56 protein-coding genes and 7 pseudogenes (1 of these 63 only partly in view) are annotated in these 54,798 nt (G+C 67.9%); 43 read left to right on the forward strand and 20 right to left on the reverse strand.

What is annotated here, in order from left to right; translation table 11 throughout:
• Positions 1–219 precede the first annotated feature (219 nt).
• From AC0B9F_RS32210 to AC0B9F_RS32220, 3 genes are all read left to right on the forward strand, one after another.
• Positions 220–414, forward strand: coding sequence for a hypothetical protein (locus AC0B9F_RS32210; RefSeq protein WP_472008512.1), 195 nt, complete (start codon positions 220–222; stop codon positions 412–414).
• A 2-nt stretch (positions 415–416) separates the two neighbouring features.
• Positions 417–857 carry an ATP-binding protein gene (locus AC0B9F_RS32215; protein WP_472008514.1) on the forward strand — a complete coding sequence of 147 codons (441 nt, stop codon included), beginning with the start codon at positions 417–419 and terminating at the stop codon, positions 855–857.
• A gap of 447 nt (positions 858–1,304) precedes the next feature.
• Positions 1,305–1,661, forward strand: a complete 357-nt coding sequence (locus AC0B9F_RS32220) for a hypothetical protein (protein WP_472008516.1) — start codon at positions 1,305–1,307, stop codon at positions 1,659–1,661.
• On the opposite strand, the pseudogene AC0B9F_RS32225 reads toward AC0B9F_RS32220, so the two are convergent.
• Positions 1,651–2,470, reverse strand: a pseudogene (locus tag AC0B9F_RS32225) (IS5 family transposase). The gene AC0B9F_RS32220 and the pseudogene AC0B9F_RS32225 sit on opposite strands and share 11 nt — an antisense overlap.
• 1,129 nt (positions 2,471–3,599) lie before the next feature.
• Here AC0B9F_RS32225 and AC0B9F_RS32230 point away from each other — a divergent pair.
• From AC0B9F_RS32230 to AC0B9F_RS32245, 4 genes are all read left to right on the forward strand, one after another.
• Positions 3,600–4,148 (forward strand): TetR/AcrR family transcriptional regulator, encoded by a 549-nt coding sequence (locus AC0B9F_RS32230; protein WP_472008518.1) that lies wholly within the window; start codon positions 3,600–3,602, stop codon positions 4,146–4,148.
• A gap of 234 nt (positions 4,149–4,382) precedes the next feature.
• Positions 4,383–5,306 carry a prolipoprotein diacylglyceryl transferase gene (gene lgt / locus AC0B9F_RS32235; RefSeq protein WP_472008520.1) on the forward strand — a complete coding sequence of 308 codons (924 nt, stop codon included), beginning with the start codon at positions 4,383–4,385 and terminating at the stop codon, positions 5,304–5,306.
• Between the two features lie 99 nt (positions 5,307–5,405).
• Positions 5,406–5,825 (forward strand): DUF4260 family protein, encoded by a 420-nt coding sequence (locus AC0B9F_RS32240; RefSeq protein ID WP_472008522.1) that lies wholly within the window; start codon positions 5,406–5,408, stop codon positions 5,823–5,825.
• Positions 5,826–6,309: 484 nt separating this feature from the next.
• Entirely contained in the window at positions 6,310–6,909 is a 600-nt protein-coding gene (locus AC0B9F_RS32245; RefSeq protein WP_472008524.1) for a competence protein CoiA family protein, read from the forward strand.
• 2,322 nt (positions 6,910–9,231) lie between these two features.
• On the opposite strand, the gene AC0B9F_RS32250 is transcribed toward AC0B9F_RS32245, so the two are convergent.
• Both AC0B9F_RS32250 and AC0B9F_RS32255 read right to left on the reverse strand, forming a co-directional pair.
• Complete coding sequence (locus tag AC0B9F_RS32250) at positions 9,232–9,888, reverse strand: hypothetical protein (RefSeq protein WP_472008526.1); 657 nt, start codon at positions 9,886–9,888, stop codon at positions 9,232–9,234.
• Positions 9,885–10,706, reverse strand: a complete 822-nt coding sequence (locus tag AC0B9F_RS32255) for an ATP-binding cassette domain-containing protein (RefSeq protein ID WP_472008528.1) — start codon at positions 10,704–10,706, stop codon at positions 9,885–9,887. Before AC0B9F_RS32255 ends, AC0B9F_RS32250 begins: the two co-directional genes overlap by 4 nt.
• Before the next feature lie 273 nt (positions 10,707–10,979).
• On the opposite strand from AC0B9F_RS32255, the gene AC0B9F_RS32260 reads away from it, so the two are divergent.
• The 3 genes from AC0B9F_RS32260 to AC0B9F_RS32270 all read left to right on the forward strand — a co-directional run bounded on the left by AC0B9F_RS32260 (position 10,980) and on the right by AC0B9F_RS32270 (position 13,773).
• Positions 10,980–11,879, forward strand: a complete 900-nt coding sequence (locus AC0B9F_RS32260; RefSeq protein WP_472008530.1) for a PQQ-binding-like beta-propeller repeat protein — start codon at positions 10,980–10,982, stop codon at positions 11,877–11,879.
• A 624-nt stretch (positions 11,880–12,503) separates the two neighbouring features.
• Positions 12,504–12,656, forward strand: a complete 153-nt coding sequence (locus tag AC0B9F_RS32265; RefSeq protein ID WP_472008532.1) for a hypothetical protein — start codon at positions 12,504–12,506, stop codon at positions 12,654–12,656.
• A gap of 7 nt (positions 12,657–12,663) precedes the next feature.
• Positions 12,664–13,773, forward strand: coding sequence for a helix-turn-helix domain-containing protein (locus AC0B9F_RS32270; protein WP_472008534.1), 1,110 nt, complete (start codon positions 12,664–12,666; stop codon positions 13,771–13,773).
• A gap of 330 nt (positions 13,774–14,103) precedes the next feature.
• Here the strand turns inward: AC0B9F_RS32270 and AC0B9F_RS32275 are convergent, their stop codons facing one another.
• Positions 14,104–14,739 carry a hypothetical protein gene (locus AC0B9F_RS32275; RefSeq protein WP_472008536.1) on the reverse strand — a complete coding sequence of 212 codons (636 nt, stop codon included), beginning with the start codon at positions 14,737–14,739 and terminating at the stop codon, positions 14,104–14,106.
• A gap of 795 nt (positions 14,740–15,534) precedes the next feature.
• Complete coding sequence (locus AC0B9F_RS32280; RefSeq protein ID WP_472008538.1) at positions 15,535–16,011, reverse strand: hypothetical protein; 477 nt, start codon at positions 16,009–16,011, stop codon at positions 15,535–15,537.
• A gap of 339 nt (positions 16,012–16,350) precedes the next feature.
• Between AC0B9F_RS32280 and AC0B9F_RS32285 the strand changes: the two genes are divergently transcribed.
• Together AC0B9F_RS32285 and AC0B9F_RS32290 are read left to right on the forward strand one after the other, a co-directional pair.
• Positions 16,351–16,560 (forward strand): hypothetical protein, encoded by a 210-nt coding sequence (locus AC0B9F_RS32285; RefSeq protein WP_472008540.1) that lies wholly within the window; start codon positions 16,351–16,353, stop codon positions 16,558–16,560.
• 76 nt (positions 16,561–16,636) lie between these two features.
• On the forward strand, positions 16,637–17,347 hold the full coding sequence (locus AC0B9F_RS32290) for a restriction endonuclease (protein ID WP_472008542.1): 711 nt from the start codon (positions 16,637–16,639) through the stop codon (positions 17,345–17,347).
• Between the two features lie 377 nt (positions 17,348–17,724).
• Here the strand turns inward: AC0B9F_RS32290 and AC0B9F_RS32295 are convergent, their stop codons facing one another.
• Positions 17,725–19,131 carry a VanZ family protein gene (locus AC0B9F_RS32295; protein WP_472008544.1) on the reverse strand — a complete coding sequence of 469 codons (1,407 nt, stop codon included), beginning with the start codon at positions 19,129–19,131 and terminating at the stop codon, positions 17,725–17,727.
• An 87-nt stretch (positions 19,132–19,218) separates the two neighbouring features.
• Positions 19,219–19,644, reverse strand: a complete 426-nt coding sequence (locus tag AC0B9F_RS32300; RefSeq protein WP_472008546.1) for a hypothetical protein — start codon at positions 19,642–19,644, stop codon at positions 19,219–19,221.
• Positions 19,645–20,040: 396 nt separating this feature from the next.
• Between AC0B9F_RS32300 and AC0B9F_RS32305 the strand changes: the two genes are divergently transcribed.
• The 5 genes from AC0B9F_RS32305 (at position 20,041) to AC0B9F_RS32325 (ending at position 24,261) form a co-directional block, all read left to right on the forward strand.
• Entirely contained in the window at positions 20,041–20,574 is a 534-nt protein-coding gene (locus AC0B9F_RS32305) for a PadR family transcriptional regulator (protein WP_472008547.1), read from the forward strand.
• A 615-nt stretch (positions 20,575–21,189) separates the two neighbouring features.
• Positions 21,190–21,576, forward strand: a complete 387-nt coding sequence (locus tag AC0B9F_RS32310) for a hypothetical protein (protein ID WP_472008549.1) — start codon at positions 21,190–21,192, stop codon at positions 21,574–21,576.
• Between the two features lie 76 nt (positions 21,577–21,652).
• Positions 21,653–22,396 (forward strand): ATP-binding cassette domain-containing protein, encoded by a 744-nt coding sequence (locus AC0B9F_RS32315; protein WP_472008551.1) that lies wholly within the window; start codon positions 21,653–21,655, stop codon positions 22,394–22,396.
• A 2-nt stretch (positions 22,397–22,398) separates the two neighbouring features.
• Positions 22,399–23,616, forward strand: a complete 1,218-nt coding sequence (locus AC0B9F_RS32320; protein ID WP_472008553.1) for a DUF7224 domain-containing protein — start codon at positions 22,399–22,401, stop codon at positions 23,614–23,616.
• Between the two features lie 36 nt (positions 23,617–23,652).
• Entirely contained in the window at positions 23,653–24,261 is a 609-nt protein-coding gene (locus AC0B9F_RS32325) for a hypothetical protein (RefSeq protein WP_472008555.1), read from the forward strand.
• 261 nt (positions 24,262–24,522) lie between these two features.
• On the opposite strand, the pseudogene AC0B9F_RS32330 reads toward AC0B9F_RS32325, so the two are convergent.
• Both AC0B9F_RS32330 and AC0B9F_RS32335 read right to left on the reverse strand, forming a co-directional pair.
• Positions 24,523–24,754, reverse strand: a pseudogene (locus AC0B9F_RS32330) (hypothetical protein); the annotation flags it as partial.
• A 127-nt stretch (positions 24,755–24,881) separates the two neighbouring features.
• A pseudogene (locus AC0B9F_RS32335) lies at positions 24,882–25,052 on the reverse strand (IS5/IS1182 family transposase); the annotation flags it as partial.
• Positions 25,053–25,093: 41 nt separating this feature from the next.
• On the opposite strand from AC0B9F_RS32335, the pseudogene AC0B9F_RS32340 reads away from it, so the two are divergent.
• Positions 25,094–25,328: pseudogene (locus AC0B9F_RS32340) on the forward strand (IS5/IS1182 family transposase); the annotation flags it as partial.
• A 12-nt stretch (positions 25,329–25,340) separates the two neighbouring features.
• On the opposite strand, the gene AC0B9F_RS32345 reads toward AC0B9F_RS32340, so the two are convergent.
• A complete protein-coding gene (locus tag AC0B9F_RS32345; RefSeq protein WP_472008557.1) occupies positions 25,341–25,577 on the reverse strand; it encodes a hypothetical protein in 237 nt (78 codons plus the stop codon).
• A 226-nt stretch (positions 25,578–25,803) separates the two neighbouring features.
• Complete coding sequence (locus AC0B9F_RS32350) at positions 25,804–27,033, reverse strand: IS701 family transposase (protein ID WP_472008559.1); 1,230 nt, start codon at positions 27,031–27,033, stop codon at positions 25,804–25,806.
• Positions 27,034–27,707: 674 nt separating this feature from the next.
• On the opposite strand from AC0B9F_RS32350, the gene AC0B9F_RS32355 reads away from it, so the two are divergent.
• The 4 genes from AC0B9F_RS32355 (at position 27,708) to AC0B9F_RS32370 (ending at position 31,277) form a co-directional block, all read left to right on the forward strand.
• On the forward strand, positions 27,708–29,534 hold the full coding sequence (locus tag AC0B9F_RS32355) for a hypothetical protein (RefSeq protein WP_472008561.1): 1,827 nt from the start codon (positions 27,708–27,710) through the stop codon (positions 29,532–29,534).
• Between the two features lie 97 nt (positions 29,535–29,631).
• Positions 29,632–30,264, forward strand: a complete 633-nt coding sequence (locus AC0B9F_RS32360; protein WP_472008563.1) for a DUF6461 domain-containing protein — start codon at positions 29,632–29,634, stop codon at positions 30,262–30,264.
• A gap of 378 nt (positions 30,265–30,642) precedes the next feature.
• On the forward strand, positions 30,643–30,900 hold the full coding sequence (locus AC0B9F_RS32365) for a hypothetical protein (protein ID WP_472008565.1): 258 nt from the start codon (positions 30,643–30,645) through the stop codon (positions 30,898–30,900).
• An 8-nt stretch (positions 30,901–30,908) separates the two neighbouring features.
• Positions 30,909–31,277 (forward strand): PIN domain-containing protein, encoded by a 369-nt coding sequence (locus AC0B9F_RS32370; RefSeq protein WP_472008740.1) that lies wholly within the window; start codon positions 30,909–30,911, stop codon positions 31,275–31,277.
• Between the two features lie 66 nt (positions 31,278–31,343).
• On the opposite strand, the gene AC0B9F_RS32375 is transcribed toward AC0B9F_RS32370, so the two are convergent.
• Both AC0B9F_RS32375 and AC0B9F_RS32380 read right to left on the reverse strand, forming a co-directional pair.
• Entirely contained in the window at positions 31,344–31,865 is a 522-nt protein-coding gene (locus AC0B9F_RS32375) for a hypothetical protein (RefSeq protein WP_472008566.1), read from the reverse strand.
• Positions 31,866–32,153: 288 nt separating this feature from the next.
• Positions 32,154–33,161 (reverse strand): hypothetical protein, encoded by a 1,008-nt coding sequence (locus tag AC0B9F_RS32380; RefSeq protein WP_472008568.1) that lies wholly within the window; start codon positions 33,159–33,161, stop codon positions 32,154–32,156.
• Positions 33,162–33,319: 158 nt separating this feature from the next.
• Between AC0B9F_RS32380 and tap the strand changes: the two genes are divergently transcribed.
• Together tap and tpg are read left to right on the forward strand one after the other, a co-directional pair.
• On the forward strand, positions 33,320–35,470 hold the full coding sequence (tap, locus tag AC0B9F_RS32385; RefSeq protein ID WP_472008569.1) for a telomere-associated protein Tap: 2,151 nt from the start codon (positions 33,320–33,322) through the stop codon (positions 35,468–35,470).
• A 230-nt stretch (positions 35,471–35,700) separates the two neighbouring features.
• On the forward strand, positions 35,701–36,261 hold the full coding sequence (gene tpg / locus AC0B9F_RS32390; RefSeq protein ID WP_472008571.1) for a telomere-protecting terminal protein Tpg: 561 nt from the start codon (positions 35,701–35,703) through the stop codon (positions 36,259–36,261).
• 307 nt (positions 36,262–36,568) lie between these two features.
• Here the strand turns inward: tpg and AC0B9F_RS32395 are convergent, their stop codons facing one another.
• Positions 36,569–36,766, reverse strand: coding sequence for a hypothetical protein (locus AC0B9F_RS32395; protein ID WP_472008573.1), 198 nt, complete (start codon positions 36,764–36,766; stop codon positions 36,569–36,571).
• 477 nt (positions 36,767–37,243) lie between these two features.
• On the opposite strand from AC0B9F_RS32395, the gene AC0B9F_RS32400 reads away from it, so the two are divergent.
• The 9 genes and pseudogenes from AC0B9F_RS32400 (at position 37,244) to AC0B9F_RS32440 (ending at position 44,137) form a co-directional block, all read left to right on the forward strand.
• On the forward strand, positions 37,244–37,672 hold the full coding sequence (locus AC0B9F_RS32400; RefSeq protein WP_472008575.1) for a hypothetical protein: 429 nt from the start codon (positions 37,244–37,246) through the stop codon (positions 37,670–37,672).
• A 17-nt stretch (positions 37,673–37,689) separates the two neighbouring features.
• A complete protein-coding gene (gene casA, locus AC0B9F_RS32405; protein WP_472008577.1) occupies positions 37,690–39,384 on the forward strand; it encodes a type I-E CRISPR-associated protein Cse1/CasA in 1,695 nt (564 codons plus the stop codon).
• Positions 39,381–40,067 (forward strand): type I-E CRISPR-associated protein Cse2/CasB, encoded by a 687-nt coding sequence (gene casB / locus AC0B9F_RS32410; protein ID WP_472008579.1) that lies wholly within the window; start codon positions 39,381–39,383, stop codon positions 40,065–40,067. The genes casA and casB overlap by 4 nt, the downstream gene beginning before the upstream one ends.
• Positions 40,064–41,257 carry a type I-E CRISPR-associated protein Cas7/Cse4/CasC gene (gene cas7e / locus AC0B9F_RS32415; RefSeq protein ID WP_472008581.1) on the forward strand — a complete coding sequence of 398 codons (1,194 nt, stop codon included), beginning with the start codon at positions 40,064–40,066 and terminating at the stop codon, positions 41,255–41,257. Before casB ends, cas7e begins: the two co-directional genes overlap by 4 nt.
• Entirely contained in the window at positions 41,254–41,976 is a 723-nt protein-coding gene (gene cas5e, locus AC0B9F_RS32420; RefSeq protein ID WP_472008583.1) for a type I-E CRISPR-associated protein Cas5/CasD, read from the forward strand. The genes cas7e and cas5e overlap by 4 nt, the downstream gene beginning before the upstream one ends.
• Complete coding sequence (gene cas6e, locus AC0B9F_RS32425; protein WP_472008585.1) at positions 41,976–42,758, forward strand: type I-E CRISPR-associated protein Cas6/Cse3/CasE; 783 nt, start codon at positions 41,976–41,978, stop codon at positions 42,756–42,758. The genes cas5e and cas6e overlap by 1 nt, the downstream gene beginning before the upstream one ends.
• A 4-nt stretch (positions 42,759–42,762) precedes the next feature.
• Positions 42,763–42,903 (forward strand): annotated as a pseudogene (locus AC0B9F_RS32430) (type I-E CRISPR-associated endonuclease Cas1e); the annotation flags it as partial.
• A gap of 599 nt (positions 42,904–43,502) precedes the next feature.
• Complete coding sequence (locus AC0B9F_RS32435) at positions 43,503–43,760, forward strand: hypothetical protein (RefSeq protein ID WP_472008587.1); 258 nt, start codon at positions 43,503–43,505, stop codon at positions 43,758–43,760.
• 8 nt (positions 43,761–43,768) lie between these two features.
• The gene (locus tag AC0B9F_RS32440; RefSeq protein ID WP_472008741.1) at positions 43,769–44,137 is read left to right on the forward strand and encodes a PIN domain-containing protein; all 369 of its coding nucleotides are present in this window, start codon (positions 43,769–43,771) and stop codon (positions 44,135–44,137) included.
• Between the two features lie 60 nt (positions 44,138–44,197).
• Here the strand turns inward: AC0B9F_RS32440 and AC0B9F_RS32445 are convergent, their stop codons facing one another.
• The gene (locus tag AC0B9F_RS32445) at positions 44,198–44,401 is read right to left on the reverse strand and encodes a hypothetical protein (protein ID WP_472008589.1); all 204 of its coding nucleotides are present in this window, start codon (positions 44,399–44,401) and stop codon (positions 44,198–44,200) included.
• A gap of 163 nt (positions 44,402–44,564) precedes the next feature.
• Between AC0B9F_RS32445 and AC0B9F_RS32450 the strand changes: the two genes are divergently transcribed.
• Together AC0B9F_RS32450 and AC0B9F_RS32455 are read left to right on the forward strand one after the other, a co-directional pair.
• Positions 44,565–44,771 (forward strand): hypothetical protein, encoded by a 207-nt coding sequence (locus AC0B9F_RS32450; RefSeq protein ID WP_472008591.1) that lies wholly within the window; start codon positions 44,565–44,567, stop codon positions 44,769–44,771.
• Between the two features lie 38 nt (positions 44,772–44,809).
• Complete coding sequence (locus AC0B9F_RS32455; protein WP_472008746.1) at positions 44,810–45,115, forward strand: hypothetical protein; 306 nt, start codon at positions 44,810–44,812, stop codon at positions 45,113–45,115.
• A 6-nt stretch (positions 45,116–45,121) separates the two neighbouring features.
• Here the strand turns inward: AC0B9F_RS32455 and AC0B9F_RS32460 are convergent.
• Both AC0B9F_RS32460 and AC0B9F_RS32465 read right to left on the reverse strand, forming a co-directional pair.
• Positions 45,122–45,723, reverse strand: a pseudogene (locus tag AC0B9F_RS32460) (IS5 family transposase); the annotation flags it as partial.
• A gap of 104 nt (positions 45,724–45,827) precedes the next feature.
• On the reverse strand, positions 45,828–46,358 hold the full coding sequence (locus AC0B9F_RS32465) for a hypothetical protein (RefSeq protein WP_472008593.1): 531 nt from the start codon (positions 46,356–46,358) through the stop codon (positions 45,828–45,830).
• 111 nt (positions 46,359–46,469) lie between these two features.
• Between AC0B9F_RS32465 and AC0B9F_RS32470 the strand changes: the two genes are divergently transcribed.
• The 5 genes and pseudogenes from AC0B9F_RS32470 to AC0B9F_RS32490 form a co-directional block, all read left to right on the forward strand.
• Positions 46,470–47,141, forward strand: coding sequence for a hypothetical protein (locus AC0B9F_RS32470; RefSeq protein ID WP_472008594.1), 672 nt, complete (start codon positions 46,470–46,472; stop codon positions 47,139–47,141).
• A gap of 17 nt (positions 47,142–47,158) precedes the next feature.
• Positions 47,159–48,301, forward strand: coding sequence for a hypothetical protein (locus tag AC0B9F_RS32475; protein WP_472008596.1), 1,143 nt, complete (start codon positions 47,159–47,161; stop codon positions 48,299–48,301).
• Between the two features lie 119 nt (positions 48,302–48,420).
• Entirely contained in the window at positions 48,421–48,696 is a 276-nt protein-coding gene (locus AC0B9F_RS32480) for a hypothetical protein (RefSeq protein WP_472008597.1), read from the forward strand.
• A gap of 311 nt (positions 48,697–49,007) precedes the next feature.
• Positions 49,008–49,436, forward strand: a complete 429-nt coding sequence (locus tag AC0B9F_RS32485; RefSeq protein ID WP_472008599.1) for a DUF7878 domain-containing protein — start codon at positions 49,008–49,010, stop codon at positions 49,434–49,436.
• 37 nt (positions 49,437–49,473) lie between these two features.
• Positions 49,474–49,944, forward strand: a pseudogene (locus AC0B9F_RS32490) (hypothetical protein); the annotation flags it as partial.
• A gap of 429 nt (positions 49,945–50,373) precedes the next feature.
• Here the strand turns inward: AC0B9F_RS32490 and AC0B9F_RS32495 are convergent.
• Complete coding sequence (locus tag AC0B9F_RS32495; protein ID WP_472008601.1) at positions 50,374–50,577, reverse strand: hypothetical protein; 204 nt, start codon at positions 50,575–50,577, stop codon at positions 50,374–50,376.
• 672 nt (positions 50,578–51,249) lie between these two features.
• Here AC0B9F_RS32495 and AC0B9F_RS32500 point away from each other — a divergent pair.
• Genes AC0B9F_RS32500 through AC0B9F_RS32510 form a run of 3 tightly spaced genes read left to right on the forward strand, consistent with a single transcriptional unit; the run spans position 51,250 to position 54,292 of the window.
• A complete protein-coding gene (locus AC0B9F_RS32500; RefSeq protein WP_472008603.1) occupies positions 51,250–52,365 on the forward strand; it encodes a bifunctional DNA primase/polymerase in 1,116 nt (371 codons plus the stop codon).
• A gap of 29 nt (positions 52,366–52,394) precedes the next feature.
• On the forward strand, positions 52,395–53,897 hold the full coding sequence (locus tag AC0B9F_RS32505; protein ID WP_472008742.1) for a DNA primase family protein: 1,503 nt from the start codon (positions 52,395–52,397) through the stop codon (positions 53,895–53,897).
• Positions 53,897–54,292: a DUF6009 family protein gene (locus AC0B9F_RS32510; protein WP_472008604.1), complete on the forward strand. Its 396-nt coding sequence runs from the start codon at positions 53,897–53,899 to the stop codon at positions 54,290–54,292. Before AC0B9F_RS32505 ends, AC0B9F_RS32510 begins: the two co-directional genes overlap by 1 nt.
• 121 nt (positions 54,293–54,413) lie before the next feature.
• On the opposite strand, the gene AC0B9F_RS32515 is transcribed toward AC0B9F_RS32510, so the two are convergent.
• Together AC0B9F_RS32515 and AC0B9F_RS32520 are read right to left on the reverse strand one after the other, a co-directional pair.
• Complete coding sequence (locus AC0B9F_RS32515; RefSeq protein WP_472008605.1) at positions 54,414–54,572, reverse strand: hypothetical protein; 159 nt, start codon at positions 54,570–54,572, stop codon at positions 54,414–54,416.
• A 12-nt stretch (positions 54,573–54,584) separates the two neighbouring features.
• On the reverse strand, positions 54,585–54,798 hold the 3' portion of the coding sequence (locus AC0B9F_RS32520) for an OrsD domain-containing protein (protein ID WP_472008607.1). The gene runs 209 nt beyond the window's last position; 214 of the gene's 423 nt are visible here — the last part of the coding sequence; its start codon lies beyond the right edge, outside the window; it ends in the stop codon at positions 54,585–54,587.

Below are 54,798 nucleotides of genomic sequence, written 5' to 3' on the forward strand. Positions count from 1 at the left end.
GCAGAGGGGTCTTGGCTGGGAACAGCCGTTCTCGTCCCTGCGGTTTCTTCTCACAATGTTGCGGAATGGGCGCAGATTGGAGCATGGTAGGAGCAAGGCCGCTGAGTGTTCATCAGGTGACGGTCTGTTGATCACGCACGGTCGCGTGCGGGCGGCGTCCCCTCCCCCGTGGGGGACCCGCCCGCCTCCAAATCACTGTCCGCGAGCAGAGGCGCCGCGATGACCACATATGCCTTCCGCCAGGAACACCACAGCACAACGAGCACCACCACGAGGAAGCACACCCTCCCGGCCGTCGTCCGCGCGAGGCCGATAAGCCCGCAGGCCCGTGCCTTCGCCGCGCCGAACGGCGACTCGGCCGACTGGGACTCCGAGAAGCTGCGGATCTACATCGAGCTCGGGGGTGCGGCGTGATGATGACCGCTGTCCGACCGGCCGCGATCGGCCATCCCGGCTACAACGTCACCAAGGACGCCACTCCGGAAGTCGTGGAAGAGGTGCGGCGGCTCGCGCGGCAGGCGATGTGCGCATGGGGTCTGGGCGAGCAGGCGGAGACGGCTGCGTTGCTGATCTCCGAGTTCTTCACGAACGCCATCACCCACACCGGTAGTCGCAGGGTCCGGGTCATCGTCGCTCGGCCCGCGCCCAACTGGGTGCGGCTGGCGGTCGTCGACAAGGCACCTGGCCGTCTGCCCGAGTTGCGCCCCGTGGATGCTGAGACCGAGGCCGGCCGAGGCCTGCTCCTGGTGGACGCCCTCGCTGACCGCTGGGGTTGCGACCTGCTGGGCTCCCATCCGACGCGGGGTCCGTGGGGCAAGAGCTGCTGGGCTGAGGTGCACGTGGGCGGCGACCGATGAGCAACGGCCGGGCAAGTGGCGGGCAGCCGCGCTTAGCCGGCGCCCCGTCGCAGCCCCCGACTATCAGCGAACTCGCGACCAATGCTCTGCGGTACGGCTCCAGGCCGGACATCGCCCTCCGGTTTATCCTCCCGTCCGGCGTGCTCCTGATCCTGGTCAACGACGGCTATCCCCATGCTGCGCAAGTACGTCAACCGGAGCGGGACGAGGAAGGCGGCCGCGGCCTGCTGCTCGTCCCCGCCCTCGCCACCGACTGGGGCGATGGAGTGCCTGCAACGACCTGCTGGAGACAGCGGACGTCCTGCACGTGCTCGCCTGGTCCGGCCCGCCAGGCTGCCCTACCAGGAGAAGCCCGAAGGGTGAGGTCGTCCGGACCGTCGGCGTGCGTTATCTCGGGCTTAGACGTCGTTTCTTATGGCTGTCAGAGCGGCATGAGAGCCTCCGGTCATGAGCTACGACCTTGCTGTCTGGGAAGGCGAGAGGCCGGCAGATGACAAGACCGCCAGCCAGGTCTTCAGCGACCTGTACGACCGCTACATCGACGGCGGGGTGGAAGAGCCTCCGTCGCAATGCATAGCGGCCTACGTGGCCGTGCTACTTGAGCGGTGGTGTGACCTCACCCAGGACGAGGAGGACACTTCGCCCTGGTCGACCGGGCCGTTGATCGGCGAAGCCAGGGGTCCGCTGATCTACTTCCCCATGCGGTGGAGCATGGCCGAGGAGGCGTCGGCCTATGCGGCGGCCGTCGCGGAGTCCATGGGGCTGGTCTGCTTCGACGTGCAACAGAACCGGCTCAGGCCATGAGCGGGGTGGCCAAGCGGCGGTAGCCGATCAGGGTCGCTGCTATGCCGACGAAGGCAAGGAAGTGTTCGGCTTTGCGCTCGTAGCGGCGGTGGAGCCGGCGGCATCCGGCCAGCCAGGACACGGTTCTCTCCACGACCCAGCGGTGTCGGCCCAGCCGGTGTGAGGACTCGATGCCCTTACGTGCGATGCGATGGCGGATGCCGCGCTTGCGGAGCCATCGGCGCAGGTGGTCGTAGTCGTAGCCCTTGTCCGCGTGCAGTTTCGCCGGCCTCCGGCGCCGGGGCCCGCGACGGGACCGGATGGGCGGGATGCCCCGGACGAGCGGTTCCAGGCCCTGGCTGTCGTGCATGTTCGCGCCGGAGATGCCTAGGGACAGCGGCAGTCCGTTCCGGTCACAGATCAGGTGGATCTTCGATCCCGGCTTGCCGCGGTCAGTCGGATTCGGTCCCGTCAGTGGCCCCCTTTTGCCGCCCTCACGCTGACGGAGTCGATTGCGCACCTCGACCAGTCCAGCTCGCCACGGGCCCCGAGTTCGTCGAGGACGACACGGTGGATCTTCGCCCACACCCGGGCCGGCTCCACTGCGCGAAGCGCCGGTAGACCGTGGGCCAGGCGGGGCCGAACACCGGCGGCAACTGCCGCCACGTGCACCCCGACGTCGCTACGAAGATGATGGCAGCCAGAGCCTCACGGTCACCCGCCCGACGCCGACCACCGCCCTGCGGGCGTATCACCACCGTCGGCGGCACCACCCGCCGGAACAACACCCACAACTCGTCCGGCACCAACCGCTCAACCAGATCCGTCATGCACGGCTCAACGAAAGATCACGCCATAAGAAACGACGTCTAAGGGGCGTCCCGTAAAACAGGGACCCGGTAGGACGCCCGGCATCAGTTGGTACTGTTGTCCGTATTTGGGTGGCCTGGGTATTCAGCTGGCCCCAGATGTCAAGGAGGCCGGGCGGTGCAGTTCTGGCGGGATGCCGCCAGCGGCCGGAGCTGTCTCTGGCGACGTCGACCCCGACTTCCACGACCAGCGCGGGTCGGACGAGGGTGACGTGCAGGTTCTCGCGGGTCCCCCAACCGACAGAGAAGGTCCAGCCCGCCCATGGGTGTGCGCTGCCGGCCGGGGTGAGCATCTCGGCCACGGCTCGGCTCGCCGTCCGCGGGAGCGTGGTGCTGCGACCGATGAACCGCAGACGCCCAGCGTCGTCGTGCCGCCCGAGCAGCAGAGTTCGGGGAGCTGCTGGAGAGCCGGTGACCGCGCCGACGATGGCGTCCCAGGTGTTGCGGGGTTTGTATTTGCGCCACCCGCGCACGGACGGCTCGTAGACGCTGTCCAGCCGCTTGTAGACCACCCCCTCCACGCCGACCGCTGTCCAGCTGGTGAGCCATTCGCACACGATGGCCTCATCGGTGGTCGACGGGCACAGTGCCCAGGGTGCGGTGAGCCGGTGCTCGGCGAAAGAGGTTCTCGAGTCCCGCCCTGCGGCGCTGATATGGCCACCTGGTTGTGTCCGTGCCTGCTAGTCGGGAACGAGCCTGGCCACCGTGCGCCTCGCGCTGCTCAAGTACGGCTTCCCGCTGCGCACGGCCGTGTCTCAACCAGGCCGTCCGAGCAGGCGAGTCCGACGGTGGCCACACTCCTGATGCAACAGGAGTTCGCCGTACCCGGCCCACTCAGGAACAGGCGACGTGGACACGCTGCAGCCACGCCGCGATGTCTCACTCCGCGTCCGGGATGTGATGCGCCGTCTTGGTTCCGCCCTACCGAGATTCACTGCGGTAGAGCCCGAGTTCATCCCCGCCGCCCTTGACGGCTAACGCCGGTAGCCGTAACTTGACGCCCATGGCTAACGGCGTTAGCCGCGTTGATCATTTGCGACGTGAAAGGGCTGCAGTGAGCACTCCCCTAGGCGAAGCCGGGCGGCCCGTCATGGCCGACCGTGCGCGGCAGATCATGGCTGCGGCCCGGGAGCTGCTCGACGCTGAAGGGCCAGAGGCGTTGTCGATGCGACGCATTGCCGAGCGCGTCGGCATCCGGGCGCCTTCCTTGTACAAGCACTTTCCCGACAAGGCCGCTGTCGAGGCCGGCCTTCAGGCACAGGGGATGGTTCGCCTGGCGCAGGACATGGAGGCTGCTGTGGCCGAGATCGGCGACGATCCGCCCCTGCTGGTGCTCGCGAGCGCCTATCGGCAGCATGCGCTCGCCGGTCCGCATCTCTACCGCCTTACCCACACTCGGCCGCTCGCCCGCCCCGCGCTCCCCGAAGGGCTCGAAGACCGCGCGGCGATGCCCCTGGCCCGCGCGGTGCATGGCGACATCGATATCGCGCGGTCGTTCTGGGCGTTCGCCCACGGCATGGTGACACTCGAACTCGACGGCCGATTCCCGCCCGGCGCGGACCTGGACGCCGCATGGCGCACCGGCTGCGAGGCGTTCTCCGACCTACTCCAGAACAAGAATGGCGGCGATGCCCTGTGACGGCCATCGCCAAGCGTTCCGCTCCTGACCTCCCCCCTGCTCCTGCTATGGATCGCCGCACTCGGCACCACGCTCAGGCGCTGGCCCTGAATGCTCGCTCGACCGGGTGATGCGCGGACAACTGCCGCTCGGGATGCCCAGCGGTCACGGCTTCTGGACAAGGAGCTCCGGCAGGAAGCCGTCCGGTGCACGCCTGATGACCAATCTTTTCACCAAGCCTGCTACGGGGTGACCATGGATCTCGCCTACCTTCCCAGCCCATCGACCGGGGTACTGCACCTCGGCCCGCTGCCGTTGAGGGCCTACGCCTTCTGCATCATCCTCGGCGTGTTCGTGGCCGTCTGGCTCGGCAACCGGCGCTGGGTCGCACGGGGCGGGGACCGGGGCGTCATCGCCGACATCACCATCTGGGCCGTGCCGTTCGGCCTCATCGGCGGACGGCTGTACCACGTGGTCACCAGCCCCGACGCGTACTTCGGCAACCACGGCGAGCCAATCCGGGCTCTGTACATGTGGGAGGGCGGGCTCGGCATCTGGGGCGCCATCGCCCTGGGCGGCCTTGGCGCGTGGATCGGCTGCCGGCGCCGCCGCATCCCCCTTCCCGCCTTCGCGGACGCCATCGCCCCGGGCATCGCCTTGGCCCAGGCGATAGGCCGCTGGGGCAACTGGTTCAACCAGGAACTCTACGGCCGCCCCACCATGCTCCCTTGGGGCCTGGAGATCGACCGCGCACACCGCCCATCCGGAATGCTCGACATCGCCACGTATCACCCCACCTTCCTCTACGAGTCGCTCTGGGACATCGGCGTCGCCGCACTGGTCCTCTGGGCGGCCCGGCGGTTCGCACTCGGCCACGGCCGGGCCTTCGCCGTGTATGCCGCTGCCTACACGGCTGGCCGATTCTGGACGGAGTACCTGCGCATCGACGAGGCCCACACGTTCCTCGGCCTGCGCCTGAACGACTGGACCTCCGTCGTGGTCTTCCTCGGCGCGATCGCCTACCTCGTCGTATCGGCCCGCCGTCGCCCCGGAATCGAGGACGTGTCGCGGCCCCAGAGCGAGGGCGGAACGGAGAAGGGCGACAAGCCTCGTAAAACCATGCCGCCATCAAACGTCGACGCGTCCACCGACACCCCGGCCAGGGCGATTACCAATTGACAGTCTGAACGAACTCACTCCAGGAGAGCTACGCCCCAACCGTTCAGCGCCCCGTCCCAAGCTGGATCTCGGCCCCGTCTCCTCGCAAGGAGTGAACACATGACATCCCCAACGCGCCACACTGCTAACCGGAGTTCGGCATCGAACCTGGTCCGCGGCGCCTGGGCCCTGCTCGCTGTGTTTCTGCTGGCCTGGACTGTGCTCGAGATGGTCAACCACGGCGGCGGGACGATTCCGTTAGGCATATCGGGCTTCATCGCTCCCGACTTGACGCTGTTCGTCGGGCCGTCGGGGCCGCGCGAACCCGGGCAGCTCCCACGCGGCAAGGTGCTCGCCTACAACCTCGTCCACCGGCCGATCGTCCCATTTCTGGGGCTCATCGTTGTCCCCTTCCTGCCGGGCGACGGACCAGGTGCCAACGTCGGGCTGTTCACCTTCGCGCTCGGCTGGCTGCTGCACATCGCCTCGGATCGGGCGCTCGGCTACGGACTGCGCACTGCCGACGGCTGGCAGCGCTAAGCGCCGACCGAGCAGCTTCGCGGATACCCGGACGGGTCACGTCCGCCGAAGTGGTAAGGCAAGTCGGAAACGTTCCAGTCGTAACGTTTCTGGGCCTCCTCTTGCGAAGTGTTTCGACGTTCCTGCACTCGCGTTCGGAGCGGTCAGCGTGTCCACGAAGTGGCCTCGGAGTCCTAGCCCAGACACCAGCCGCAACGGTGTGAGGACCTGCCGGTGCCGTTGGGCATGTTCCGGTTGAAGACCGACCAGAAGGGGGCACCTCATGGGGTTCCGTGCCGTACACCAGCAGTGGGGGACGGTCTTCGCTCATCTTCCGGATCTCGGCTGTGGGCGAGCGTGGGCGGACATCTGGCAGGTGAGGCCCCCCGCGCCCTTGGTATGCGCCGAATGCCGGCACCGGGTCCGGGCGAAGGTCTCACCGACCGGGCTGCGATTCTTCGCCCATGCCCCGGGCGCTCCGGAATGTGCGGCCGCCGGAGAGTCGATGGCTCATCACCTACTCAAGCTGGAGCTTGCGGCGGCGGCCCGAGCCGCGGGCGCGCACTGCGAGATGGAGGTGCGTGGTCCCGAGGGAGTATGGCGGGCGGATGTCATGGCGAGCGATCCGGGTGGGAGCTGGCGGGTCGCTCTGGAAGCACAACTGTCGCCCATTACGCCGGACGCCATCGCGGCCCGCACAGAGCGGATGCGCGTGAACGACGTTCGGTCGGTGTGGTTCAGCGACCGGCTGCGGTCGCCGTGGCTGGGGGTGGTCCCCTCGGTGCGCCTGGTGACCGACGAGAGCGGCGGCCTAGCCGTAGCGGAGGGCTTGGCACGGTTCGCGGGGGGCTTTTGGGAGGCGGGCCCACGGGTGCCGCTGGCGGAGTTTCTGGGGTGGGTGTTCGCAGATCGCGTTGTTCATCACCACCGGATCGTGCAGCGCACGCGTCATACGCCGGACCCGTTGTTCAAGGTCTGGACAGCCCCACAGTATGTCCGAGCGGAGGCGGCCTACCGGGAGGAACGGGATCACGGGAAACAGGAACGGTGGGAGACAGGGTGGCATCATGCCGCTTCAGACCCCTTCAGGCCGGTCTTCGAGTAGTCCGGCTACCCGCGACCTACTTTGTGGCTGGTGTTTGGGTCAGGACTCCGAGGCCGAAGTGGTTCGGCCGAACCACTTCCCGCCGTACTCCCACTCGGGAGCGACGTGCCGACCGTAGGGGTGCGCGGGGGCAGGCAGCAGCGGGGAGGTACCGAGTGGGGGGCTGCGGGGCACGCCCCAGCCTGCGGCCCGACTTCGGTTCGCAGGGACCGAAGTGGCACCTGCCAGCCGTGACCGACATGCCTGACGCCTCCTCGGATATCTGTGAGGCACGTTCTTGAACAGGCACTTGCCTCACATGCCTGACGCTCGTTTCTCACCCCGAGATAATCGATGCCGGCGCCGCGCCGCGTGATGGCCTCCGAACAATCCAGCGCCGTGGCGACCGCCTGCAGTGGTTCCAGGAGCACGACACAGCGATCTACGCGGCCCGGCAGCAGCTTGTCCGCTCCGTGCCCGCCTGGGTCGACCGCTGGCTCGAGCGCTGTGGATCTCCTGCTGTGCGAGGTGCCGCCGCTGTGTCGCCCGACGTTGCTGTCGTGACGGGCGGAGGCGGGCGGTAGACCAATAAGAACGGTGCGTTCGTGGTGTACGCGCTGAGGCGCCAGCAGGTGCGGCGCCGATGGGGGAACAGCGCTTGAAGGCATCGCGCTGGTAGCCGGTGCGGTCCTCGTTGATGATGGGCAGCCTTCTAGGGCGTCGCGCACGGGCAGGGTGAGGGTCTGGTCCGGGTCGCTCTCGGCGGTGTAGTCCGGCCTCGGTACTGGTGGCTCGCCTATTCAACTGTCGCCAGTTCCCCGTGTAACGCGCCCTACCGGTGACCGTGTGTGGTCACCAAGATGATAATCCCCTGTATGGACCAGGGACTTGCGGCGTTACTGGGTGCAACGGTGGGCGTTGTCGGCACGGTTGCGGCGTCGGCGATCTCCAGTGCGTCGACTCGGCGGCAGTTGGAGGGGCAAGCCAGAGTCGAGCACTCCCAGTGGCGCAGACAACTGCGGCGAGACGCGTACAGCGCCTTCCTAGCCCCGGCCAACGAGTCTCGCAGCGCCCTGAAGATGGCTGCACGAGCGCTGGTTGGCGATGCCCCAGATTTGGGGGAAGCTGATCGGCGGCTCCACATCGCGCAAGATCAGTTGGTTCTGGTGCAGGCAGCTTGGGCCAGCCTCGCAGTCGAGGGACCCGAGTCAGTGGAGCATGCCGCCCACAGCGTCCACCTAGGGCTCCACTCGATGCATACGACGCTTCTCGCCTGGCGCGAATCCTCGGGTGCCCCGGATCGCAACGTCAACTTCGTGGAGCGTCACGCCGTCGACGTGACCACGGTCTCCGAGCGCCTTGGCAGATTCACGTCGGCAGCTCGTGGCGCCTTGGATGCCAGAGACCTTCCCTCAAGCAGGCGCAACTGAGGGTGCGGCGCTGACCGCGGCAGATAGTGGTGAGTTCGCGTAATCAACTGACGCCGGTTCCTCGAGGAGCCCAGCCCGCTGGCGACCTTTCGTGATCCCCTGGGGCGCCCCGGCCGCAGAGAGCAGGCCAGCCAGCGCGGTGACACTTGCCCGCATCGGCGGCGAGCCTGCCCCGCGTGCTACCCCCAGGCCTGGCGGCAGAGCCTGACAATGCCGGGCGCTGCCACACCGTCGGCCCGACTGCACAACTCGTGCATCTGGCCGGAGGGGGACTGCACGCGCGGCTGCGGACGAGCGGCAGCCTGCTGGACAGGCCGGCGTGGTGCCGAGCGGCGGGGGCGTGGGTGCGGCGGTACTCGGTGCTGCAGCGCGGGATGCGCGGGGAGCGGGACACCTCGGAGGCGTCCCGGTGTGCGGGCGCGCGCCAGGAACGGGCGCGCGTGGCTGGGGACGTTCGGCCGGGGCCGCGCGATGCGGCCGCTCAGGCTCGGTCCGCACGAGGGCTGAGTCCTGAGAGGCCGGCGCCGGTGAAGGCATAGATGGTCCCCGTGGGCCCGGCACGAGCGACCCGTAGGCGCCCTGAGGTCGATCGTCGAGCGGCGTGGGCCCGGGTGCCACGGTGGAGCAGCCGGTAACGGTCAGCAGGGCCAGGAGCAGGAAGGTCAGCGGGCGGTGAGGCACGCCTGCACTTTCCCGCACCGGCGGGCGGCGTAGGGCCTGTCTTCAAACGGATCTCGCCCAGAGCCGGAATGACGCCAAGCTGACCGCCGCGCATAGGAGGCCGGCGGGCAGTGCTCCCACTGGCGTGTCCCAGTCAGCGTCCTATGCGGGACACGCGGCTCTTCCGTCGGCTTTCGGCCAGTGAGCCTTTTCCAACCTGGCCTGCGCCGGTTCAGGCACACCGTCGCAGAGCTCATGCCTTTCTGAGGGTGATCGCCTGTGTGACAGCCGCGCCGACCACCAAGAAGCCTGCGGCGACGGCGAGCAGGACTCCCGTGGGCACCAGGGCGTCCGTAGAGTCCGAGGCGTTCTGCAGGTGGGTGAGCATGATGTTGACCGGGGAAACGCCTTTGCCCAGCAGCACGGCCAGTAGGAGCGCCAGGGCGAGGACGAGCGCGTAGCCCTGCCGTCGAAACACCAGCCGTGAGCAGACCAGTCCGATGGCTATGCCGGTGAAAGCGCAGGTGAGTTGGGCCTCGGCCCCCAGCGCCAGGTCCGCAAGGCCGGGTGTGTGGGTTCCGAACATCAGCGGTAGCACCAGACCGGCAGCCGTCAGCAGTAGGCACCACACGGCGGCCGCCCCGACCGTCGCGATCAGAACGCGTAGATGGCTGCCGATGCTGACGACGACGATCGAGCGGTGCGGCTGGTCCTCGAGACCGATCAGTGCCATGGTCAGCCAGATCGAGCACAGCAGCATGGCCCCGGCCACCGAGGCGTAGGTCGCGGTGAGCGGGCCAGCGTCGCTGCTGGTCAGCACGGCCACCAGACCAAGGAACAGCAGCAACGGCGCGAGGTAGCGCTGCGAGAGCAGCAGCACCGTGAACATGTAGCGGACCAGGGCGATCACGGGGCGGACCTCCTAACATCGAACCGGTGATCATGTTCAGCCACAGACCCGGTGAGGCCCGCCACCGACCACCTGTGCTGCAGCGCCGTCAGCAGTACGGCGTCCGAGTGCTCACGCGCCACCCGCAGGACTACCTCCCCGCCGCGCCGAGCGGAGTCCACCACACCCGGCAGCGCTGACCAGTTCACTTCCACCGGCATGACGCCGATGGGCGGCACCGTAAAAACCAACTTGACCATCGAGGCCCGGCCCCCGGCGTGCCGGCCGCCGTCCAAGGTGACCCGGCCGTCGCTGATGGCGTAGACGCCGCTGGCGTGCGTCTCGGTGATTGCCTCGCGGTGATCGGTGAAGACCACCGCCCCGCCCTGAGCGGCCGCTTCGTCGATGAACTCGGCGAGGACCCTGTGGGCCGAGGCGTCCAGACCTGACCAGGGCTCGTCAAGAACCAGCAGGTCGGGCCGGACGAGCAGGGCCTGGGCGAGCGCCACCTTCTGCGCGTTGCCCTTCGACAGCGTGCGCAGCGAAGCGTCCCGCTCGCTCACCAAGGACAGCCGCTCCAGCAGGTGACTGCCTCGGGTACGGGCGGCGGAGGCGGACAGGCCGCGGATACGCCCCATGTGGGTGAGGTAAGAGATCGCCGAGATGCGGTCGTGGGCGGTGAAGCGGTCCGGTACGTAACCGATGTGCGATGGTCGGCGCGACACGCTTCCGGAGGTGGGCTGGGACAGGCCGACGAGGATCCTCAGCAAGGTCGACTTCCCTGAACCGTTGCTGCCCACCACCGCGAGAACGTCACCGGCCGAGACCTTCATGTCCACGTCGCGGAGGATCCACCGTCCTCCTCCGCCGTAACGTTTGCCAACCGCCTCACAACGCAACAACTCATTCCTCCCTGTGGCCTACGCGCTGGCCCCTCCAGCCTGACGGGCGGGCCTGATGGTTAAGCTTGTCGACAGGGTCTACTCGCTCTCGCCCACCTCCGCAACGGGCCCACCTACGCCCAGCTCGCCTCTTCGAAGGGGCCCGCAGAAAACGGGAGGCCGGAGCGCGTTCCGCACGATCCGCCGGAGTCATTCACGGCCCGGGGAGCGGTGGCCCTGCCGCCGGAGGCGACGGCGGGCCGGACCAATCTGCTGGGCGATGTGCGTGACCTCGCGGTGGCCCTGCACCGTACGTCGGCGTATGTGGCCTCCGCCGATCGAATGCAGACCGTGGACCTGACCACCGGGAAGGTGGTGGCGGTGGCGCGCCCGCGCGCGGAGGCCCTGGGCGAGGATGATGATGCGACCGCGCCGCTCGTGTCGGCCGACGGCTCCCTGGTCGTGACACCGTTCGTCACCAGACAGCCCGGCGCTGGAACGCAGTCTCCCTCGATGGAACTCGAGGTCGTCGCCACCATGCCAGAGACAGGAAAGACCGCCTGGATCACATCGCTCAAAATCCCGCAAGCATGGGCACAACGGGACAACTCCACGCCCGAGGCTCACGCGGTCGGCTTCGCGGGCGGCAACGTCGTCGTGACTGTGTACACCGGCTACAACGCGGTGACGGCCGGTATCGACATCGCCACACACCAGGTGCGGTGGACAGCACAGAACATCCGGACGCGGGCCGTCACCGCCGAGGCCGCGGTAGGCGTCGACATTCTCGGCGGATTCGGCCCCGACCAACTGGTCGGGGCCGACCCAGCCACCGGCAAGGAGAAGTGGCGGACAGAAAAGAACATCGGTGACACCACCGTCGAATCTGCCGGCCCGTCCCTCGTCCGGGTGCGGGGCTACGCCGGTGACGGTGGCACGCGCTTCGACCAGCTCCTGAAGCCTGGCACCGGCAAAGTACAGGCGGACGTGCCCGAGGGTCTGGACAATTTGAGCTGCCCGTTCGACCAGGCCAAGACTCTTGTCTGTACGTCCCAGAATCGCCGAGGTCGCCACCCACGTCACCTCCGAGCTGCTGCAACGGCTCGCATCCCCCCGCCAGGCCATGCGTAACGACGGCACTCGCTTCACCGTCAACCGCGAGCCGCCAGGCGCAAGACACACGACGCTTGAGCGTCCTCACCCGCTGGATCGCCTCATGTGACAGGTGGCGCATCCTCGCAGGACGCGCCACCTGGTGGGCGCCGCGCTGGAACGCGGTGAACCCGAACCCTGTTTCATGGTGCAGCCATGGCGCCAGGGAGCCTCGGCGGCAGGTGCCGGAGGCGGCGTCGCAAGGACCATGACATCCCGGCTCCGCCAGGGCAATGGCACCTGGACGAAAATGCAACAAAAAAAGCAGTGCCCATCATCCCACCTGCAGTTTCCCCAGGTTCGGATTCTCACTCGGCCGCTCGTTCGCCACCTCGCGGTGATGAGGTCCTGGACGGCTGCGCACCAAAGGCTTCACCCAAGGGCCCCACTCATTGTGAGTGTTGGGCTACCGGTGAGAGGATCAGCCCTCGCCGACGGGCCGACCTGGAAGTCGCCGCCGGCTGAGCAAGGTGCAGCCAACTCTCCACGCTTGCATAAGGCGTGACACAAGACGGGCAGGTAGACATGCGTTCCATCCCCTTATGGCCGGTTCCCGGTCCACAACACCCGTACCACGGTCTCACCGCGGCAGAGGTGCGCCTCGTGATCGTGGTGATCGTCGTGACCGCAGCTCTCGCGGCCCTCGGCATGCCAGAAACGGGGGCCCTGGCGTTCGTCGGCGGAGCCCTGGGCATCGCTGCGCACTCCGTCAAGGCCATGCGCGTGCCACAGGTCCCGCCACCCGACGGCGTCTGAGTCTCTAGTGGGACGGCGTGAGAACGCCGTTGCCGCCGAAACCAAACAGGCCGAGGCGCTCGCGTTGTGGCTCCGCGCCCAACGCGAGCGCCGAGGACTCACCTATGCGGCAATGGCAACACTGACCGGTCACCAGTTCACTGCGTCAGCGCTTTCCCGTGGCGCCTCTGGCCGCGTCCCTTCCCTCCGCCTGGTGGTCGCCTTCGCGACCGCGTGCCACGCAGATCTCGACGAGGCGGTGCGCCTTTGGAAAGCCGCGCGCAGAGCGAAGGAGGAACGACGCCGCCAAACGGGATCCTCTCCGGAGTTCAGGGAGCTGGCTTCCTCGGTGCGCTCGGTCCTGACCCACCCCGCCGTCGTCGACACCTTCGGGAAGCTCCACGACGTCATGGTCGAGATGCGGGCCCGCCAAGGGCAGCCGTCTCTGGGCGAGTTGCAGACGCTGGCCGGACGCACCCCGGACGGACGCTACAGGCTGCCCAAGAGCAGTTTGAGCGTCATCCTTCGAGGCGAGGCAGTCCCCTCGCGAGGGCACCTCACGGCGTTCATGGAGTCCATGGGCCACCCCCCGGAGACCGTGCGTCGCTGGCAGCAGGTCTGGGACCGCATCTCCGAAGCCGAGAGGCCGCCAGCGACAGCCAAGAAGCCGGAGTTCTTGGTGGGTGCCCCTTGGCCGGACAGCCCGACCTGGTACGAAACCGCCACATACCCAATGCTCGGTCAGGAGGACCATTTCGATATTCTGCGCGGGCAGATCACTCTGAAGTTCCTCTATGACCCGAGCAGACAGCGGGGCCCCCGACAGGCCCGCCCAGTCGCAGGTACAACCCGTGCCGGGCTACCCATCAGGACACCCCGCCGCTATCGCGTCCTGCTCGGGGCTGCGCACAGTCCCACGATGGGGATCGTCACCCTGCAGTCCCGGGACACCCCAGCCTTGCTCCCTCCGTATGCGGGGAGCTCTCCTCCCATCATCTCGCCGACGCAAGTCGCGGCGAGCGGCATGCGACCAGCTCGGCCCGTTCGCTCAGCCGTATTGGGCAGTCTCGGCCGTGCGATCAAGCGCTCGCTGCCGAAGCGTTCACGCTCCGACCACACCCGCTGGCCGAACTTCTGAGGACCTGTCCACAGGGCTCCCGTGGCGTTCTGGTCGGTATGAGCGATCACAAGAAGCAGCCGGCCCCACATCGCGGCAAGGTCTTGGAGGCCCTCGCGCAGGCGGAGCGGAAGGTCTTCACCCGCCCCGCGCCGAAACCCGCGAAAGTACGGGTTAAATTCCTCCTCACGCGGGCGCAGGGTCGACCAAGGCCCTGGCAGAGCGCCTGGGCGTCTCGCGCCGCACGGTGGAGAGTGTTCACCACCACTTCCTTCAGGGCGTGGCGTACAAGCTGGGCAGCGGCGCCGTGACGCTGCTGGCCCTGTGGTGGGAGACGCGACACTGACCGCGTCACGGGCCCGTAGCTTGCCGCGGGCCCGCGCTGCGGGCCCCAGCCCGACCACCGCGCCGCCGTGCCCACCAGGACAGCCTCGGCGCGGTGGCGGTGTGGACGGCCTGGCCGAACGCCTCCAGGGCGGCCTCCAGGCGCGCGGTTTCCTCCACGTCGGACAAGGCGTTCAGCAGCTGCTCAGTGGCGGTTATGACGGCCGGGTCGGAGCAGCGCATGAGCGGGGCGGCGGCGGTAGCGGCCCGAGTGAGCGGCTCCCGCACGGCGGCCACGGTCTGCTTGCTCGTCACCCGCTCCCGGCTCCGCAGCTCGGCCGCGCGTCCGAAGCCCACGAGCCCGCTCTGCACGTCTGTTCCGCTGGCGATCCGGGCGCCGGCGGCACCACCGGCGAAGGCGAGCTCGGTCAGCAGGAACGTCCGTCCGCGCTCGGCCGGTCCATCCCACAGCAGCCGTTTGGCAGTGGCCGCGCCTCGCAGCTCCATCACCGCCACTGTCATCGCATCCGCCTGCACCCGCAGGGCCCCGATCTCGGCCTGCTGCTCCTGGCGGTTGCGGGCGCGGCCGGTCAGCCACGACGCCAGAACGGTGATGGCCGCCCCGGAGACGAGCGTGCTGACCAGCTCGATCAACTTGTCCATGCCCGAGGCTGGCCGTACACCCAGCTCGGCGTCTGGGCCGTTGCGCACCTGACGCAAAACACCCCACGTTCCCGTTGCCGATCAGCAGCGGGGCGCGCCTGGATGCACGGAGGCCCTCCCTGCACTGCTGCGCCGGTGCGAGGCCTCGCACGCGTATCCGCGGGGCAGAGGGACAGTCATGCCGGGCCCGGAGGTCAGCCGCCCTCTTGCAGGAGCGCGGAAAACATAACGGGGGGATGTTCATGCACGCGGTGCCGTACTCAACCGCTGCCGGGCAGTGTCACGGGTACAGCCCGGCTCGCCTGCCGCACGCCTGGGTGGTCACCCGCACCACCGCACGCCACTCAGGAGAGTGACGAGGGATCGGTTCTGCAAGGCCCGCGACTGTCTGTGTCACTTGCACTTCACGAGATGCCCACGGGTTGCCGAACCTGGTGTGACGTGCACCACGGCATCTGACAAGTCTTGGACCGCGCCATGTCGACTGGCGGGCTCTGACCCGCCACCTCGGCCGCCGCGAGCACATGAGTGACACCGTCCAGGCCGTCGCTGGCCTGCTGTCCCACCAGCAGACCGCAGACCTGACGTCGGCGGCGGCAGATGTGAACACCGAGCCCGCCGCCATCCTTCGACGTCTCCCTGCCAAGCATGCACGAGCTCGTTAGGTGACGGTCTGGCGGCGGCTGCGGGCTCACTCACGCGTGCTCCGCTTACGGGAACCGATGTTCGTCGACGGTGAAGTCGTTTCCAACCGCCATACGGTGAACTGCGGTTCCTACTCGCCTACTCACGTTGTCAAGTACGGTCAGCGCCCAATCGTTGCGCTGCACCAGACAGCGTCGGATCTAGTAATCGATGATCTCCAGCTGTTCGCGCACTCTCGTCGATCGGGCGCAGCGCGGCGTGCTTGATGTCGCTCGTGGCCCATTGCAGGGTGGCAAGCATGGTGTGGGTCGTTGTCAGGATGACCCCCGCACCAGTAGTGGGGATACCTAGATGAGTGAGGTCGGCCAGTTGTGCCCGCAGCTGCTCGGAGTGACGAGCAGCCTCCGTCTCGAAAGCGGCAAGATCAAGTCTTTCGTGTAGCAGGTCGTCGTATGCGCGCCGCAGGAGATCGATCCAAACGTCGATGGTCGTGCGGGCGCGAACATAGCGGTCAAGGTGCATGCTGGCTTGCTCTTCAGCCCGAATGCTCTGCTCACCGTGCTGTCGACGCCGCTCCACCTGAAGGGGACCAAAGTAGGCCGCCCCGGCGCCGGCCAAAGCTCCCACTAAACCACTCATTACGCCACCACGGCCGCATCCATGAGTCTCCCCACACTTGGACTGCCACGTCGCTCCATCTTCCCCGGCACGGCATCAGGCGAGAAGCCTGACCGTCGGAACTCGACCAGAGTCCCCAGGCAAGAGCTGTGCCCCCGGAGACCTGTACGTCACCGTGTACGTCCACGACTGATTCACCGCGCGGTATTCGGCCAGGTCCGATGGCTTTGTGCCATTCATCGGCAACCCGTCTCCAACATCACTGAGGCGCCGCTACACAAGAAGAATGGGGCGGCGTTCTGCCGTTCCCGCGCACTGGTGGCCTGTCGGTGGGGGAGGTCTGGACCGTTGCTGACCATCAACGTGGCGGTGCTGCTCGCAGTCGTCGTCGTCTGGCGACTGCGGCGGCGTACCGAGGCCCGCAGCCGCTTCGACGAGAAGCTGACCGTCGTCATCGTCCTGGCGCTGGGCGTCCTGATCGCCCCCACACCGGCGGGCCAGGGGATCTTGAATATCCTGGGGCAGCTCGCGAGCGGCGTCACCCAGGCCAGCCGATGAGTCCCAGCACAGACACGGGACGGACAGCGCCCGCCAGGGCGCAATGCGGATCACGAGTCCGGGAAGCGGGGGAGTGATGGCCGCACGTCGACGGCGCCGGCGCTTGAAGAAGCGGACCCGCAGGCAACTGCAGGGCTGGGGTGCGGTGACAGCGCTGGCCGCCACGGTGTGGGTCGCCGGGCACTGGTCGATGGTGTGGCCCATCCTGGTGGCCGTACTGGCCGCGGCCATGCTGGGCGGAGCCGGCTGGGCGCTGCTGCGCGCGCACCGTCAAGCGGTCGGCCAGGACCGCGCGTGGCGGGCACAAGAGGAGGCGCGGGCGCGCGAGTTGTCCATGGCCGAGGTCGACGCCTTGTCGTGGCAGGAATTCGAGACGTACATCGCGGAACTGTGCCGGCGGGACGGCTGCACGAAGGTCGTCGTCAGCGGAAAGAGCGGTGACCTGGGCGCGGATGTCGTCGGCTACCTGGCCGATGGCCGCAAGCTGGTCATACAGTGCAAGAAGTACGCGCCGTATCAGAGCGTGTCCTCGCAGGACATGCAGAAATTCGTTGGCACCGCCCGGCTCGAGCACGGCGCGGATGTCGCCTTGTTCGTCACCACCTGCCGCACGTTCACGAAGGCCGCGCTGGGCTTGGCGCTGCGCCAGGACATCGTGGCCCTACACCGCGACCTACTGGGCTCCTGGGTCAAAGGCGCTCACCTTGAGACGCTGATCCCGCTGAATGGCAGTGGCGGCGGTACCAAGCGGCGTCCTTCTGCCGGACTGCGGCGTGGGCAACGGTAGCGATGTGCAGGGTTCAGGCCGCCCGGCAGCCGGGCCCTGGCACCACCGATGCCAGCAAGGAGCCCGTGACCACCATCAAGCCTCTCGGTGTCGACCGCTCCGCCCTCTACCGCACCCTCGCCGCATACGACGAAGCCATCGCCATCGACCGGGAACCAGGGCTTGCTCTTGCCATCGCTTCCATGATCGCCAGGACCGCTGTTGGCGGCTCCGGCGTGGCCCCGGCCGCATGTGCCGATTGCGGAGCTGGCCAAGTACGGCGCTCAGCGCCGCATCTTCACCCGATCGCTGCCGGAGCTGGCGCAAGAAAGCCCGGCTTCGTCACTCGCTCTGCGGTAGCCATCTCTGCGGGTGGGATAGGTCGCAGCGGGTGTGCGCTACTTCGTCTTCGCCGGTGCGCCGGTGCCGTCGTAGACCTGCCCGCTGACGGCATCCACCCGCCAGGTGTCGCCTGAATCCGGCGTTGCAGGGTCAGCGGGCTGTCCCTCTTGTGGCATCCCAACGCCCACGAGCCACTCAGGCCGCCATGCGTGATCCCTTTCCGCTGCCTTGAGGGTGAATGCTTCGACTTGGAGGCTCTTGGGCACCGTTCCGCCGTGGACCTGCGCCCGGAGGGCCATGGCATCGCGTACTGACTTCTCGGCCTGTTCGCGGCTCAGCTTGGGCTGCTCAAGTTCCAGGTGCATCGGGCCGAGTGTGACGTCCACCTGCGAGACGCGCCCATCCCTGTTGACCTGAACGTCGAGCATCCTGGGCATCAGTACCTTGTTAGTGAGGAAGCGCCAGTTGGTTATCCAACCCAGTTGGGCCTTCTCACCCACTGGGTGGGTTCGTTGCACACCCGCGCCCTGCGCCCATGGGTAGTGATCACGCATGTATGCCTGCGCCGTCTCGAAGGCGTCGCGCTCGTTCGCAGCTGCCTTTGCGCCCTCCACAGGAAACGCCATGACGCTGGGACGGTCGCTGTCGTCCAGCAGAATGTTCAGGTGTTTCTTGTCCGGCCAGGACAGGCTGCCGTTAGCGAACGCCTGTGGATGCTGCTTGTCCCGGCTGAGCAGGGTGAACACGACGTTCGTGCAGGAAACCCCCACGCAGGGTTGCTCGTAGACACGGCCGAGCTGGTAACGGTCTCCGAATGCTTCCTTCACCGCCTGCTCGACAGCCTCCCTCTGGCCGGAATTCGCGGACGAGAGCCCGGTTCCATCCACGTGGTTGAACGTCACCATGGGAGCCGCCAGACCTGTACCCACAACGGTGAGCACGGCGGAAGCGATCAACCCTGTTTTGGTTCCCGCTCGCCAGTCGAGCGCCCCATGCGCTGCCAGCACCACGACAGCCACGGTGAGTCCGAGCAGTCCGCCGAGGATGTTCATCTCAGCGTCTGCGCTGTCGCAGATGCGTCCCAGGCCGTTGACCTTGGCCTGAGTGAACTCGATGGCCAGAGGCAACCCGGTGACGCCGGCCAAGGCGGGTAGCAGCTGTCGCGAGGCCAATAGGGCAAAGAGTCCGAGAGGCACAGTCATCGCCAGGTTCCACACACCCTGCGTGGTGTGGAAGGGCTCGGCGAAGTTGTGATTGATGGTGCACTGGCCGGTGGCCGGGCCGGCGTCCATGAAGGTCACTCCAAGGACACCCGTGAGCGTGGCGACGAGTCCGCCCCACCACACCCCGCGAGGTCTGCCAACACGGCGGGTGAGCAACCACGCCGAGGCGCCGAGAACCAGGGCAATCACGGTGCAGGCGGCTAGGTAGACATAGTGGTGCTGGAAGATGGCGGTAAACACGGGCGTCGTCCTTGCCAGATGATCAGAGCGTCTACGTGAGCGCCCGAAGGCCCCGCCTCAAGAGACGGGGCCTTCGAGGTGAGGGTTTCAGCAGTGCGCGCTCGGCGTCTGGAAAGTGCCGCCGCTGTAGTTGAGCAGGCCGACGCTCGACGAGCAGTAGTAGTCGCCCCACTTGTTCCACGACTTCTGCGAAGACCCGCCGGAGCTGATGGAGAAGTACGACGAGTAGACGGTGCTGCTACCCATGCTGTAGCCGAGACGGACGCTGACCGTCGAGCCGCCGGACTTCTCGTAGCGGGTGTAGATGTTGGTGCTCGTGTTGGCGGAGTCGAGCCTCTTCCAGTGGAAGAGGTAGCCGTTGGACAGCTTGGTGCAGCGGTCCATGGGCTGCTGGTTCGCCATATAGCCGGAAGTGTCACAGTACGTGGCGGCGGAAGCAGCGGGTGCGCCGAACATCATCGTGCCAGCAGCGATGGCGCCGGTGAGGGCGACGGCCTTGAGCTTGTTGAGCATCAATCTCCCCTTCTTGTGCAGAACATGCCAAAGCCCCTTCCGGTTGGTCCCACTGGAAGGTCGTGACGATCCCATCACGCAGCGGTGACAGAGTGAAGATCCTTTGAGGTTTCTCTGAGCTACTTCTGATGTTCCTCCGAAGGCTCTATGACGTTCCTCTGAGACGTGACGCTGCTGTTGTGGCGCCGACGGGATGGAACCTGGTGTCTCCATTGGTCATGCAGTGATCTCTAGCCATCACATGTGGGCGAGGACGGCTGTGCGCGCCGGGCGCGACAGCCGCGGCCTCAGGTGCGGGACTGCGCCACACAATGGTGTCCGGCTCCGGCTCGTCCGGTCGCTGACGCTTCTCGGCGCACTACTCGTGCCATCCATGTGTGAGTAAATACTGCGGTCATGAGTACCCGCCACCTTCTGCTGGGGCTGCTCGCTTCCGGGCCGAGCCATGGCTATGACCTCAAGCGACGCCACGACGAGCGCTTCCCGCAGGCCCGACCCCTCGCCTACGGACAGGTTTACACGACCCTGCAACGCCTGGTCCGCGACGGACGCGCGGCCGTGGAGGGCACCGACTCCGACGGCGGCCCCGAGCGCACAACGTACCGGGCGACTCCGGACGGCGAGGCCGAGCTGGCCCGCTGGGCGGCCGAGGTCGCGCCGCCGGCGCCGTTTGTCACGAACGAGATCTTCGCCAAGGTGATCGTGGCGATCCTGTCCGGCGGCGACCCGGCGGCCTATCTGCGGGCGCAGCGTGCCGCGCACATGGCCAGGATGCGGGACCTGATGGCCGTGAAGAGCGTGCCGGGCGCCGACCTGGCGAACGTGCTCTCGGCGGACTACGCCCTCAACCACCTCGACGCCGACCTGTGCTGGATCACCACTGCCGCGGGAAGGCTCGCCCATCTGATCAGGGAGGTAGACGCGGCCTAGATACGAAGGAAAGGGGTCGGCGGGGCTGGTGGCGGTACGCGGGCCGACTAAAACGGTAGGCAGGACAGCGGCCTGCGGGCGCCGGTCTTGTAGTCGCGGTCGGCCCTCCCGGATCGAGCCGCTCATCTCGGCCAATCCAGTCTATGAGCGGCGGCAGGCCAGCCACCGCCGGCTTCTTGACTTCATAACGATCACTATCGGACATGTTCTCTCTGGCCGCTCCAACGCTCGGAGTAGGTTCCGTCACTGGGGGCGGTAGCGGCGAACGGCCATGCGAACTCAGCTTCCATCAAAAGACTTCCGATTCACCACCTGTACGCCAGGACCCATGGGGCACAAGCAGTCTCGGGGCTTCTGTGCCAGCTCGGCAGCACCTTGAGGCCCCCGCCCGATCACGTGGGGGCGATGCCGACTCCCGGACACCCTTAGTAAAGGGACGTAAGGGGGCTATCCATGACAACCCCACGGGAAAAGCCCTGAGATGCGGATGACCGATATCGACATCCAACGCTTTACCGCATCATGACTTGGAACATACGTTCCTGCGGTCACGGATTCTCCACACAATCCGGACGAGAACGCAATAGCGCGCTGCTTCGCGAGAAAAGGAATGACATGGACATGAAGGTAAAGCGGGCAGGAGTCGTCGCAACGGCCGCCCTGGCTGCGGCTTTCACTCTGGCCCCTCCCGCCGCCGCAGAGGGCAGTTGGACCAGCTCCATAACCAACTGGCTGGGCGGAAACGAGTCCCGCCGCTGGACGGACAACCACACTGACGGGGCGAGCACGACCGTAGGCTTCTCCGGCTGCAACTTCGGTGGGCCGAGCAGCGCCACTCTCGAGCTCGATCACGTCAGAGACCTCCTCCCGGACGTGAGCCACGGCACGCGGAGCAACACCTGCAACACGGTGTCCTGGGGCGAGGTGGGCAAGGCGCAGTTCTACTTCATCTACATCGGCTCCACTAGGCTCAACGTCAACAGCGTCGTCACCCGATACTGACAACGCCTCAGACCGTCGGCGGCCCCCGGCTCTTCCCGGGGGCCGCGCCGCTCATGGAAGTCGACAGAGGGCCAGAATGACCATCCACGTCTCGCGCTGTTGCTTTGGCTACCGGCGCCGGGATCTCGTCCTTGAAGATCTGACGCTCGAACTACCGTCAGGATCTGCCGTGCTTCTGGGACCCAACGGTGCCGGAAAGTCGACGTTGCTGGGACTTCTTGCATCCGCACTCAGGCCTCACGCCGGCAGTGTGAAGCTGGGTGACCTAGACAGCCGCAGGCGGGGCGACCTGAAGGAATATCGACGGCAGGTCGGCTGGCTGCCGCAGCAGGTGACTCCCGTCCCGGGACTGCGTGTGAGAGAACAGGCTGCGTACGCTGGCTGGCTCAAGGGCCTGTCCCGTCGAGACGCCTGGGACAGGTCCTTGGAGGCTATCAAGCAGGTCGGCTTGGGAGAGCTTGCCGAACGCTCCGCCGCTCAACTGTCAGGAGGCCAGCTGCGGCGCCTCGGAATCGCCCAGACTCTCGTGCACTCGGCACGAGTAGTGCTGATGGATGAACCGACCGCCGGCCTCGACCCGACGCAACGGGGCGCGTTCCGCGCCCTCCTGGACAAATTCAGAGACCGGGCGAGCTTCGTGGTCTCCACCCACCAGACGGAAGATCTGGCGGACAGCTACGACTCGGTCATCCTCCTCGATCAGGGTCGCATTCTCTTCCAGGGATCAACCGACTCCTTCCTCGACCTCGCGCCCCGCCAGGTCGTGAAGGAGCGCCGGGCCGAAGCGGCTTACGCGGGCCTGGTCAAGGAGGAGGTGTAAGCATGCCCTGGCGCACCGTGCTGCGTGTGTCCGTTGCTCCTCGCATCGGCCTACTGCTGATCCTGTGGCTGCTCGCCTACCACGGCAACGTCACCGGACTGGTCACTACCGGGTATTGGGAGTCGGTTGCCGCGCAGAGCACATCTCTGCTGGTCTGGACCGCACCGGCCGTGGCGGCCTGCGCTGCCTGGGAGGGACTGCGCATCCGGCAGTCCCGCGCTCTCCAAGGAGCGCCGGCTCGGACCTTCACTGGTGTGTCTCTCGCCGTCCTCACTCCTACGCTCCTCCTCGGAGCACTTGCGGTGGCGCTGAGCCTCGGCCTGCTCCTGCCGCAAGCCGCTGGCAGTCCAGACTGGACCGTTGCCGCGATACTCGCCCTGGAACTGCTGGTCGTCGCCGCGCATACCGCCATCGGCTACGTCATCGGGCTCAACCTGCCTCGACTGCTGGCCGTTCCCGCGGCACTGGTAGGAAGCTTCGTGTGGATGGCCTATCCACCCGCCATGAACATCTTCTGGATCCGACAGCTCAACGGCACAAACCTGGCTGAATGCTGCTCGCTCAACCAAGTAGCGGCACCCCGCAGCATGGTCGCTCCAGCCATCATTGCGATCAGCTTGCTCTTTGCCGCCCGGATGGTGACCGTACGGCAGCGGGGCCTGCGGATCCTGGCTCCGATTGTTCTGCTCGTCGCCGTGGCCGTCTCCGCGTGGATCGTCCATCCCCTCGGATACAGCGCAGCCGAACCCCGTCCCGTCACTTCCCGCACATGCACCGGGACTCAGCCTCGGGTCTGCCTCTGGCCCGAACAGCATGACGCCGCCTCCGACGTCGTCACCTGGGCGACCGACGCACACACCCGCCTTGCTGCACTCGGCGTCACGACCGCTGCCGAGCTGTCACCGACATCATCCACACCGACCTCCAACGACATCCGCGCCCTTGTCGCCTCGAGCGCCCTTCCCCGCGACATCCCGGAATGCGCCAAGCACGGAGAATGGCCAGGAAGCCAGGCTTTCGGACCCCTCAGTGCCTGGCTCACCATCACAGCCGGAGCGGACACCCAAGTTGTCGTGTCACGTTACGCGCCGGCCGAAGCAGAAGTCGCCACCCGCATCCTCCAACGCCCGGCCCGGGCGCAGATGGCCTGGTTCGAACAGAACGCGAAAACCCTCAGTCGGTGCGACCTTCAGCCAATCCTCGACTCCCAGCGCTTTTGAGTCCGCCACCAAGAGCCAACTGACAGGAACACATCCATGGAGTGGTGGCTTCACGTCCGCCGCGTACCCGCGATCTGCGCCGGCCTTGCCGCCTGCCTCGTGCTCGGAGCGGTCGCCGACTCCATCCAGGTCCCCGTTCCGGTTGTGATGGGTGGAGTCTCTTTTTCCCTCCCGCTGCCGTTCTTGCTGCCCCTCGCACCCGTGTGCCTCATCCTGCACGGGCAGTCGCGCGGAGACAGCGCCATCGAAGCGACCGCCGTTCGGCCTGTGAGGCTCTGGGATGGTGCGTTCATGACGGCCTGCAGCGTGTTCATGCTGTCCGGAGGGTGGCTCTTGTCGTCTATGACCGGCCATGTCCTTGCCGTGGGGATGGCCCGCAACTTCCTGGGTTACCTGGGCCTCGCACTACTTCTGTGTACGATCACCACCCCTCGTGCTGCAGCTGCGATCGTGACACTCTTTCCCATCGCCTGTGCGGCCTTCGGCGTCCACCACGGAATCCCCGCCCGCTGGGCATGGCCACTGCACGAGCCCGGGTACCTGCCGGCGCTCATCCAGGCCACGGTCCTGGGCGCAACCGGACTGACGGCTGCCCTACTGCATATCTCAGCCCACCTCCGTGTGAGCCAACTGACGGAGAGATGACCCCGTTGGGCCATCGCGAGCCCCGGACCGTTATGGTCCGGGGCTCCCTCATGAGGTCGTAAGCGGAACGACTCGTCTCCGCGCGCCGGCCGTTGCCGACGGAGGTCGGTGCCACAGCAGTGTGACCCGGGGCTGGTGGGCGGCATGCAAGCCTTCGGCCGACGACGACTCCGGCTCCTGACGGAGCGGCACAAGCGCAAGTTGCGTGCACATCAGGCCGGGATGCTTACCGAGCGTTCGTGGTGCGGAATGCTTTGACCATGCGCAGTACGCCCCAGGCCTGGGGGGCGGGGGCGGCGCGTAGGTGAGCCTTGAGGTGGGCGATGGCGGCCGCACGGCCGGTGGCCGCGGACGGCAGGCGCTGCTCCGCACAGGCAGGACGGCTGCACGAGATACGCACGGCCGCACCGCCCCGGCGGACGGCGTCCAGACGCAGTGTCCAACGGCGTCCCGGCACCCGCTCGTCCAGCTCGCTCACCGCGGCCTGCGTCATACAGGTCTTCCTCCCGTGTCGTGTCTGCGATGCATGCCGCTGCTTCCCGCCATGCCGGGCGTGTGTGCGGGCGGCGAGGCCACGGTATGCGGCGCAAGGGGCGAAGGCTGGTGAACTCGCCCGTCGTGATGCCGCGACGGCGCAAATAGGAGCGGATCACGCGGGAGGAGTACGCGCGATCCGCGCTCACGCTGGCCGGTCTCGTCCTGGGTCTGCCGTTCCCGATCCTGGGCACGCGGATGCCGGCCATGACGGCCTTGAAGTAGAGAGAGTCGTGGCGTTGCCCGGCCGCGACCAGCTCGAACCGCACGCGGCCACCGCGCAGAACACGGCCACGCCGGTCTCGTGATCCCTGAACCTGCCGACCAGCCTCGCCAACCGCAAGCGGCGCGGCTCACGCGGCGGCCGCCCGCCCAGCTTCAACCGCCAGGCGTACAAGCACCGCAACACTGTCGAGCAATGCATCAACCGGCTAAAGCAGTGGCGCGGTATCGCCATGCGCACCGACAAGCTCGCCGTGCACTACCTCGCGGCACTTCAAGTCGCAGCCATCTTCCTCTGGGTCCGAACCTGACGCTCAGGCCGGTCACCTATGCCAGGAGAGCGCCTCAACCGATGCAATGTCACCCGCCGCTAGCAGTCCGAAGAGCCGGAGAACCTCCTCGCGGGAGACATCGCGTATCTCCCCGGGAGCCATGGAGTCCTCGTCCGGGTTCTCCCAGACCAGCAGACCGTCGCCGAAGGCGCTGAGGGACCACCCGCTCTCATGGGTGAGTGAGACATCGGGGTACTCGTCATCGGCCTGTGCCAGACCGTCGAGCACTCGCCATCATCGTCTCCGGATCAGGCTCGCGGACCGTCCCGCCCATGACGTCGTACATGAAGTAGCTCATTGATCAATTACCTCATGCGGAGATCCACGGGACACTGCCTAGTAGTGCTTCGTTAGGTTCTGAGTCTTCTGGTCGGCAGGGGTCGGCCGCAGGTGGTGCAGGTGCCGGTCCAGCACCTCAGCAGGTCCTGAAGCATGTCGAGGACCTGGTAGAGGGTCAGGCCGGCATCTGGGCTTTTGGGTCGAGCCGCCGCAGGGTGAGGAAGGCCTGGGCGGCGGTGACGAGGGTGACGTGGTGGTGCCAGCCGCGCCAGGTGCGGCCCTCGAAGTGGTCCAGGCCCAGGCCGTGTTTGAGCTCGCGGTAGTCGTGCTCGATCCGCCAGCGCATCTTCGCCCACCGCACCAGGTCGGCGATCGGGGTGGTGGCGGGCAGGTTGCTCATCCAGTAGCCCGTCGGCTCAGCTGCTTGTTCGGGCTGCTCGACCAGCAGGGTCCGTAACGGCAGCACCCCGTCCCAGCGGCTGCGTCCCCCGCCTTGTTCCTGGGCGGTGCGGCATGCTTCCTTGCCCGAGGGCCGCACCTGAAGCACGGCGAAGCGCGAGGTCATCGTGCCCTTGCTGCCCTGCCGCCAGGTGACCTCCTCGAACACGGCGGCCTCGGCGACGAGGCCGGGCAGCGAGCGGGGCGCCTGGCGGTATCGGGGCAGGGTCGGCGGTCCCAGTCCGCCATAAGCCGGCTGATACGGCTCGGCGTCGGCAGGCCGCGCGATCTCTTTCGGGTCGACGGCCACGACGTAGGCCCAGCCGCGTTCCTCCAGCGCAAGCCGGAAGGAGACGCTGCGGCCATAGCCGGCATCGGCCACGATCACCGGCACCGCAAGTCCCTGCCCGGCCAACCGGTCCAGCAGCCCCAAAGCCAGATGCGTCTTGGACACATGCCCGACCTCCACAGGTATCCCAGCCCGCTGCCGCCGCCTGTCGTCGTGCGCCCATTCCTCGGGCAGGAACAGCTCCCACTCCAACGGGCACGATGCCGTGTCGGTGGCCGCGTGGACGCTGACTGCGACCTGGCAGTTCGCCCGCTTGCCCAACGCACCGCAGTACTGCCGGGCCACCCCCGCCGACACCGTTCCGCACTTGGGAAACGACACGTCGTCGACCACCCACACCTCAGGGCGGATCACCTCACACAACCGCTCGGCGATCCGCCGCCGCACCGGCAGCGGATCCCACGGCGACTGGTTCACGAACTGCTGCAGGGCCTGCATGTTCCCGTCCGGCAGCCGCTCGGCCATCGGCTGGATCGACTTGCGACGGCCGTCCAGCATCAGACCCCGCAGATAGCACTCGCCCCACCGCCGCTGATCCCGCCGCGGAAACGACCCGAACACATCGGCAACGAACTCCGCTAACTCGCCACGGAGCCGTGCCACCTCCCCCAGCTTCACACCACGAAGATGCCCACCACCAGGCAAGATCACACGACGTAACGAAGCACTACTAGGCGACGCCTGCATCGCCGACGCCGTCGTGGACCTGGGATTCGAGTGGGTGACGACCATCGGATTCACCGCCTGACCCGGGTCGCTCCTCATCGAGGCCTTCCCCCTGACAGCGTGCACCCGTTGCTTCAGATCCAACGCTCGGAACCCCGACGGCCGGAAACCCGGCGGGTTTTGTCAAACTGTCACCCCTTCTCGTACAACCTTCGGCAAACCGTGTTGATCGTCACGTCGCCAATCGAACGATTGCCCGATTGGCCGTGTCCGTCCGGTAGCTGTGGACGTACCGCCGCGCGTAGGAAGGGAGCTGGCAGCCACACATCCGGGGCCGCCGACTCCCACTCGACCAACCAGACGCCGCCGGTGGGCGCGGGCGGCACGAGAGGATCAACCAGTTGTCTGCGAAGGCAAAGTTACGACGCGCGTTATCCCGTGTGGCGATCGGCACGGCGCTGCTCACCGCGGTCCCGCTCGCGGTCACGAGCGGCGCCGCTGCCCAGGGGGCAAGCCCCACTACGGCAGTTGAGCGCTTCCTTCCCAATCCGGACCCCAATGGCGCACCGTCATCGCGGCCGGCGGCCGGCCCCGAGCGGGCCGCCCTTGCGGCGGCGAACCGCCCTGTGTCGGGCAAGACCCCGCAGGCGGGTCCGACGTTCACCCAGGCGAATGGCGTGTGGAACGTCAACACTTCCATGGCCGTCCTGCGCAACACCGTCACGGACGCTGACGGCGACAAGGCCAACCTGACCTTCGAGGTCTATTCGACCGACGCCAGCGGCAACCCGAAGACGCAGGTCAAGATCACGGACGACAATCCGTACGGGGTCCTGGTGTCACCGTTCGTGGCGTCTGGAAAGACCGCCGAGGTGACGGTGCCCTCCGGGAAGCTGAAGCCGGGCACCACGTACGCCTTCCACACCTCCGCCTACGACGGCAGCCTGTACGAGACGACCTGGTCCCCTTGGGCCAAGTTCCGCATCCGCGACCGCGCGGTGGACATCACCCTGCCGGCGCCGAACAAGAGCGCCGCGGATCCCGCGTTCGACAACAGCTGGCAGCCGGTGCCCGGCTGGGGGTCCGTCAACACCAAGCAGTTCGCGGCGACCACCGAGCGGCACTGCACGCCTGCCAAGAGCGGCGACCAGCTGTGCATCACCTCCTCGCCCGCGACCCTGGCAGACATCGCCAAGGCGAAGGAGAGCCGCGCACGTCTCAAGGGGATCCAGGCTGCGGCGCCGCCCCTGAACGACACCTGCGAGGCCGGAGCGTCACAGGGCAGCTATCTGTCGATCTTCACCCGTGACTCGGCATGCATGTACAACAAGACGTCCGTCGAGGTGACCGACGAACAGCAGACCGAGTCGAAGGGCTATCAGGAATTCCTGATGTCCTACCACATGAAGACCGACATGGTCGGTACTGAGCTGAAGCTGTGGGCTCGTGTCACCCCCCTGCCCATGCCCACGGGGAAGATTCCGTTCCCGGCGCAGCCCGGTGCGATCAAGCTGACGATCTCCCCGCAGTGCAGCGCGGGATGCGTCGACAAGCCCGCCTACGCGTGGGACGGCAACCTGATGTGGGGCGGCTCGTACGACATCGACCCGCATGAGGAGACCGGCACCGCCACGGTGAAGTGGTCGGGCGGCGTTCCCGACGAGTCGGGGACGAAGGACAAGGACCTGTCGCAGGACATGGCCTTCGCGCCGTACGCAACCTTCTCCACGAGCGTCCCGGAGACCTTCCCCACCGACAAGAGCCAGGGATTCATCGGCAACCCCGTCTACACACGCTGCGACATGGTGTACTCCCCGGCCGGCTGCGTGCTGCGCGACTACATGCCCGGCTACGTGTTCAACACCGCCAAGACGCCGGCAGCAGCCGCACACGCCTGGCTGATCCAGAGCAAGATCCGCAAGGGCGCGCCGCTGAACTACCTCCCGGACCGCAGGGGAGACACCGGCGCGCACGGCGAGCGCAACACCTACGGCCGCGACCCTGACGCCAACCGCAAGGTGATCTGCCCGGACAGTTGGGCGGCTGCCAAGGGACACCCCGACACCACCCCGGTCACCGACATCAGCGCCACCGACAAGGCCAGCTGCGACGAGTTCACCTTCGCCGCCAGCTACAACAGCGGCGGAATGCCCAAGGACATGGAAGGCACCAACCCGGTCGCCTCCGGCGACCAGTGTGTGCAGTCCTACGCCACGAAGCTGGCCGACGGCACCTGGAAGCTGTACGACGACGAGCGCAAGGCCGGTCCCACCTGGAAGGAAGTCTGCGGCCGGTCGGCCATGTCCGGGTGGATCAACTCCACCTCCATGAGCCGCTTCCCCACCTTCGCCAAGCAGTACCGTCTGCTCGACCAGGACCTGTACTTCGTCAGGACACCCGGCTTCGACAAGTGCGACGCGAGCAAGGCGGTCGTGAAGTGCGACATCCGGTAACCCTGTAAAAAGACAAGCCCCGCCCTGACCGACGAGCGGGCACCTGCGGGGGGCGGCGCTGCGCGCCGCTCCCCGCTTCCCTCACAGGAGGCACGAGATGCACGACGGAATAACCTGGATCGCCCGCAGCGACATCTCCTGGCTCGGGTACTGCATCACGCTGGGACGCGGCGTGGAGCCTGAGGAACTCGTCCGCCGCCTCGCGGGAGACGCAGCCCCGGCCTTACTGGGTGAGCGCACCGCCGCAGAGATCGAAAGGTATCTCAGCGATCGGGATCAGGAGCGGGGCCAGAGCGACACGATCGCGGTGCGGTACGGCGCCGTGGCAGACCTGGCTTTCGCCGTAGCGGACGGTCACTGGCCGGGAGAGATGGACCTGGGGATCCCCGACGGCCTGTCCCAGGGCGGCGCCCACGTCTTCCGGCTGTACTACGAGAAGGAGAACCCCAAGCTCCCCCCGCCCACCTTCAGCTACTTCCACGACGGGCGCTACATGTGTGGATTCGACATGTACATGCACACGTGGTCCCCGGAGATCACCGGCTCCCAACCTGGCCTCGTCAGCCAGGCCCTCTTGGACGCAGGCATCGCTGGAGAAACCGAACGAGACGCGGCGCACGCCAAGTCCCTGGCGATCGTGGAGAAGCAGTTCCAGCTCACCCTGCCCCGCGAAGAAGTGCTGCACGGGGCGTTGCCCGCCGCTTTGATCAAGGGCCAGACTGCTGCTTAAACGCTCAGCAGGTCACACCCCCCCCCAGGCCGCTTCTTTCGGGTCAACGGACGGGCCCAGGGCGGCGCGCGCCGAGGCCAAGTCTGGCAACCTCGCAGGAGCTGACCGCAGCCGGCTCGTCCCGTCCGACGGGGCCGGGTCCCGCCTCTGAGAGGGGCGCGGACAGGTGTCGGCCCTCCCGCGGGGAGGCCGGGAGGGACGGCGCGGCCCGCGGTGACTGGGTGAGCCAGGGCGGCGGCCTCAGGCCCTGGATCATCGCTGGTGGCAGCATTGCACTGGTTTCGGCCACGCAACAGCCTCATGACTGAATTCCTCGCCCCGCAATAGCATGGGTACGGGTACGTACCCGTACCCTGTCTGTGTGGAGGGAGCCCGATGATGCCTGACGCCAATGTCCGCATTCCCGAAGAAGCCCGCGACCGGCTTGCCGCCATAGCTGCGGCGGAGGGCCTGTCGCTGCGTGCCTACCTCGCCCGGCTCGCTGAAACCCTTCTCACCCCGCAGGAGCGGGCCGCGCGGGCGGAGCAGGCGCGGACTGCTCTGCAGACGTGGAACGGCTACGCGCCCACCCCTGCTGAGGAGCAGGACCTCGACAGCGAGCTCGACCGCCGCCTGTCTCAGGCGGCCGCCCGGTGAGCGATGCCATGCACATCGTCCTGGACGACACCGCGATGGCAGCAGCCGGCCAGGGCAACGTTCTGGCCTCGCGTCTCATCCATCGCGCCCACGCCCAGGCCGGCTGGTACCTGTACGCCCCCACGTGCGCGCTCGTGGAAGCCGACCGGGCCCGACCCGGCACGGCGGAACACCTTGTCGCACTGCCGGGCATCACCGTGCTCGACCTGGACCTCCCGGCTGCTTTGGCGGTGGCCCGGCAGGACACCTGGGCGGTGGCCCACTGCCAGTACGCAGCCCAGCCGACCCCGGACCGCCCCGACGGGGCGATCATCGCCACCACCGCGCCCGACCGGTGGATCGGTGAGGCGGTTCGTGTCCTGGATCTGACGCCCTGACGCTGTAGCCGGTTACCCGGCGTAGCGAATGCGGTGCCGTGTTCGTCCGCGCTGCGAAGGGTGCGCTCACCCGGTGAAGAACGAGTCGAGCATGTCGTCGAGCGCCTCCAGCGTGTCGTCGCGGCTGCTGATGCCGTGTGCGGCGAGCAGGCCGATGCAGGAGGCGATATAGCCGCCGAGTTCGACGATGAGGTCGTAGAAGGCCTCCTCATCGTCGTGAAGGAGCCGGACCATGAACTCCGCGGTCTGGTTCATGCCGGTGGGGCCTGTCAGCAGTGTCTTGAGCATCTCCACGAGTGGGACGCTGGTGAAACCCTGAGAGGCAGCTGCCTTCTCGAACTCGGAGATGATGTCGGCCGTGTCGCGGTCGCGCTCCTGGGCCAGCCAGGCGGTCAGCCCCGCCGCTGCCACCCCGGCACCGATCGCGAGCATGTTCACGCGGTCGATGCCGCCCGCCGCCAGGTCGGACTCGACTACCCGGATGACCACCTGGCACGCGGGATGTTCCGTACGGAGCTGCGCCGTGTTCGCGGCTGGGTCCAGGGATGCACGTACCAGGTCCATGACGGGGGCTTGGAGTGACGTCATGCGACCATCTTTGTCTTCCCGAAGGACACTTGAAGGCTGAACGCGTCATTCCAGTCCGGCGCCGGCCAGCCCTTCGATGGCGCGGTACCGCTGCGCCCGTACTAACCGAGCTTGCCGCGGCGCAGCAGATCGGTGCGGGCAGCGGTGACAGCGAAGGCCTTCCTGAGCAGCTCCAACAACGCGTGGTCGGTGCGGTAGACGCGGGTCCGCTCGTCCCGCTGGAGGAGTTTGGCCCCGCTGGCCAGGCCAAGGCCGCCTGAGGAATCAGCGGCACTCGGGGGTCTGCCGTCACGGTTGCTGCCTCTTGTATGGAGAGGTTGGTGCGGCCGGGTGCGGCGGTGCCGACGGCTGCGGAGCGCTGGACCAACGGACGGGGTCGCCGCCGGGGCCGCCGGTGAGCCAGGAACCGTCGCCCAGGGGCACCAGCTCGTACGGGTTGCTCGCCTCGACGGTGAACTCGCCGCTGAGGGTGCCCGTGCGTACGTCGACCAGGTGGTGACGGAACCACTCATCCTCGTCCTGACTCTCACCGCCCAGGGTGACGATGGCCGTGTCCTCGCTCAGGTAGCCGCCGCTCCATTCCACGAAGGACTCCTCCGGGTCGTACCCGAAGGCTTCGACAGGGAAGGTGAAGAGCACGTCCCCGTTGGGATGGTCATGGAAGGCGACGTCCGCCTGCCCGTGGTCCACCGTCATGAACTGGCGCCCGGACGGAGCCAGGTCGATCAGGCAGCGGTCCTGCCACGGGTACGTCACGAACTCCGGCTCGCTGTCCGCCCCGACCGTGCCCCGGAGAATGACGGAGCCGTCCTGGCCCTCACCGATGTCGAGGTAGATGCTGCCGTCCACGGGATGCACGTGGTGGAAGGCGCCGTGCCCGACCGTCTCCAGCTCGCAGCGGGCGAGAACCACACCGCTGTCGGCATCGTGCACGACCCGCTGGTCCCCGCCCCCGCGGCCCGCCATCGCGTCCGGCCGGTAGACCCACACCGTCCGGCCGTCCCGGGACAGCACGCAGCCAGGCCGGTGGCCATGGCGTACGTCAGAGCGCGGTTCGAAGTCCGAGGCCCACATGAGGTCGCCGGTGCGCGTAAGGCAGACGACTCCGTTCAGCGTCGTGTACACGACCCGCTCCAAATCCTGCCGGACCACCGACGCTACGGCCTCCTCGCCATCCCGCGGCTGGAAAACCGCTGTGGGCTCCAGCGTCCCGTAGACGCCGGTGCCCACGACGTAGGCGTGGATCCGCCCATCGCGGAGACGCGTGATGACCTTCGGTGGCGGCTCAGGAATCATCCGCTGAGGCTAACGCCCAGCTCAGGAACCTCAAGAGCCGGGGCGCAGTTGAGGCGCAGGGTGTTCCTACGTCACCCATCACGCTGAATGAATGGGTTACATGAAGGGGTAAATAAAAGGATAAGGACTGCTAGGATTGTGGCGCGAAAGGAGATCGCATGGCTACCGAGGAAGAGCTGTTCGCGTCGGTCGACGCCTTGCTGAAGGAAGAGCCGCAGCTCCCGCCCCCAGCGGAGCGCGCCCGGCTGCGTGAGGCCGCCGGTATCACCCAGGCCCGCCTCGCGACCGCGCTGAAGACGACGACGCAGAGCGTGAAGAACTGGGAGAACGGCCGTTCCGAGCCTCGCCCGCCCCGGCTGGAGGCGTACCAGCGGCTGCTGAACGGCTGGGCTGCGAAGTACCCCGCGCACGCTGCTCCCGCCGCGCCCGCGCCCGCGCCCGCCGCGTCCGCTCCGGCCCCGGCCGTCGTGCCGCAGCCTGAGGTGCCGCAGACGTTCAAGCGCGTGCCCACCGTTGAGGAGGACGAGGCTGAGCCCGACATGGGCGCTGCGGTGAAGCCGGTACCCGAGCGGGCCGCCCGTACGACAGCGCGCCCGGCAACGTCGCGGCGCCCGGCGGCGAAGAAGGCTGCCGCGCCCGCCGTCGACCCGCGGTTCCCGCACGGCCCGCTCGCCGTCCTTGATGGCGACGGCTCCGCGTACGGCGTCAACGGCCTGGTGCTCGACTGCCCGGCGACCACGGTGGTGGAGCTGGTGGAGTGGACGCTGCGCGAGTCCGGTCTCGGTGCGACGAAGCTGAACCGGTACGGCAAGGACTCCGACCCGCTGATCGTCCTCACGGCCGCGGCCGCGGTGAAGCTCGGGCTGCCGGAGCGCCTGGAGGGCCACGAGCAGCGCCGCTCCCTGCGCCTGCCGGAGGACCACCAGGTCGTCAAGCAGGTGGCGAAGGCCAAGTGGCAGCTCACGCAGCGCGGTTTCGGCCCGTGGGCGCGGATCTACCGCAAGGCGCAGGGCCGCGAGAGGCAGTGCGTGCAGCTGGCGATCCTGTCGTGGGACGCCCTCGATGAGCGGTCCTGGCCCGGCGTGGCGGAGATGGAGCCGGCCGACATCGCCCGCGTCCTCGGGGTGTACGCCCAGCGGGTCATCACCCCCCGCGGGTCGACGGCCGTCTCGGGCCTGGAGCTGATGACGGCGCTGCGCCCGCCGACGAAGCCGGAGCGCGATGAGGAGACCGGCAACTGGATCTCCGCTCACAACCCCGGCAGCTTGGGGACGGAGCCGATGGACCCGGCGCCGCCGGAGGCCACCCCGGAGCACCCCGTCGTCGTTCAGTCCGGCTGGACGGGCGGGTTCTTGAACGAAGAGGCGTACCAGTGGGTGCGGTCGGTGGACTCGCTCAGCGATGAGGAGTGCATGCTGCCCTTCGCGGTCGGCCTGGACCTCAACACCGCCTTCCTCGCCGCCGCGGCCCGCCTGGTCGTCGGCCTCAGCGCTCCGGACCACTTCCACGCCCCGAAGTTCAACCCGAAGATCCCCGGCTCGTGGCTGGTCGACCTGAGCCATATCGAGCTGGACCCGCGCCTGCCCTCGCCATTCACGCCGGACGGCTCCCGGCCCACGGGCCCGGCCTGGTACCAGACGCACACCGTCGCCTACGCCCAGGAGCTCGGCTACGACGTCCACCCGATCGAGGCGTACCTGCGCCGTGAGACCGGCGCGTACCTGGACCCGTGGCACGACCGGCTCAAGAACGCCTACGTCGACACCCTCGCCGACCTCGGCGTCACCAAGGACCTGGACGACCGCCAGTTCCTTGCCGCGATGGAGCGGCACAAGCAGGTCGACCCGGCCCTGGCCGCCGTCCTGTCCGCCATCAAGGCCACGGTGAAGGGCGGCGTCGGCAAGCTCCGCGAGCGCCCGCAGGGCAAGCACTACAAGGAGGGCGAGCGGTGGCCGGCCCTTCAGCGGCCGACCTGGCGCCCCGACATCCGGGCCGCCGTCATCAGCAAGGCCCGGGTCAACATGCACCGCAAGTTGAACAACATGGCGAAGATGACCGGGCTGTTCCCGCTCGCCGTGCTCTCCGACTGCGTCGTCTACCCCTCGCCGGGCGCGAGCCCGCTGGACTTCCTGCCCTACGCGGCGTCCGGCAAGCCGCAGCCGGGCGGCTTCCGCCTCGGGCCCACGCCGGGCCTGGCGAAGCTGGAGGGCGTCCAGCCGATGCTGTGGGCGGTGGAGCTGATGGAGAAGGGCCTCAACCCGGCCCGCCACATCAAGGGCGGCGACGCCGTCCTGGACGAGGGCGAGTAGACGCGTGGCCAACGACACCAGCGGCACACGGTCCCTCGAGGCCGACGGAGCGGGAACGGACGCTGGACCGCCTTCAGGGGCGTATAGAGGCCCTGCAGTTCTCCCTGCGCGCCCACCGGGCCTCCCCGCGGTTCGAGCTGTGGCGGCATGACCTGCGCGAGACGCGCGAGACCTGGTTCCGGCTGGTCGACCCCGACGGCCAGGACCCCACCCCCGAAAGGAGCTGAACCGTGGCCGGAGAGATCGAGGACGCCATCGAGCGGGCCGACCGGGAGTCGTTCACCAAGGCACCGCCCAAGACCCTCAAAGGCCAGATCGGGTTCCTCATCAAACAGTTCGGCAGCGCGAAAGCCGTCGCCCAGGAGATCGGCGTCACCGCCGACTCCGTCAACCGCTACCGGCGCGGCGCCCGCAAGCACGCCCGCGCCGACGTCGCCGCGAAGATCGACGACGCCGTACGGCAGCGGTGGCAGCCGCTGGTGCGCAAGCGCCGGCAGAAGAAGGCGGCCACCAGCACCGGGATCACGGTGGAGACCCGGGCCCGGTTCGGCTACACCGCGCCGGTCGGCACGACCGACGACGGGAGGTTCCGGCGCCTCACCGTGCATCTTCCCCCGGAGTACGCACAGCGCCTCTTCGACGCCCGCGACGCGGGGGCAAGCGACCAGCAGATGCGCGGAATCATCGCCGAAGGGTTCAAGGAAATCTATTTTCAAGATGGTGGGGGCCGCGCTATGGGACTGTCGGACGTGGAAATCAACGACATCGACTATTTGGACCTGGACTTCTAGAAAGAGGACACCGTGAGGCCCCTCGTAATACTGCTGTTGTGGTCCAATGCGTAGGGCGCTACGGCTCGCCGTCGCGCAGAGCACGGTGACGCAGGATCCGACCGACTCCGAGAACCTGCGGGGCAAGTGGTGACGAGATCCGCCGGCTGATGCGCGAGGCTAGCGGTGCCGGCGCCAGGTTGGTGCAATCCCGGAAGGCGCGATCACCTACCCCGGCAAGTACGTGGTGTCCTCCGGGCCTGCTGGCACGCTCGCGGCCGCCGACTGGGCGGAAACCGCCCGATCGCTGGAGTGAACGGTCACCCGCTCAAGACCCAGCTCCCTTGCCCACGCCAAGAACCGCCACGATCAGCTCGCCACCCACGGCACGGTCGCGCTCATCGGGCACGACGTACGTGCACTGCACGTCACCTGACATCCGCTCGAACGCGCGCAGATGTGGGACACGTTGCGTGATCGCCAACCAGCCCATGCCAATCACAACGCCGTCACGGACCATCACCATGCACCGATGCGAGGAATCGGCCTCCCGGGCCCATGTCACGAACCGGAGAACGAACTCGTCCAGCGTGGTGTCGGGGGTTCCGTCACGACCTCGGTACGGTTCCCGCGGGCGCCGGGGGAGCAATCGATCCCCGACTGGTACCAGAACTGCCTCGCAGGACCACCCCACGGGCCCGGGGAGCAGCCCGGAGGGCGGGGACCGGCGTACGGGGCGGGGGACCATCCCCGCGTGCGCGGGGAGCAGCGCCGTAGGCGTCATGTTCGACGATCACGACATGGACCATCCCCGCATGCGCGGGGAGCAGACTGGTTTCACCGAGTCAGATATCACGCCCATCTCCGACCCATTCGGAACTGATTGCGTCCGCTGACAGCAATCCTACGGCTCTCGCAAATCGACCAACACCCTCATCAAGCAAGATCGCGCCTTCGTGTTTGATACCGTAGGCCGCCCACTTGGGGCCATCCCGCACCGGCGGTGAACAGCACTTCGGCAAAGCGCATCGCCGGCCAGCGGCGGGACCATCCCCGCCAAGGACCGGCCCAGGTACGCGACAGCCGAGACACCCTGGAGGTGGTGGTCGTTCAGCGGCGCGCCGACGGCACCCTGGTCACGGTGCCGTGGCTGGAGCCAGATCGTGAAGGCCGCTCCCGTGCGGGGCTGCCCCTGTCCACCGATCAGGTGCCGACTGCTTGTGCGGCCCGCACGGCGGGGAGCTGCGGGCTGCGGTTGCCTATCCAGTTCAGTTACGCCGACGTCATGGACCGGGCGGTCGACCAGCTTGAGGAGCTTTACGTCCCTGCCTGGCAGATGAAGGACTGTCACTGGCTCGTCGGCCAGTTGGTCCTGCCGCTCGACGAGCAATGTCCGTCTGGCAGGCTTCCCACTCCGGTACAGCCCCAGTGACGGCCGTGAGGTGACCCGTGTCTGAAGCCGATCAGAACAACAGCGACGGTGTGCTGTCGTTCGACCTCACCGCCCAGCTGTGGATCCCCGTGCTCAGACGGGACGGCAGCCAGGACGAGTTATCGCTGCTGGAGGTGTTCAAGCAGGCGCATGACGTGCGGCGCATCGTCGGCGACCTGCCCACTCAGGAGTTCGCCCTGCTCCGTCTGCTCCTCGCGGTCGCGCACGACGCACTCGACGGGCCTCAGGACACAGACAGGTGGGCACAGTTGTGGGCAGAGGAGAGCTGCTTCGCGCCGGTCGGGGCATATCTCGAGGAACACCGCAGTCGGTTCGACCTGCTGGACGCCGCTGCACCGTTCTTCCAGACTCCAGGTCTGCGGGCCGCGAAGGGCGAAGTCTTCTCCCTCAACCGGATTGTGGCCAACGTCCCGAACGGGGAGCCGTTCTTCACCGCCCGTATGCCCACCGTGGAGCGGCTTACGTTTGCCGAGGCAGCCCGCTGGGTCGTCCATGCGCACGCCTTTGACACCTCCGGCATAAAGACTGGCGTGCAGGGCGACGAGCGTGCCAAGGCGGGCAAGGTCTACCCGCTGGGTGTCGGCTGGGCCGGGAATCTCGGGGGCGTCTTCGTCGAGGGCCGCACTCTGCGCGAGACGCTGCTGCTGAACCTGGTGGCCGCCGACATGTCCAACCTGGAGATCGACGAAGCGGATGCGCCGGCGTGGCGCAGGCCGCCGTGCGGCCCGGGCGGCGCCGAGCGGGCCCCGACCGGTGTGCGCGACCTGTACACCTGGCAGACGCGGCGCCTGCGGCTCCACTTCGACGCTACCGGTGTGTATGGCGTCGTCCTCGGCTACGGCGACCCGCTCACCCCTCGCGACCGTCAGCGCCGGGAGCCGATGACCGCCTGGCGGCGCAGCAAGCCCCAGGAAAAGAAGCTGAAGACGACTCCGGTCTATCTGCCGCGCGAGCACGCGCCTGAGCGTTCTGCCTGGCGCGGGATCGGCGCGCTGCTCATCAATGAGGAGGGAACGGGCCCAGGGCCGGAGTCGGCCGACTACCTGCGCCCGGGGATCCTGGAGTGGGTGGCCCGTCTGGTGACGGAGGGGGAGCTGGAACGCGGCTTTCTTGTCCGGGCCCGGATCATCGGCGCGCGCTACGGTACGCAGCAGGCAGTGATCGACGAGATCGTCGACGACCACGTGGCCATGGCCGTCGTCCTGCTCCACCAGCACGACCGGCGCTACGCCGAGCAGGCCGTCGCGGCCGTCGGCGACGCAGATCTTGCCGTCAATGCGCTCGGTGACCTCGCGACCAACCTGGCCCGCGCGGCCGGCACCGAGACCGACGGGCCCCGCTCTGGCGCACGCGATCTAGCCTACGGTCTCCTCGAGGCCCCCTACCGCACCTGGCTCGCTCACCTCGCCGATACCGACGACCCGTATGCGCGGCGCACCGACTGGCAGCAGCAGGTGCACGAGATGGTCAGCAAGCTCGGTGACCAGTTGATGACCGCGGCCGGTGACCGGGCCTGGCAGGGCCGGATCGTCCAGCTCAAGCACGGCACCGAGTGGCTCAACTCCGCTCTCGCCGGCAGATGGTTCCGTGCAGCGCTGCATAAGGGCCTGGGGCGCCCCGACTCCTCTGTCATGACGCCGGATGCGGATGCAGGTCCGGCGCCCGAGATCACCGTGAAGGCACCCGCATGACCACCGTCACCGCATCTGTCACCCCGCGCGAGCGGGTGACCCGGCTCGCAGCCGCCCACATCACCGCCCTGCAACGCGGCTACCTTGAAGATCAGTCCCATGCCGTCGCGGCGCTCGCCCGGCTCAGGCGCGGCGCCGGCCGGCCTGCCGGCCAGCTGCCGGATCTGTGGCCCCTGATCGACACCGCCCCCCTGCACGAAACGCCGGAGGGTGCCCGGCCGCTGAGCGAGATCGAACTGATCCGGGCCGAGGACGCCCTGCACGTGGCGCTCACCCTCTACGCGCTGCACCAGCAGTCCCGCCGCACGGGCATGTACCAGGCCGACCGGCCGGGCCGCAGCCGGGGTCTGGGGGCCGGGGTGCGCCGGATGATGAAGCCCGGGGAGATCGACGAGCCCGTGCACAAGCGCCTGGTCCGTGCCGGCACCGCCCCCGACCTGACCGTCCTTGCCCAGCGGCTGCGCGACATCATCGTCCTGCTGGGCGGTGAAGACATCGAGCTCGACCACGCCCTGCTCGCCGGACAGCTCTACGCCTGGCAGTGGCCCGGCGGCGCGGACAGCGTCCGCAGGGAGTGGGGCCGCTCCTTCCACGCCTGGCACAACAAGCCCACCGACAGCAATCCCTCCTCCGCCGGCTCCCACAGCACCAGCACCACGGACAGCGACAAGGACGCCTCGTGAACCGCATATTCCTCGACGTGCACGCCCTGCAGACCGTCCCGCCCAGCAACCTCAACCGCGACGACACCGGCGCGCCCAAGAGCGCGGTGTACGGGGGAGTGCCGCGCGCCCGCGTCTCCAGCCAGGCGTGGAAGCGGGCCACCCGTACGTACTTCAAGGAAGAGCACCTGCTGGATCCGAGCGAACTCGGCGTACGGACCAAGAAGGTCGTCGAGGCCCTCACCGAAAGGATCACCGCCCTCGATTCCTCCCTCACCGGTGCAGCGGCGCTACGGATCGCGGATGAGACCGTGAAGGCCACGGGACTGAAGACCGAGATTCCCAGAAGCAAGGCGGCTGCGGCCAAGGACGGCGAGCCGGAACCGGCACCCCAGTCCAAGTACCTGGTGTTTCTCAGCACCCGCCAACTCGACGGCCTGGCCCGCCTCGCCGTCGAAGGCGCCACCGACATCGCGGCGTTCTTGAAGGACAAGGAGAACAGGGCCCGGGCGAAGCAGATCGCAGACAGCCATCACTCCGTCGACATCGCCCTGTTCGGCCGCATGGTGGCCGACGACGCCGACATCAACGTCGACGCGGCCGTCCAGGTTGCTCACGCCCTCAGCGTCCACCGCGTGGACACCGAGTCCGACTACTACACCGCCGTCGACGACAAGAACACCGACGCGGAGACCGGCGCCGGCATGATCGGCACCGTCGACTTCAACTCCGCCACTCTCTACCGCTACGCCGCTCTCGGCGTCCACCAGCTCGCCGCCAACCTCGGCCAGGGCCTTCGTGACGACGAACCGCGCACCGACCCGGTCCGCCGGGCCGTGGAGGCCTTCATCCACGGCTTCATCGCTTCCCTGCCCACCGGCAAGATCAACACCTTCGGGCACCACACACTGCCCGACGCCGTGATCGTCAAGCTGCGCACCACCCGGCCAGTCAGCTTCGTTGCCGCCTTCGAAGACCCGGTGCGCGGCGAGAGCGGCGGCTACGTCCGTGAGGCCTCCGAGCGCCTGGCTGAGTACATACCCGACCTCGAACGCGCCTACGGCGACGACGACTCCACGCTCACCTGGGTGCTGCGTGTCGGTCCCAACACGCAGAAGCTGGCCGGCATCGGCACCGAGTCGCAGAACATCGGCGACCTGGTCACCGCTGTCGGCCAGGCCGTCGCCGAACGCCTGGACAAGCCCGCATGAGCGTGCTCACCCTCCGGCTCGCGGGCCCCCTGCAGTCCTGGGGGGCCTCGGCCCGCTTCGCCCGCCGCACCACTGAGTCCGCCCCCACCAAGAGCGGCGTCATCGGCATGCTCGCTGCCGCGGCCGGCATCGAACGCGGCGACGACGAGCAGCTGAAGCCGCTGGCCGGCCTGCGCTTCGGCGTCCGTATCGACCAGCCCGGCACCCGGGTACGGGACTTCCAGACCGCCCACCACGGTGTCACCGGCAAGTCCATGCCGCTGTCGGAACGCTTCTACCTCGCCGACGCCGTGTTCGTCGCCGCCCTCGAGGGCGACCACCGGCTGCTCGCCGAACTGCACGCAGCGCTGCGCACCCCGGTCTACGCGCCGTTCCTCGGCCGCCGTTCCTGCCCACCCTCCCTCCCGGTCGAGCTCAACCTCCTCGACGCCGGTGGGCTGCAGGACGCCCTGGGCGAGGAACCGTGGCAGGCCTCGCCCTGGTACCGCAAGCAGTACCGCGGCCGGAGCGATGTCGAGCTGACCGTGCTGCGCGAGGCGGTCGAGGACGAGCAGATGACCGGGGACACCCTGCGCGACCAGCCCCTCAGCTTCGCCGCCGAGCACCGGCGCCACGTCCTGCGCACCCAGGTCACCTACAGCGTGCGCATCCCCAACCCCTCCGCCCGGCAACTGCCCCCGCACGACCCGTTCGACGCCCTGGACGAAGAGAGCGCTTGATGTTCCTCACCCGCTTCCGCGTGAACACCGCGCGGTCCGGTGCCCGCCGCCTGCTGTCCTCACCGCAGGCCATGCACGCGGCCGTCATGTCGTCCGTTCCGACACTGCTCCCCACCGACACACCCCCCTCCGACGGCCCGCGGGTGCTGTGGCGGCTGGACCACACCACCCGCGCCGAAGTCATGCTGTACATCGTCAGCCCCGAACGGCCCGATCTCACCCACCTCGTCGAACAAGCCGGCTGGCCCTCTGCAGCCGCCGCCAATCCGGCCGAGCCCGGCTGGCAGAGCCGCCCCTACAGCCCCCTCCTCGACCGGCTCGCCCCCGGCGACCGGTGGGCGTTCCGCCTCACCGCCAACCCCGTACACCAGATCCGCCGCAAGGACGACGAACCGACCAAGCGCACCGCCCACCTCACCCCGGTCCACCAAATGGGCTGGCTCCTCCAGCGTCAGGAAACCTGCGGCTTCCGCGTACTGGAAAAAGATGACGCCAAGCGGCTGCTTCCCAGCGGCACCACCCACACCAAGCAGCCCCACCACGGCGATCGCTATGAACTGACCGTCCGCGACAAACGCTCCCTGGCCTTCGACAAGTCCCGCAGCACCGCCGCCCAGAGCGGCCGCCGGGCACCCGTCAGCCTGGTCACCGTCACCTTCGACGGCCGCCTCGAGGTCACCGACCCGCAGCTCCTGCGACGCGCCCTGACCCAAGGCATCGGCAAAGCGAAGGCGTACGGCTGCGGACTGCTCACCCTGGCACCACTCGGCACGGCAGGGTGAATCGATGACCACAATCTCCCGAAGCGCCGCGCTCACCCCTCACCAGCTCACCCGCACCGGCGAACGGCTGTCCTTCGTCTACCTCGAGCGCTGCACCGTGCACCGGGACGCCAGCGCCATCACTGCCATGGACGCCGACGACACCAGAAGCTCTTGAGTACTTCACGTCTCTTATTGGCGCTTTGCCGGAATCTGCCAAAATGCTTCAAACGACCTGGCCCCGCGGCAAACGCCCAGGTCATGAAGTGTGCTCCTCGCATCCGCGGGGATGGTCCCGGGTCATGGACGTTGTGGCGGACCGCGTCCGCGTGCTCCCGCACCCCGCGCGGATGGTCCCACGCCCGCCCGGGCGTGGCCGACCTGCTCGTTGCTCGTCACGGTGCACGTCCACGACTGACCCACCGCGCAGTATTCGGCCAGATCCGATGGCTTTCGTCGGCAACCCGTCTCCAACATCACTGCGGCGCCGCTACACAAGAAGACTGGGGCGGCGTTCGGTCCCGCCTCCGAGAGGGGCGCGGACAGGCGTCGGCCCTCCCGTGGGGAGGCCGAGAGGGACGGCGCCTGTCCGCGCCAAGGTGACTTGGGTGAGCCAGGGCGGCGGCCACGAGCCGGGGATCACCGCTGGTGGCAGCATTGCACTGGTTTCAGCCACGCAACAGCCTCATGGCTGGATTCGATGTCTCGCAATAGGATGGGTACGGGTACGTACCCGTACCCTGTCTTTGTGGAGGGAGCCCAATGATGCCTGACGCCAATGTCCGCATTCCCGAAGAAGCCCGCGACCGGCTCGCCGCCATAGCCGCGGCGGAGGGCCTGTCGCTGCGCGCCTACCTCGCCCGGCTCGCCGAAACCCTTCTCACCCCGGAGGAGCGGGCCACACGGGCGGAGCAGGCGCGGACCGCGCTGAAGACCTGGAACGGCTATGCGCCCACCCCTGCTGAGGAGCAGGACCTCGACAGCGAGCTCGACCGCCGCCTGTCCCAGGCAGCCGCCCGGTGAGCGACGCCATGCACATCGTCCTGGACGACACCGCGATGGCAGCAGCTGGCCAGGGCAACGTTCTGGCCTCGCGCCTCATCCATCGCGCCCACGCCCAGGCCGGCTGGTACCTGTACGCCCCCGCCTGCGCGCTCGTGGAAGCCGACCGGGCCCGGCCCGGCACGGCGGAACACCTTGTCGCACTGCCAGGCATCACCGTGCTCGACCTGGACCTCGCGGCCGCTTTGGCGGTGGCCCGGCAGGACACCTGGGCGGTGGCCCACTGCCAGTACGCAGCCCAGCCGACCCCGGATCGCCCCGACGGGGCGATCATCGCCACCACCGCACCTGACCGCTGGATCGGTGAGCCGGTTCGTGTCCTGGATCTGACGCCCTGACGCTGTAGCCGGTTACCCAGCGTTGTGGATCTGGGCTCGGCGGGTCTGGACGAGTTGCTGTCAGCGGGCGCGGACGACCTCATGGCCGTCGAGCCAGCGGGCGGAGGATCCGTCGGGCAGGCGGAGCCCGGCCATGAAGTGGGCGATGTCGGCGTGGTAGGCGTGGTCGCCACTCTGGGCGAGCTCGCGCAACCGGTCGATGACGGCGCGGACCTTGTTTTCCTCGCCTTGGACGGCGTGATGGAACGCAAGGCCGAGGTCCAAGGAGAGCTTCGGCCGCAGTGATGCCGGTGTCCCGGATCTCGGTGCGCAGCGCGCGGGCCGCCTCCATGCCGCGCAGTGTGCCCGCGTCGCAGACCAGCCCGGCGATCCTCACCGTGAAGTTGGTGGCGCTCAGGTCGAGGCCGGCCAGGAGCTGTTCAGCTAGGTGCAGTCGGCATTCGCGGTGTCCGGGTCGGTGAAGGCGAGCACGAGCACGCTGGGCCTGGCTGGTGACGCGCTCGCCAGCGATGCCGTGCTGCTCGGCCTGCTTGCGGGCGGCGGCGTACCCAGGTTCTGTGGTGCGGACACGTTGAGTGAGCGGATCACCTCGCAGTTGACCGATCCCGATGGTGAGAACGAACCCCCAGGTTAGGCAGTGTCCCGTGGATCACCACATGAGGTAATTGATCAATGAGCTACTTCATGTACGACTTCATGGGCGGGACGGTCAAGGGGCCTGATTCGGCGACGATGAGGCGAGTGCTCGACGGTCTGGCACAGGCCGATGACGAACACCCCGATGTCTCACTCACCCATGAGAGCGGGTGGTGCCTCAGCGCATTCGATGGCGGTCTACTGGTCTGGGAGAACCCGGACGAGGACTCGGTGGCTCCGGGGGAGATGCGGGATGTCGCCCGTGAGGAGATTCTCCGGCTCTTGGGACTGCTGGCGGCGGGTGACATCACATCGATTGAGGCGCTCTCCTGGCATAGGTGATCGGCCTTGCCGTCGGGTTCGGACCCAGAGGAAGGTTGCTGCGACCTGAAGTGCTGCGAGGTAGTGCACGGCGAGCTTGTCGGTGCGCATGGCGATTCCGCGCCACTGCTTGAGCCGGTTGATGCATCGCCCGACAGTGTTGCGGTGCTTGTACGCCTGGCGGTCGAAGCTGGGCGGGCGGCCACCGCGTGAGCCGCGCCGCTTGCGGTTGGCGATCTGATCAGCGGGTTCCGGAATTGCCGCAGCGATCCCGCGACGACGCAAATAGGTGCGGATCGCGCGGGAGGAGTACGCGCGATCCGCATTCACGCTGTCCGGTCTCGTCCTGGGTCTGCCGTTTCCGATCCTGGGCACGCGGATGCCGGCCATGTCGGCCTCGAAGTAGAGAGAGTCGTGGCGGTGGCCGGCTGCGACCAGCAGTAACAACGGACGGTACCGGCCGTCGGCTGCCAGGTGGACTTTGGTGGTCAGCCCGCCGCGGGACCGCCCGAGAGCGTAATCATCCGGTTCTGCCGCTGGCGCCCCTTTTTGCGGGCGCCAGCGGCGTGCTGATGAGCACGCACGATGAAGTCCACACTCACCAGCGGGCCGATGTCTCCGGATGCGTCGGCCTGGGCCCCCAGCAACCGCCGTATGGCGCCGAACCGGATGATGGATGGAGGAACCCCGCTCAGGCCGATCCGACGAACGTCGTGGCGGCAGCAGGCCGGTGTCAGTCAACGCGGGAGGCGGCTGACCACCACAGGCGTACCTCCTTGCGAACGTCCGATGGTCGCAGTTCCCATCCCTGTCTCAGAGCAACCTCGGCCACGTAGCCGGCGCCCACGCCACGGTAGTCACGAAGGGGGATGGCGCACTCCACGGGCGGCCGTGGCTTCTTGGGCTTGCGCGGGGCCGAGGCCAGAGTGGTCCAGTGGGCGACGCATCGATCGACCCGGGCCTTGTAGTACTCGATGTTTCCTTCGTAGCGCAGCTCCGGCCAGGTCACGAACCAAGAACCCAGCCGGGCGATGCCGCCCAGTGTGTCATCCATGAACCGGATGTAGCCGCGTTCGAAGCCATCGCTCACGGCCGCGATCGCGTCAGCGAACAGCCCAACGACGAAAAGCACGGCCGCAACCGCCAGCCATAGGGCGCAAAGCACCGGGAAGCACAGCAGGGTGGCAGCGAAGCGCAGGACCAAATGCCATTGGGGTCGGGTCGGTTCAGGTGTCCAGGTCCCGGGGCTCTTGTCACAGTGCATGACAGGAATTCTGTCGTACGCACCGGACGGCCGCCCTGGCAGCGTTTCCTTGTCCGGCGCCTACGGGCAGGCCAATCAGGAAAATTCGGTGGCGCGGCTAGCGCAGACCGGATGGAGGGCCAAGCGCGTGCGCTGTACCGGGAGTCAACACAGCTCCTCGCCCGCTCCGTGTCATCGGTCGGGCGTAACGACACGGTCGCCGCGCTTGACTTCCTGCTCGCCCTGGTGACCGCTGTAGAGGCCTCCCGGTGGTCCACGGAGGCTGCCGGGCAGGCCGGGTGGCTGCCGCACGAGGCAGTCGAGGTGACTGTCGGGGTCAACGCAGCACGTGAGTACAGGCCCCGTAGCAAGCGTGCCGCGGCCCGGGCGACCGGGCGCCACGCGGCCACGACACCGGGCATCCGGCCGATGGTCGGCATCGTCCAGGACGCCGTCCCCGAGCACGCCCGCGAGGTCCTGGCCGATCCGGCGTGGGCCGCCCTGAGAGCCCGGCTCGCAGAGGTCGAGAAGGCCGGTGACGACCCGGGCGACGTTCTGGCAACCGTCGCCGCCCGACGGGAGTTGGACTCTGCGGACTCGGTGGCCGAGGTGCTTGTATGGCGCCTGGACGGATGGCAGCGGCAGCGCAGTTCGGCGGCCGCCGCCTCCGGTAGCGCTACGACTGCCGTGCCCGCCGGCGGCGCCGGACGGACTGTCCCGCCCCGCAAGCAGGGCGCCTCCTCGCCGACGCGACGGGGGCCAGGCGAGGAGCAGCAGCGCAAGGGTCCGAAGCGGGGCCGCTAACGAGGGGAGAGTGCGAGATGACGACACCGGCACCACAGGAGCGCGCTGGGGATGCGTTCGCGGAGTCCGCCGCTGAGGCGGTGCAGACCGCGGTCATGGCGGCGCGCTTGGTCATGGCCATTGCGGACGCCGCGCGGCGCCATCAGCAGCGCAAGCAGAAGGGGAAGGAGGATGACCTGCCGACCTCTGAGGAGGCGGTCAACGAGGTCGGCAAGGACGTCAAGCGACTGCTTCCGTCCGACGTATCCGTCGCGCTGATGGGAGAGGCGGACTGGCCGCAGCTCGCGCAGCAGCTGCTAGCGCTACGCAAGGCGGGCGTCGACCTGGACCAGGTCCTGCCGCGCGTCGGCGAGATCGCGGTGAATGTGCGTGACCAGGTTGCGGCGAAGGCAGAGGGGGCGGCCACCGATGAGTGGGTGCGTGCCGTCCGGGAGGCTCTGCCGGCGGGGCCGGTGCGCGAGGCGATCCTCACGTCTCCGTCGTGGCCGGAGATGGCAGCGACGATGGCCCGGCTGGAGGAGCGGGGCGTCAACGTGCGCGAGGTCCTGGCGGCCGCGCACAACGAGGTTCTGGCCGTCGACCAGGCAGTGGTGAAGGGACTCGGGGCGCCCGCGGAACCGGCGATGAGCAGGGACGCGCAACTGTCGTACGGGCCGCTGACCACCGGGCTGGACATCCCGAAGAATCTGGACCTGGACAACCGGGAGAGCGCCCTGCACGATCAGTTGTCCATCGCGGCCTCGGAGAACCAGCGCTTCGTGCGAATGGTGCGGGAGGCGATGCCCGGGTTCGAGCGGGAGGCGGAGCTGCTCGTGGCGGCGCGTCAGTGGCCCCTGATTGCCGCGCGGATGGCCGATATGGAGAGCAAGCGCCAGCCGGTCGCGGAGCACCTGGCCCGCCTGTCGAAGGACACCTCCTGGCAGGAGGGCCCGCAGGCGCAGATGGGGCAGCGGCTGGTCCAGGCCGCCAGCGATGCGCTGCTTATGCCGGTCGGCGCGCCAGTGGAGTCGGGGCCGAAGGTGAACACTGCGGCAGCCCGGTCGACGTCGCCGAGCGTGGGCCCTACTAAGGCGGCCGCGAAGGGCGCGGCACCAGCCACACCGGGAGTGGCAGCGCACCGAGAGGCCGGGCCTGCGGCGAAGAGTGGCAAAACCCGGTAGAGCGTCGCCTGACGTACGTGTGCCGCGGACCCGGACGCAGGTCTGCTGCACACGTCATGTCACGTGCGCGTTGTGATGAACAATGATCACTGTTCGCCAAGCTGCAGGGGGAGACGGAGATGGCAGTCGACATTGAACAGTTCCGCCGGGACGGGCATCGAATCGAGAAGTGGTCGGTCGGGTGGATAGTCCTGTCGCTGGCGATGTGGGCATGGTTCGGCTACCGGCTGCTGATGAAGAACGACCAGGGGTTCGGCAGACACGCCGAAGACAGCCACGCACTGGTGGGCATACTCGCGCTCGCGGTCATTCCGACGATCATCGCGGCAACGACCACCGTGTACGCCCAGGTCATGTTCCGCCTGGCACGCCAAGCCAAGCCAGCGGCCGGGTAAGGCGATTCCGGCTTTCGGTACGTTCGTGGAAGAGAAGCCGGGAAGACCAACGAGGTACTGGATCCGTGCGGTAGAGCACGGACAGGCGCTGGGCCTGGCCGTGGACCGAAGAGAGCGTGGCGGGTCAGGGACAGGCGCAATCCCATGTCTGACCAGCGGAATCCGCACATGAGGTTCGGAAAGAGAACGACCTCTAAGGGGCGTCCCGTAAAACGGGGACCCGGTAGGACGCCCGGCATCAGTTGGTACTGTTGTCCGTATTTGGGTGGCCTGGGCATTCAGCTGGCCCCAGATGTCATGGAGGCCGGGCGGTGCAGTTCGTCTGCCGGAACTTTGGACTGTCGGACCTGCCCAGGCGCGGCCTCACTCCGCAGGAGGCGCCCCTGGAGGTGCTGCTCCTCGACATCGAGGCAGAACTGTCCATCTGGGAGCAGGGGCGGGAGGTGTGGTCCGACGAGGCGCCGGTGGCTGAGTTGGCGTACCACCTGGCGCTCTGGCTCCAGAGCCCGGCTGCCGGTCATGAGGACTTCGAGCTTGATTCGATGCAGGCCGAGGAGGGGATGATCCGCATCGTCCACTCCGATGAGGGCTGGCGGGTCGGTTCCATCTTCACGCCGGACTTCTGGACCCTACCCCTCGCTTGGGACGTTCTCGTAGCAGAGATCAAGCGGTTCGACGGTGCCGTGCGCGACGGCATCGCCGGGATGGGCATCGACCCCGCCTTCATCCCAGAGCCCTAAGACTGCTCCAGCCCGGCCGACCGGTTGAAATGATCACGGTGTGGCTGGTGTGATCGGCGAGACGGAGTGCCTGACGTACCCGTGGTCGGACCGCTGTCTGATCGACCTGGCGCCGGACGGGCAGCAGTTCATGACCGCCGACCACGCGCAGGCAGATGTCGCCTTCCACCGCCACTCCAGCGGGGACGTGCTCTTCACTTTGCCCGTCGAAGCCTTCGGATACGACCCGGAGGAGACCTTCGTGGAATGGAGCGGCGGCTACCTGACCCCAGACCTGGCCGTCGTCACATTGGGCGGTGAGGGCCAGGACGAGAAGGAGTGGTTCCGCTGCCACCTGATCGACGTGCGCACGGGCACGCTCAGCGGCGAACTCGCCGTCGAGGTGACCAACCCGTAGGAACTGGTGCCCCTAGGAGACGGCTCTTGGCTCACCAACGGCTCTGACGGCACCCCCGTCCGCTGGTCGCACGCTCCGCTGACCTCCGCACCGCCACATCCGGAAGGCTGACGGGCCCCGTCTTCAGACACCCGCCGCACTCGTCCTCTCGCATATGAACCTGCCGGCGGCCGTGGCGTCGGGGCTCACCCACGAGAGAAGCCGACTCGCAGTTGGCACAGCAGATGGGGGGTGTGTAATGGGCTGGGTCGCCGACTACGGGCGTCTGAATCATCGAGCTGGACGACTGACCGCTCTGCTCGCTGGGGCGCTCAGACGCCTTTCGCATCGGCCATTGAGACAGCCTCTCCCAGCATGCGGGCGGGGATGCGGCCGGACCCGTGGGCGTCGTTGAAGGACGGCACTGAGTCGATGTCTTCGCCGGAGGCGGCGGCGGATGGCGTCCAGCACAACGGATGCAGCGTCGGCCTCCAGGCCGCGGTCGCCGCCGGCCATCCTTGCGGATGGCTCCGAGCAGGCAGACCGCGCCGCTCTCATCGGTCAACGCGCCCGCGCACCAGCCGTTTCCTCCATCCGGGCACGGGCCCGTTCGAGGAGAGCGGCGACCGGAGTGGCGGAGGCATGCGGCGGCTGGAGGGTAGGCGTGAACGGCACGGTGATGACGGCGGCGAGATCGACGGGTTCGGTGTGAATGTGCGCGGTCCGCACCTCGTGCGCCGACGACAGCACGATGTCCTGCAGCACCGTGCTCGACCACCACTCTCGAGCGGCGATCGAGGGCGGGCAGGCGGCTCTCCAGCCCGTCACTGCATTCCAACGGCGGCTTTCGGACGTTTTCGCTCCGCCAAATCGAGCGGTCCGCTCAGGTGCGGTGCCCGTCGTATCGGCAAGTCAGGGGCCCCAGCTGGGCTGCGTTCGTGGCTCGGTCGCTTCAGTCGCTTCGGTCGCTGAGATTTCGTCGCGAGGACCGGCCTGCGCGGTGCCTCGTGGTGGCAGCGACTGAACGGCCAGCGACCGAAGGACCGTCAGTCGCTGACGCTGGGTCGTCTAAAGCTGCAGGTCAGGAGCGGTGAGGTCCATCGCCGGAGACTCAACAGCGACTGAAGCGACTGAAGCTCGGGTATATCAGCCAAGTAGTGTGTGCGCGTGTGCGTCATATATAGAAGCCTTCAGTCGCTTCAGTCGCTAATCGGTTGCCTGTACCCGCGCTGACCTGCGTAAATGCTCGCAGCGACTGAACAGCGACTGAAGCCGCTTCAGTCGCTGCCCCGTACGTTGAGTCGCTGACCTTCCCTCTCGTGCCCCGCCGTCGACACGGAGTTGCGCCTCCTTCGCATGTGCTCACCTTCCCCACCGGCTCCGTTCGCTAGGCTGTGTCCATCGTTGAGTCGCTTCAGTCGCTGATAGGGGGTGCATATGTCTGCTGACCTGGGGTTTTCCGTCAGCGACTCAGGTCGGCCCGCCCCGAAGTCTTCAGTCGCTGAGCTCTCCCTCGCCACAGCCCGCTGGTGCGCCCGCCAGGGCTGGCCCGTCCACCCCCTCGCCGCGGGCCAGAAGACACCCGCTGCGAACTGCAGCAGCTGCCGAGCTCACCCCCACGCACCCGCCACCTGCGCCTGTCTGCCCGCAGGCCGCTGGTGCCACGGCTTCTACGCCGCCACCCTCGACCAGGACCGCATCCAGCAATGGTGGGGGACACACCCTCAGTTGGGGATCGGAGTCTCCTGCGGTCCGGCCGGCCTGGTCGTCATCGACATCGACGCGCACCCCGCCGAGCCACCGACCCGTGACCGCATCCTGCCCGGCATCCCGATCGGCGACCACGTCGACCTCACCGGCCTGGCCAACGGCTTCCACACCCTCGCCGTCCTGGCGGCCCTGCGCGGCCGGCCCAGCCCAGCCGAGGACGAGACCACCATGCGGGTACGCACACCCTCCGGTGGACTGCACGTCTGGTACCAAGTCACCGACAGCCGCCGCTGGCTGTCCTCCGTCGGCTCCAGCACCGGCCGCGCCCTTGCCTGGCAGGTCGACATCCGCGCCCACGGCAGCTACATCATCGCTCCCGGAACCACCACCCGCAGCGGCACCTACACTCCCATCGGGGGCAGCCGTCAGCCGGCCCCGCTGCCCGAGTGGCTCGCCCAGGAACTCGAGCGCACCGGCCACCTCCCGGCCCAGGCCATCCCGGCTCCCCGTCAGGTACCACCCCGGGCGCAGCAGGCAGTCCTTTCCGCGGGCGGCGGCCGCGGCCGCACCGAGCAGACCCTGGCCGCCGTCCTCGCCCCTGTCGAGGCCTGCGGCCAGGTCGCCGAGGGCGCCGGCTTCTCCGACGTCCTCAACCGCGCCGCCTACACTCTCGGCGGGCTCATCGCGGCCGGCCGTCTCCCGCAGGACGAGGCAGAACGGGCACTGAGGGAGGCCGCGGCCGCGGCCCGCCCGGGCCAAGACCGCCGCATCGACCAGATCATCCGCAGCGGGCTCACCGCCGGCCTCAAAAACCCCCTGCACGCGAGCGGGAGGCGCCCGTGACCTCGCCCTCGCCCTCACCCAACCCTGACATGCTCTTCGAGTTCGATCCCGAAGCCGTCGCCGCCCAGATCCGCGCCCAGGGCTCGTCCCTGCCGCTGCCGCCCCAGGGACACCCCGAACGTGCTGCGGGCCCCGGTGAGGCCACCGCACACGGCCTGTTGCCGGACACCCTCACCGACCGCGGCAATGCCAAGCTGTTCGTCAAGCTGTACTCCCGTGACTACCGGCATGTGCCCGGGATCGGCTGGTACCGGTGGGACATCACCCGCTGGCAGATGGATGAGGACGACACCGTCCTGTGGGCGGCCGGCGACCTCGCCGAGAACATCGCCACCCATGACCCCCGCGGCGTGTTCACCACCACCGCGCTGCAAAAGCACCGGCGCCGCGCCCTGTCGACGACCGGCATGAACGCCATGCTCGCCCAGGCCAAGTCCGCCCCCGGCATGGTCCTCAACGCCTCCCGCCTGGACGCCGACCCCTACGCCCTGTGCACTCCCGACGGCATCGTCGACCTGCGCACCGGAGTGACCAGAGCCCCGGACCCGAACAAGGACTTCCACTCCCGTTCAACGAGCGTCGGCCCCAAGCCCGCGCCCACCCCGCGCTGGCAGCGCTTCCTGACCGACACCTTCGGTGACGACACCGAAGGCCGGGAGATGATCGCCTACCTGCAACTGCTGCTCGGCTACTCCGTCACCGGGGACGTGGGCGCCCAGGTCCTCCCGTTCCTGTTCGGCTCTGGCAAGAACGGCAAGTCGGTCCTGCTGGACGTACTGATGAAACTCCTGGGCGACTACGCCGATGCCGCGCCCCCGGGCTTCCTCATGGCCAAGCCTTATGAAGGCCACCCCACCGACCTCGCCGAACTCCACGGACGCCGCGTCATCGTCTGTTCCGAGGTCAAGCCGGGTGACAAGTTCGACGAAGCCCGCGTCAAGCACCTCACCGGCGGCGACCGGATCAAGGCCCGCCGCATGCGGCAGGACTTCTTCAGCTTCGAGCCCACCCACAAGCTCTGGCTGCTGGGCAACCACCGCCCCGAGGTCGGAACCGGCGGCTTCGCCTTCTGGCGCCGCATGCGCCTGATCCCCTTCGAACGCGTCGTCCCAGACAACCGCAAGATCGACAATCTGGCGGACATCCTCGTCACCGAGGAAGGCCCCGGCATCCTCGGCTGGCTCATCGACGGTGCGCGCCGCTACCTCGCCGGCAACCGCGACCTCACCGGCCCCGAACGCGTCCGCATCGCCACCACCGCCTACGCCGAAACCGAAGACCACACCGGCCGCTTCTACGAAGAATGCTGCCTCCTCGCCCCCGAACTGCGCGCCGAGCAGACAGCCCTCTACGCCGCCTACAAGACGTGGTGCCACAATGAAGGGGCGCCGGCCATGTCGTCCCGGGCGTTCGCGGCCCGGACCAGGGAACTCGTGGGACTGGCCTCGCCCAAGGAGATGATCCTGTCCAACCAGCGCAAGCACTACCCGGGCATCGGACTGCTCACCGACGAGGAAAGGGAAGCCGGCTGATGAGCTCCCTGATCACCGAGGACGAGATCAGCCACGAGACCGACATCGTGTGGCTGGAGGACATCGACACCCTGGACTACGTCCGCCAGAGCCTGGACCGGCTGCCCACCCGCAAGGGCAAGCCCCCCTACCACCGCGACGGCCGCATGGTTGGCTACGCCATCCTCGGCGCCAGCGCCAAAGCCTCCCGCGCCTCAGGCACCTTCCGCCGCCGCGTCTTCTGGCTCCTGCCCCACGACCGCGACAGCCAGCCCAACGGCCTCTACGCCAAGAGCGCGCCCGCCGAAGCCGTCGACCCCCGCACCCTCGAACCACGCCTCAAGGGAGTCAAAACCGAACGTTCTGAGGGCGGCCCTCTCTCACCTGCCATACATGAGCACCGCACTCCTGCCTGAACCTGACTCGCGCCATCCAGGTTCCAGCGCGTGGCAGCACGTTCAGTGACATCTACGACGCGGACGTCTGAAGAAGTCGGCTGGTTTCGGGCCGTGCCCACGCTTGGTCAGTGCCGGCAGCTCACATCCCCCGCTCTGGGCCGTACCAGGGCTCGGGACGTTGGCTGGCTGACATCGGCAGGTGCTGCAGCTTCACAGGGCCTGGGTAGAAGGCTGAGCTGTTGGGGCCGGTCATGTCTTCGCCGATCAGGTAGCGATAGAGCCACTCGGTGAAGCTCATGCGGTGCTCTGCTCAGGTTTCGTCGTAGCTGACCACGAGCCTGGTGGTATCGGCGGCAGCGTCTAGGAAGATCGTCTCTCCTCGGTCGGTGCTCGCGATCGGCCACAGGCCGTTGCGGGTGCCGAAGCTCAACTCCTCGAGTCCGAAGAGTCGGCGTGGATCTTCGTCGGCGTCGAGTTCGTCCCAGGGCACCTCTGACCACGCCTGGCTGGTGCTCCGGATCCAC

The sequence above is a fragment of the Streptomyces sp. NPDC097129 genome, assembly GCF_055668065.1.

What these genes read in the sequence shown, in the direction of transcription:
- AC0B9F_RS32210 (WP_472008512.1), top strand. Translation starts at nt 220, where the DNA reads ATGACCACATATGCCTTCCGCCAGGAACACCACAGCACAACGAGCACC.
- AC0B9F_RS32215 (WP_472008514.1), top strand. Translation starts at nt 417, where the DNA reads ATGACCGCTGTCCGACCGGCCGCGATCGGCCATCCCGGCTACAACGTC.
- AC0B9F_RS32220 (WP_472008516.1), top strand. Translation starts at nt 1,305, where the DNA reads ATGAGCTACGACCTTGCTGTCTGGGAAGGCGAGAGGCCGGCAGATGAC.
- AC0B9F_RS32230 (WP_472008518.1), top strand. Translation starts at nt 3,600, where the DNA reads ATGGCCGACCGTGCGCGGCAGATCATGGCTGCGGCCCGGGAGCTGCTC.
- lgt (WP_472008520.1), top strand. Translation starts at nt 4,383, where the DNA reads ATGGATCTCGCCTACCTTCCCAGCCCATCGACCGGGGTACTGCACCTC.
- AC0B9F_RS32240 (WP_472008522.1), top strand. Translation starts at nt 5,406, where the DNA reads ATGACATCCCCAACGCGCCACACTGCTAACCGGAGTTCGGCATCGAAC.
- AC0B9F_RS32245 (WP_472008524.1), top strand. Translation starts at nt 6,310, where the DNA reads ATGGCTCATCACCTACTCAAGCTGGAGCTTGCGGCGGCGGCCCGAGCC.
- AC0B9F_RS32275 (WP_472008536.1), bottom strand. Translation starts at nt 14,739, where the DNA reads ATGGACAAGTTGATCGAGCTGGTCAGCACGCTCGTCTCCGGGGCGGCC.
- AC0B9F_RS32290 (WP_472008542.1), top strand. Translation starts at nt 16,637, where the DNA reads ATGGCCGCACGTCGACGGCGCCGGCGCTTGAAGAAGCGGACCCGCAGG.
- AC0B9F_RS32300 (WP_472008546.1), bottom strand. Translation starts at nt 19,644, where the DNA reads ATGCTCAACAAGCTCAAGGCCGTCGCCCTCACCGGCGCCATCGCTGCT.
- AC0B9F_RS32305 (WP_472008547.1), top strand. Translation starts at nt 20,041, where the DNA reads ATGAGTACCCGCCACCTTCTGCTGGGGCTGCTCGCTTCCGGGCCGAGC.
- AC0B9F_RS32310 (WP_472008549.1), top strand. Translation starts at nt 21,190, where the DNA reads ATGGACATGAAGGTAAAGCGGGCAGGAGTCGTCGCAACGGCCGCCCTG.
- AC0B9F_RS32315 (WP_472008551.1), top strand. Translation starts at nt 21,653, where the DNA reads ATGACCATCCACGTCTCGCGCTGTTGCTTTGGCTACCGGCGCCGGGAT.
- AC0B9F_RS32320 (WP_472008553.1), top strand. Translation starts at nt 22,399, where the DNA reads ATGCCCTGGCGCACCGTGCTGCGTGTGTCCGTTGCTCCTCGCATCGGC.
- AC0B9F_RS32325 (WP_472008555.1), top strand. Translation starts at nt 23,653, where the DNA reads ATGGAGTGGTGGCTTCACGTCCGCCGCGTACCCGCGATCTGCGCCGGC.
- AC0B9F_RS32360 (WP_472008563.1), top strand. Translation starts at nt 29,632, where the DNA reads ATGCACGACGGAATAACCTGGATCGCCCGCAGCGACATCTCCTGGCTC.
- AC0B9F_RS32365 (WP_472008565.1), top strand. Translation starts at nt 30,643, where the DNA reads ATGCCTGACGCCAATGTCCGCATTCCCGAAGAAGCCCGCGACCGGCTT.
- AC0B9F_RS32370 (WP_472008740.1), top strand. Translation starts at nt 30,909, where the DNA reads ATGCACATCGTCCTGGACGACACCGCGATGGCAGCAGCCGGCCAGGGC.
- AC0B9F_RS32375 (WP_472008566.1), bottom strand. Translation starts at nt 31,865, where the DNA reads ATGACGTCACTCCAAGCCCCCGTCATGGACCTGGTACGTGCATCCCTG.
- AC0B9F_RS32380 (WP_472008568.1), bottom strand. Translation starts at nt 33,161, where the DNA reads ATGATTCCTGAGCCGCCACCGAAGGTCATCACGCGTCTCCGCGATGGG.
- tap (WP_472008569.1), top strand. Translation starts at nt 33,320, where the DNA reads ATGGCTACCGAGGAAGAGCTGTTCGCGTCGGTCGACGCCTTGCTGAAG.
- AC0B9F_RS32395 (WP_472008573.1), bottom strand. Translation starts at nt 36,766, where the DNA reads ATGGTGATGGTCCGTGACGGCGTTGTGATTGGCATGGGCTGGTTGGCG.
- casB (WP_472008579.1), top strand. Translation starts at nt 39,381, where the DNA reads ATGACCACCGTCACCGCATCTGTCACCCCGCGCGAGCGGGTGACCCGG.
- cas5e (WP_472008583.1), top strand. Translation starts at nt 41,254, where the DNA reads ATGAGCGTGCTCACCCTCCGGCTCGCGGGCCCCCTGCAGTCCTGGGGG.
- cas6e (WP_472008585.1), top strand. Translation starts at nt 41,976, where the DNA reads ATGTTCCTCACCCGCTTCCGCGTGAACACCGCGCGGTCCGGTGCCCGC.
- AC0B9F_RS32435 (WP_472008587.1), top strand. Translation starts at nt 43,503, where the DNA reads ATGCCTGACGCCAATGTCCGCATTCCCGAAGAAGCCCGCGACCGGCTC.
- AC0B9F_RS32440 (WP_472008741.1), top strand. Translation starts at nt 43,769, where the DNA reads ATGCACATCGTCCTGGACGACACCGCGATGGCAGCAGCTGGCCAGGGC.
- AC0B9F_RS32455 (WP_472008746.1), top strand. Translation starts at nt 44,810, where the DNA reads ATGAGCTACTTCATGTACGACTTCATGGGCGGGACGGTCAAGGGGCCT.
- AC0B9F_RS32465 (WP_472008593.1), bottom strand. Translation starts at nt 46,358, where the DNA reads ATGCACTGTGACAAGAGCCCCGGGACCTGGACACCTGAACCGACCCGA.
- AC0B9F_RS32470 (WP_472008594.1), top strand. Translation starts at nt 46,470, where the DNA reads ATGGAGGGCCAAGCGCGTGCGCTGTACCGGGAGTCAACACAGCTCCTC.
- AC0B9F_RS32475 (WP_472008596.1), top strand. Translation starts at nt 47,159, where the DNA reads ATGACGACACCGGCACCACAGGAGCGCGCTGGGGATGCGTTCGCGGAG.
- AC0B9F_RS32480 (WP_472008597.1), top strand. Translation starts at nt 48,421, where the DNA reads ATGGCAGTCGACATTGAACAGTTCCGCCGGGACGGGCATCGAATCGAG.
- AC0B9F_RS32500 (WP_472008603.1), top strand. Translation starts at nt 51,250, where the DNA reads ATGTCTGCTGACCTGGGGTTTTCCGTCAGCGACTCAGGTCGGCCCGCC.
- AC0B9F_RS32505 (WP_472008742.1), top strand. Translation starts at nt 52,395, where the DNA reads ATGCTCTTCGAGTTCGATCCCGAAGCCGTCGCCGCCCAGATCCGCGCC.
- AC0B9F_RS32510 (WP_472008604.1), top strand. Translation starts at nt 53,897, where the DNA reads ATGAGCTCCCTGATCACCGAGGACGAGATCAGCCACGAGACCGACATC.
- AC0B9F_RS32515 (WP_472008605.1), bottom strand. Translation starts at nt 54,572, where the DNA reads ATGAGCTTCACCGAGTGGCTCTATCGCTACCTGATCGGCGAAGACATG.